Annotated in this window: 57 protein-coding genes and 1 pseudogene (2 of these 58 running past the window's edge); 15 read left to right on the top strand and 43 right to left on the bottom strand. The window is 72.2% G+C overall.

The window, feature by feature from the left end:
• The 4 genes from DDE18_RS11670 to DDE18_RS11655 form a co-directional block, all read right to left on the bottom strand.
• Positions 1–188, bottom strand: the 5' end (the start) of a protein-coding gene (locus DDE18_RS11670; RefSeq protein ID WP_116572416.1) for a lipid kinase. 748 nt of this gene lie to the left of the window's left edge; 188 of the gene's 936 nt are visible here — the first part of the coding sequence; its start codon is at positions 186–188; the stop codon falls past the left edge of the window.
• A gap of 107 nt (positions 189–295) precedes the next feature.
• Complete coding sequence (locus DDE18_RS11665; protein WP_165821129.1) at positions 296–847, bottom strand: AAA family ATPase; 552 nt, start codon at positions 845–847, stop codon at positions 296–298.
• Between the two features lie 19 nt (positions 848–866).
• Positions 867–1,832 (bottom strand): non-homologous end-joining DNA ligase, encoded by a 966-nt coding sequence (ligD, locus tag DDE18_RS11660; protein WP_116572415.1) that lies wholly within the window; start codon positions 1,830–1,832, stop codon positions 867–869.
• 9 nt (positions 1,833–1,841) lie between these two features.
• The gene (locus DDE18_RS11655; RefSeq protein ID WP_133241214.1) at positions 1,842–3,113 is read right to left on the bottom strand and encodes a hypothetical protein; all 1,272 of its coding nucleotides are present in this window, start codon (positions 3,111–3,113) and stop codon (positions 1,842–1,844) included.
• A gap of 120 nt (positions 3,114–3,233) precedes the next feature.
• Here DDE18_RS11655 and DDE18_RS24175 point away from each other — a divergent pair.
• A pseudogene (locus DDE18_RS24175) lies at positions 3,234–3,410 on the top strand (AAA family ATPase); the annotation flags it as partial.
• Positions 3,411–3,570: 160 nt separating this feature from the next.
• Entirely contained in the window at positions 3,571–3,966 is a 396-nt protein-coding gene (locus DDE18_RS23655) for an AAA family ATPase (RefSeq protein WP_245916618.1), read from the top strand.
• Between the two features lie 22 nt (positions 3,967–3,988).
• Here the strand turns inward: DDE18_RS23655 and DDE18_RS11645 are convergent, their stop codons facing one another.
• The 19 genes from DDE18_RS11645 to moaA all read right to left on the bottom strand — a co-directional run bounded on the left by DDE18_RS11645 (position 3,989) and on the right by moaA (position 23,665).
• Complete coding sequence (locus DDE18_RS11645) at positions 3,989–5,305, bottom strand: RsmB/NOP family class I SAM-dependent RNA methyltransferase (RefSeq protein WP_116572413.1); 1,317 nt, start codon at positions 5,303–5,305, stop codon at positions 3,989–3,991.
• Positions 5,298–5,729: an MmcQ/YjbR family DNA-binding protein gene (locus DDE18_RS11640; RefSeq protein WP_116572412.1), complete on the bottom strand. Its 432-nt coding sequence runs from the start codon at positions 5,727–5,729 to the stop codon at positions 5,298–5,300. The genes DDE18_RS11645 and DDE18_RS11640 overlap by 8 nt, the downstream gene beginning before the upstream one ends.
• A gap of 3 nt (positions 5,730–5,732) precedes the next feature.
• Positions 5,733–6,548, bottom strand: a complete 816-nt coding sequence (locus DDE18_RS11635; RefSeq protein WP_116572411.1) for a LamG domain-containing protein — start codon at positions 6,546–6,548, stop codon at positions 5,733–5,735.
• A gap of 49 nt (positions 6,549–6,597) precedes the next feature.
• Positions 6,598–7,521: a methionyl-tRNA formyltransferase gene (gene fmt, locus DDE18_RS11630; protein ID WP_116572410.1), complete on the bottom strand. Its 924-nt coding sequence runs from the start codon at positions 7,519–7,521 to the stop codon at positions 6,598–6,600.
• Positions 7,521–8,066, bottom strand: coding sequence for a peptide deformylase (gene def, locus DDE18_RS11625; RefSeq protein ID WP_116572409.1), 546 nt, complete (start codon positions 8,064–8,066; stop codon positions 7,521–7,523). Before def ends, fmt begins: the two co-directional genes overlap by 1 nt.
• A gap of 43 nt (positions 8,067–8,109) precedes the next feature.
• Positions 8,110–10,125, bottom strand: a complete 2,016-nt coding sequence (locus DDE18_RS11620) for a primosomal protein N' (RefSeq protein ID WP_116572408.1) — start codon at positions 10,123–10,125, stop codon at positions 8,110–8,112.
• A 95-nt stretch (positions 10,126–10,220) separates the two neighbouring features.
• Entirely contained in the window at positions 10,221–11,423 is a 1,203-nt protein-coding gene (metK, locus tag DDE18_RS11615; protein ID WP_116572407.1) for a methionine adenosyltransferase, read from the bottom strand.
• Positions 11,424–11,498: 75 nt separating this feature from the next.
• Positions 11,499–12,728: a bifunctional phosphopantothenoylcysteine decarboxylase/phosphopantothenate--cysteine ligase CoaBC gene (coaBC, locus tag DDE18_RS11610; protein WP_116572406.1), complete on the bottom strand. Its 1,230-nt coding sequence runs from the start codon at positions 12,726–12,728 to the stop codon at positions 11,499–11,501.
• 13 nt (positions 12,729–12,741) lie between these two features.
• Positions 12,742–13,053, bottom strand: a complete 312-nt coding sequence (gene rpoZ / locus DDE18_RS11605) for a DNA-directed RNA polymerase subunit omega (RefSeq protein ID WP_116572405.1) — start codon at positions 13,051–13,053, stop codon at positions 12,742–12,744.
• A gap of 20 nt (positions 13,054–13,073) precedes the next feature.
• Positions 13,074–13,664: a guanylate kinase gene (gmk, locus tag DDE18_RS11600; RefSeq protein ID WP_116572404.1), complete on the bottom strand. Its 591-nt coding sequence runs from the start codon at positions 13,662–13,664 to the stop codon at positions 13,074–13,076.
• Complete coding sequence (gene mihF, locus DDE18_RS11595) at positions 13,661–13,984, bottom strand: integration host factor, actinobacterial type (RefSeq protein ID WP_116572403.1); 324 nt, start codon at positions 13,982–13,984, stop codon at positions 13,661–13,663. Before mihF ends, gmk begins: the two co-directional genes overlap by 4 nt.
• A 101-nt stretch (positions 13,985–14,085) precedes the next feature.
• Positions 14,086–14,532: a hypothetical protein gene (locus DDE18_RS11590; RefSeq protein WP_116572402.1), complete on the bottom strand. Its 447-nt coding sequence runs from the start codon at positions 14,530–14,532 to the stop codon at positions 14,086–14,088.
• Positions 14,525–15,349 (bottom strand): orotidine-5'-phosphate decarboxylase, encoded by an 825-nt coding sequence (gene pyrF / locus DDE18_RS11585; RefSeq protein ID WP_116572401.1) that lies wholly within the window; start codon positions 15,347–15,349, stop codon positions 14,525–14,527. Before pyrF ends, DDE18_RS11590 begins: the two co-directional genes overlap by 8 nt.
• Positions 15,346–16,167: a nitronate monooxygenase gene (locus DDE18_RS11580; RefSeq protein WP_116572400.1), complete on the bottom strand. Its 822-nt coding sequence runs from the start codon at positions 16,165–16,167 to the stop codon at positions 15,346–15,348. Before DDE18_RS11580 ends, pyrF begins: the two co-directional genes overlap by 4 nt.
• Positions 16,164–16,979: an iron-sulfur cluster-binding protein gene (locus DDE18_RS11575; protein WP_116572399.1), complete on the bottom strand. Its 816-nt coding sequence runs from the start codon at positions 16,977–16,979 to the stop codon at positions 16,164–16,166. Before DDE18_RS11575 ends, DDE18_RS11580 begins: the two co-directional genes overlap by 4 nt.
• 6 nt (positions 16,980–16,985) lie before the next feature.
• Positions 16,986–18,101, bottom strand: coding sequence for a quinone-dependent dihydroorotate dehydrogenase (locus DDE18_RS11570; RefSeq protein WP_245916617.1), 1,116 nt, complete (start codon positions 18,099–18,101; stop codon positions 16,986–16,988).
• On the bottom strand, positions 18,077–21,406 hold the full coding sequence (carB, locus tag DDE18_RS11565; protein WP_116572398.1) for a carbamoyl-phosphate synthase large subunit: 3,330 nt from the start codon (positions 21,404–21,406) through the stop codon (positions 18,077–18,079). The genes DDE18_RS11570 and carB overlap by 25 nt, the downstream gene beginning before the upstream one ends.
• The gene (gene carA, locus DDE18_RS11560) at positions 21,406–22,557 is read right to left on the bottom strand and encodes a glutamine-hydrolyzing carbamoyl-phosphate synthase small subunit (protein WP_116572397.1); all 1,152 of its coding nucleotides are present in this window, start codon (positions 22,555–22,557) and stop codon (positions 21,406–21,408) included. The genes carB and carA overlap by 1 nt, the downstream gene beginning before the upstream one ends.
• A 121-nt stretch (positions 22,558–22,678) precedes the next feature.
• Positions 22,679–23,665 (bottom strand): GTP 3',8-cyclase MoaA, encoded by a 987-nt coding sequence (gene moaA / locus DDE18_RS11555; RefSeq protein WP_116572396.1) that lies wholly within the window; start codon positions 23,663–23,665, stop codon positions 22,679–22,681.
• A 56-nt stretch (positions 23,666–23,721) separates the two neighbouring features.
• On the opposite strand from moaA, the gene DDE18_RS11550 reads away from it, so the two are divergent.
• On the top strand, positions 23,722–24,519 hold the full coding sequence (locus DDE18_RS11550; protein WP_245916616.1) for an SURF1 family cytochrome oxidase biogenesis protein: 798 nt from the start codon (positions 23,722–23,724) through the stop codon (positions 24,517–24,519).
• Here the strand turns inward: DDE18_RS11550 and DDE18_RS11545 are convergent.
• The 3 genes from DDE18_RS11545 to DDE18_RS11535 form a co-directional block, all read right to left on the bottom strand.
• Positions 24,463–25,218: an SDR family oxidoreductase gene (locus DDE18_RS11545; RefSeq protein WP_116572395.1), complete on the bottom strand. Its 756-nt coding sequence runs from the start codon at positions 25,216–25,218 to the stop codon at positions 24,463–24,465. The genes DDE18_RS11550 and DDE18_RS11545 overlap by 57 nt on opposite strands.
• A gap of 35 nt (positions 25,219–25,253) precedes the next feature.
• Complete coding sequence (locus DDE18_RS11540) at positions 25,254–27,128, bottom strand: ABC transporter ATP-binding protein (protein WP_245916615.1); 1,875 nt, start codon at positions 27,126–27,128, stop codon at positions 25,254–25,256.
• A gap of 135 nt (positions 27,129–27,263) precedes the next feature.
• Positions 27,264–28,862 carry an ABC-F family ATP-binding cassette domain-containing protein gene (locus tag DDE18_RS11535; protein WP_116572394.1) on the bottom strand — a complete coding sequence of 533 codons (1,599 nt, stop codon included), beginning with the start codon at positions 28,860–28,862 and terminating at the stop codon, positions 27,264–27,266.
• Positions 28,863–28,930: 68 nt separating this feature from the next.
• Between DDE18_RS11535 and ypfJ the strand changes: the two genes are divergently transcribed.
• On the top strand, positions 28,931–29,863 hold the full coding sequence (gene ypfJ, locus DDE18_RS11530) for a KPN_02809 family neutral zinc metallopeptidase (RefSeq protein ID WP_116572489.1): 933 nt from the start codon (positions 28,931–28,933) through the stop codon (positions 29,861–29,863).
• Positions 29,864–29,898: 35 nt separating this feature from the next.
• On the opposite strand, the gene DDE18_RS11525 is transcribed toward ypfJ, so the two are convergent.
• The 4 genes from DDE18_RS11525 to DDE18_RS11510 all read right to left on the bottom strand — a co-directional run bounded on the left by DDE18_RS11525 (position 29,899) and on the right by DDE18_RS11510 (position 33,795).
• Complete coding sequence (locus DDE18_RS11525; RefSeq protein WP_116572393.1) at positions 29,899–30,801, bottom strand: phosphotransferase; 903 nt, start codon at positions 30,799–30,801, stop codon at positions 29,899–29,901.
• A gap of 46 nt (positions 30,802–30,847) precedes the next feature.
• The gene (locus DDE18_RS11520) at positions 30,848–31,453 is read right to left on the bottom strand and encodes an acVLRF1 family peptidyl-tRNA hydrolase (protein ID WP_116572392.1); all 606 of its coding nucleotides are present in this window, start codon (positions 31,451–31,453) and stop codon (positions 30,848–30,850) included.
• Positions 31,454–31,516: 63 nt separating this feature from the next.
• Positions 31,517–32,818, bottom strand: a complete 1,302-nt coding sequence (locus DDE18_RS11515; protein ID WP_116572391.1) for an HNH endonuclease signature motif containing protein — start codon at positions 32,816–32,818, stop codon at positions 31,517–31,519.
• Between the two features lie 431 nt (positions 32,819–33,249).
• Positions 33,250–33,795: an NYN domain-containing protein gene (locus DDE18_RS11510; protein ID WP_116572390.1), complete on the bottom strand. Its 546-nt coding sequence runs from the start codon at positions 33,793–33,795 to the stop codon at positions 33,250–33,252.
• A gap of 115 nt (positions 33,796–33,910) precedes the next feature.
• On the opposite strand from DDE18_RS11510, the gene DDE18_RS11505 reads away from it, so the two are divergent.
• Entirely contained in the window at positions 33,911–34,804 is an 894-nt protein-coding gene (locus DDE18_RS11505) for a hypothetical protein (protein WP_116572389.1), read from the top strand.
• Positions 34,805–34,818: 14 nt separating this feature from the next.
• Here DDE18_RS11505 and DDE18_RS11500 read toward each other — a convergent pair whose 3' ends face one another.
• From DDE18_RS11500 to DDE18_RS11460, 9 genes are all read right to left on the bottom strand, one after another.
• Positions 34,819–35,205, bottom strand: coding sequence for an ASCH domain-containing protein (locus DDE18_RS11500; RefSeq protein ID WP_116572388.1), 387 nt, complete (start codon positions 35,203–35,205; stop codon positions 34,819–34,821).
• Positions 35,206–35,344: 139 nt separating this feature from the next.
• Entirely contained in the window at positions 35,345–35,755 is a 411-nt protein-coding gene (locus DDE18_RS11495; protein WP_116572387.1) for a metal-sulfur cluster assembly factor, read from the bottom strand.
• Positions 35,752–36,237 carry a Fe-S cluster assembly sulfur transfer protein SufU gene (gene sufU / locus DDE18_RS11490; protein ID WP_116572386.1) on the bottom strand — a complete coding sequence of 162 codons (486 nt, stop codon included), beginning with the start codon at positions 36,235–36,237 and terminating at the stop codon, positions 35,752–35,754. Before sufU ends, DDE18_RS11495 begins: the two co-directional genes overlap by 4 nt.
• 5 nt (positions 36,238–36,242) lie before the next feature.
• Positions 36,243–37,505: a cysteine desulfurase gene (locus DDE18_RS11485; protein WP_116572385.1), complete on the bottom strand. Its 1,263-nt coding sequence runs from the start codon at positions 37,503–37,505 to the stop codon at positions 36,243–36,245.
• A gap of 2 nt (positions 37,506–37,507) precedes the next feature.
• Positions 37,508–38,266: a Fe-S cluster assembly ATPase SufC gene (gene sufC / locus DDE18_RS11480; RefSeq protein WP_116572384.1), complete on the bottom strand. Its 759-nt coding sequence runs from the start codon at positions 38,264–38,266 to the stop codon at positions 37,508–37,510.
• Positions 38,263–38,628, bottom strand: coding sequence for a non-heme iron oxygenase ferredoxin subunit (locus tag DDE18_RS11475; protein WP_116572383.1), 366 nt, complete (start codon positions 38,626–38,628; stop codon positions 38,263–38,265). Before DDE18_RS11475 ends, sufC begins: the two co-directional genes overlap by 4 nt.
• A complete protein-coding gene (sufD, locus tag DDE18_RS11470) occupies positions 38,628–39,833 on the bottom strand; it encodes a Fe-S cluster assembly protein SufD (RefSeq protein ID WP_342748933.1) in 1,206 nt (401 codons plus the stop codon). Before sufD ends, DDE18_RS11475 begins: the two co-directional genes overlap by 1 nt.
• Before the next feature lie 57 nt (positions 39,834–39,890).
• Positions 39,891–41,309: a Fe-S cluster assembly protein SufB gene (gene sufB, locus DDE18_RS11465; protein WP_116572381.1), complete on the bottom strand. Its 1,419-nt coding sequence runs from the start codon at positions 41,307–41,309 to the stop codon at positions 39,891–39,893.
• 3 nt (positions 41,310–41,312) lie between these two features.
• Positions 41,313–42,086, bottom strand: coding sequence for a helix-turn-helix transcriptional regulator (locus tag DDE18_RS11460; RefSeq protein WP_116572380.1), 774 nt, complete (start codon positions 42,084–42,086; stop codon positions 41,313–41,315).
• A 103-nt stretch (positions 42,087–42,189) separates the two neighbouring features.
• Between DDE18_RS11460 and DDE18_RS11455 the strand changes: the two genes are divergently transcribed.
• Genes DDE18_RS11455 through DDE18_RS11445 form a run of 3 tightly spaced genes read left to right on the top strand, consistent with a single transcriptional unit; the run spans position 42,190 to position 44,788 of the window.
• Positions 42,190–43,131, top strand: a complete 942-nt coding sequence (locus DDE18_RS11455; RefSeq protein ID WP_245916614.1) for an ABC transporter ATP-binding protein — start codon at positions 42,190–42,192, stop codon at positions 43,129–43,131.
• Positions 43,128–43,892: an ABC transporter permease gene (locus tag DDE18_RS11450; RefSeq protein ID WP_245916613.1), complete on the top strand. Its 765-nt coding sequence runs from the start codon at positions 43,128–43,130 to the stop codon at positions 43,890–43,892. The genes DDE18_RS11455 and DDE18_RS11450 overlap by 4 nt, the downstream gene beginning before the upstream one ends.
• Before the next feature lie 2 nt (positions 43,893–43,894).
• Complete coding sequence (locus tag DDE18_RS11445) at positions 43,895–44,788, top strand: COX15/CtaA family protein (RefSeq protein ID WP_245916612.1); 894 nt, start codon at positions 43,895–43,897, stop codon at positions 44,786–44,788.
• On the opposite strand, the gene DDE18_RS11440 is transcribed toward DDE18_RS11445, so the two are convergent.
• Entirely contained in the window at positions 44,778–45,725 is a 948-nt protein-coding gene (locus DDE18_RS11440; RefSeq protein WP_116572378.1) for a heme o synthase, read from the bottom strand. The two genes, DDE18_RS11445 and DDE18_RS11440, sit on opposite strands and share 11 nt — an antisense overlap.
• 190 nt (positions 45,726–45,915) lie before the next feature.
• On the opposite strand from DDE18_RS11440, the gene tkt reads away from it, so the two are divergent.
• The 7 genes from tkt (at position 45,916) to DDE18_RS11405 (ending at position 55,077) form a co-directional block, all read left to right on the top strand.
• Positions 45,916–47,973 carry a transketolase gene (gene tkt, locus DDE18_RS11435; protein WP_245916636.1) on the top strand — a complete coding sequence of 686 codons (2,058 nt, stop codon included), beginning with the start codon at positions 45,916–45,918 and terminating at the stop codon, positions 47,971–47,973.
• 59 nt (positions 47,974–48,032) lie between these two features.
• Entirely contained in the window at positions 48,033–49,154 is a 1,122-nt protein-coding gene (gene tal / locus DDE18_RS11430) for a transaldolase (protein WP_116572376.1), read from the top strand.
• Positions 49,151–50,761: a glucose-6-phosphate isomerase gene (locus DDE18_RS11425; RefSeq protein ID WP_116572375.1), complete on the top strand. Its 1,611-nt coding sequence runs from the start codon at positions 49,151–49,153 to the stop codon at positions 50,759–50,761. The genes tal and DDE18_RS11425 overlap by 4 nt, the downstream gene beginning before the upstream one ends.
• Positions 50,758–52,296: a glucose-6-phosphate dehydrogenase gene (gene zwf, locus DDE18_RS11420; protein WP_116572374.1), complete on the top strand. Its 1,539-nt coding sequence runs from the start codon at positions 50,758–50,760 to the stop codon at positions 52,294–52,296. Before DDE18_RS11425 ends, zwf begins: the two co-directional genes overlap by 4 nt.
• Positions 52,293–53,210 carry a glucose-6-phosphate dehydrogenase assembly protein OpcA gene (locus DDE18_RS11415; RefSeq protein WP_245916611.1) on the top strand — a complete coding sequence of 306 codons (918 nt, stop codon included), beginning with the start codon at positions 52,293–52,295 and terminating at the stop codon, positions 53,208–53,210. Before zwf ends, DDE18_RS11415 begins: the two co-directional genes overlap by 4 nt.
• Positions 53,207–53,929, top strand: a complete 723-nt coding sequence (pgl, locus tag DDE18_RS11410; protein ID WP_116572373.1) for a 6-phosphogluconolactonase — start codon at positions 53,207–53,209, stop codon at positions 53,927–53,929. The genes DDE18_RS11415 and pgl overlap by 4 nt, the downstream gene beginning before the upstream one ends.
• A gap of 179 nt (positions 53,930–54,108) precedes the next feature.
• A complete protein-coding gene (locus DDE18_RS11405; protein WP_116572372.1) occupies positions 54,109–55,077 on the top strand; it encodes a type IV toxin-antitoxin system AbiEi family antitoxin domain-containing protein in 969 nt (322 codons plus the stop codon).
• Between the two features lie 116 nt (positions 55,078–55,193).
• Here the strand turns inward: DDE18_RS11405 and DDE18_RS11400 are convergent, their stop codons facing one another.
• The 3 genes in view from DDE18_RS11400 to tpiA are tightly spaced (at most 30 nt apart) and all read right to left on the bottom strand, a layout consistent with a single transcriptional unit that may run on beyond the window.
• Entirely contained in the window at positions 55,194–55,553 is a 360-nt protein-coding gene (locus DDE18_RS11400; RefSeq protein WP_116572371.1) for an RNA polymerase-binding protein RbpA, read from the bottom strand.
• 10 nt (positions 55,554–55,563) lie between these two features.
• Positions 55,564–55,803 carry a preprotein translocase subunit SecG gene (gene secG, locus DDE18_RS11395; protein ID WP_116572370.1) on the bottom strand — a complete coding sequence of 80 codons (240 nt, stop codon included), beginning with the start codon at positions 55,801–55,803 and terminating at the stop codon, positions 55,564–55,566.
• A gap of 30 nt (positions 55,804–55,833) precedes the next feature.
• Positions 55,834–56,151, bottom strand: partial view of a triose-phosphate isomerase gene (gene tpiA, locus DDE18_RS11390; protein ID WP_116572369.1) — the 3' portion only. It continues 477 nt past the right edge of the window; the window shows 318 of its 795 coding nt (coding positions 478–795); its start codon lies beyond the right edge, outside the window — the gene reads right to left on this strand; its stop codon occupies positions 55,834–55,836.

Here is a 56,151-nt window from a genome sequence, read left to right as displayed (position 1 = left end):
AGGTCAGGTCCCTCGGCCGCCGCACTCGCCAGGGCGCCGCCGACGTCTCCGCCGGCCGGCACGGACAGCACGTCGAGGCGGCCGGTCACCTCGTGCAGCCGTGCGGTCACCTCGGCCAGCGCATCGGCACCCCGCCGGGAGCCGGTGTTGACGACGACGGCGACGTGGTCGGTGCGCAGAGCGGTCATGCCTCGAACCTAGGCGCCCCGGATGAGGAGTCGATGTGGGCTTCCTGTGGAGTCGCTGTGCGTGAGGGTCGGCAGCGTCAGGAGATCGGCGGTCCTGCCTGCGTACGTCAGTCGGGGTCCAGCAGCCCCAGCAGGTCGGCGTACGACTCGTCGGCCTCGCCCTCCCGGGTGTGCAGCACCTCGAGGTGGGGCCGCGCCGCGGCCACCTCCCGTAGCCCCTCCTCATAGGCGGCCAGCCGCGCCCGGCCGCCCTCCCGCGCGACCAGGCGTCGCACGTCCTCGTGCCAGGCGTCGTCGCCCTCGCGACGGTAGAACCGGTCCTCGTCGCGGTCGCCCTCGTCGAGCAGGAGGACGTGTACGACGGTCGCGCCGGCCTCGCGCGCCACCTGCTCGAACCGCTCCACCTGGTCGAGGCGCGCCACGAGCTGTGGCACGACCACGTCCTGCCCGACCTCCAGGTGGGCCCGTGCCATGGCGAGGGCCAGGTGCCGGGCGGGCTCTGCGTTGTCGGCGAGGTCCCCTCCGATCATCCGGCGGACGTGGTCGACGTCGAGGAGCAGGACACCGGGATGGTCGGCGACGTAGCGGGCAGCCAGCGTGGACTTCCCGATCCCGGGCATGCCGTTGAGCAGCACGAGCCGGCTCGCCCGGGTCACCATCGTCAGGACCCCACCGGACTCACTCGTCGGACTCCGGCGGGACCGCCTTGCCCTCGGCCTCGTCACGGTCGGCCCACTCCAGCAGTGGGCGGAAGTCGAAGACCGCGTCGTCGATGCCGGCATGGAGGTCGCCGAGCTCCGCGAACCGCGCGGGCATCGTGTGGATCGTGAAGTCGGCCGGGTCGCAGTCGTCGATCTCGTCCCACCTGATCGGCGCGCTCACCTGGGCGTTGGGCACCCCGCGGACGGAGTAGGCGGCGGCGATCGTGTGGTCGCGGGCGTTCTGGTTGTAGTCCACGAAGAGCTGGGCGGGGTCCCGGTCCTTGCGCCACCACGCGGTCGTCACGTCGCCTCCCGAGCGCCGCTCCACCTCGCGCGCGAACGCCAGGGCACCCCGGCGTACGTCCTGGAAGCCGTGGTCGGGCTTGATCCGGACGTAGACGTGCAGCCCGTGGCCGCCACTGGTCTTGGGGAAGCCGGTGGCGCCGAGCTCGTCGAGCACCTCGTGCGCGACGTGGGCGACCTGCTGGACCGTCTCCCACTCGCAGTCCGGGCCGGGGTCGAGGTCGATGCGCCACTCGTCGGGCTTCTCGGTGTCGGCACGGCGGCTGTTCCATGGGTGGAACTCGACGGTGGACATCTGCACGGCCCAGATGACGCTGGCCAGCTCGGTGACGCACAGCTCGTCGGCCGTGCGGTTCCACCGCGGGAAATGCAGACGCACGGTCTCGACCCAGGGCGGGGCGCCGGCCGGGAGCCGCTTCTGGTGCACCTTGTCGCCCGCGAGCCCCTTGGGGAAGCGGTGCAGCATGCACGGTCGCTCGTAGAGCGCGTTGACGATGCCGTCGCCGACGGCGAGGTAGTAGTCGACCAGGTCGAGCTTGGTCGCTCCACTCGCGGGGAAGTAGACCCGATCGGGGTTGGAGACGCGGACGACCTTGTCGTCGACCTCGATCTCCACGCTCGGCGACTTCGCGGACGGCATGGAGCGACCCTACGGCGTCGGCGTCCCGCTGGGCTCGGTGCTGGGCGACTCGGGTGCCGGAACCGGTGCGGTCGTCGGCTCCGGGGTCGGGGCGGGCGTCGCTGTCTCGGTCGGGGTGGGCGTCGGCGTGGCTGTCCGCGTCGCTGTCTCGGTCGTGGTGGGCGCAGGCGTCGCTGTCTCGGTCGACGTGGGAGTGGCGGCCTGGGTTGGAGTCGGTTCCTCCGTCGGTGTCGGGCTCGGCTCCTCCGTCGGTGTCGGGCTCGGCTTCTCCGTCGGCGTGGGGCTCGGCTTCTCCGTCTGCGTGGGGGTCGACAGCTGCGTCGGCGAGGGTGACGGCTGGGCGCTCCGTGCCTCGATCACGAGGGAGTCCGACCACCCGGCGTCGGCGTACTGCCCCTCGGGGCGGAACCACCGGTATTCCGTCGTCTCCTCGACCACGACCTCCACGCGCGAGACGCCGTCGGGGTCGCTCAGGGTCGGCCTGCTGACGTCGCGCCAGGTCGCGGCACCGGGCCTGCGCTCCTGCAGCACCAGCGGATCACCGGTGACGCGTCCGGAGGCGCTGCGCACCACGCCGGTCACCACGGCCCGGGCGCCGGCCGCCACGCTCGTCGCGGGGGCACCGATGGTCGTCGTCAGGTCGATGCCCTCGTAGTCGAGGGTGGTGCCGGCGGCGCGCACCGCGTCGAGGTTGAACGACCGGCCGTCACAGCCGAAGCCGAGCACCACGAAGCCCGGACCGTCCCCGTGCGCGGCGGTGAACCCGCCGATCGTCGCCGCCCCGGCGTCCGCGACCGGTCGCCCGGTCAGCAGGTCATGCAGCTGCCAGCGGAAGGTGAGGGCGTGGGCATCGACCGTCTGCCAGGCGCCGACCCCGACCGGCACGTCGGCACGGCCCGCCCAGGCGTGGCCGAGGGGGGCGTCGGGCGAGGAGAGCCAGACGTACGCCGCGCCGGCGGTGCCGCCGGTCGCGTGCACCGCGACGGCCGCGGACTGGGTGGCCACGGAGTCCATCCGCACCACCGGCCCCGACGCCGTCCCGCTGGCAGGGGGCACCAGGCCGACGCTGCGGCGGCCCAGGGGCGCTGCGCCGGGGCCGAGGTTGATGCGGACCTGCGGCGCCGAAGAGGCGCCGAAGAACGAGTCGCACGGCACGTAGGTGAGCCACGCGTTGGCCGTCACCCCGGGTCCCTGCAGCACCTGGACGCTGTCGGCACGCGACGCCACCGGCGTCGCCACCACCAACGCTGCGGCCACGGCCGCTGCCACCAGACTGCGCACGGGCTCCCTCTCCCCCTGGATGCTGCCGTCCATCCTCCATGGCGGACCAAGCGACGTCCATCGCCAATGGAGGGGCAGTTCGCGCCCGCACGCAGCAGGATCGTGACCTAGGGTCGCGCCATGCGCCTCGACCACCCGCCGGTGAGACGTCTCGAGGTCCGCCCGGACAGCGAGCTGAGTCCCGGCGCATGGCCGATGACCATCCCCGCGGTGGCCGAGCTCGCCGAGGACGGCCTCGACCTCGGCCCCGGCGTGACCTTCGTGGTCGGCGAGAACGGCTCGGGTAAGTCCACGCTCGTCGAGGCCGTGGCCCTCGCGTTCGGCCTCTCGCCCGAGGGCGGGTCGACGCACAGCCGGCACTCGACCCCGGCAGACCGAGTCACCGCTGGGCGATGCCCTGCGGCTCGAGCGCGGCGCCGGTGCCAGCAAGTGGGGCTTCTTCCTGCGCGCGGAGACCATGCACGGCTGGTACTCCTACATCGAGCAGCACCCCAATCCCCGCAACCCCGACCCCAGCTTCCACGAGCTGAGCCACGGCGAGTCCTTCCTGGCGGTCCTGGAGACCCGCTTCCGCTCCGGCGGGCTCTACGTCCTCGACGAGCCGGAGGCCGCGTTGTCCTTCCAGTCCACGCTGGCGCTGATCGGCGTGCTGCAGCGCGTCGCCGCCCAGGGCGGGCAGGTGCTCTGCGCGACACACTCCCCCGTCCTGGCCGCGTTGCCCGGCGCGCGCATCCTCGAGGTAGGCGAGTGGGGGCTGCGCGACGTCGAGTGGGAGGACCTGGAGCTCGTCTGGCACTGGCGGCACTTCCTGGAGGCGCCGCAGGCCTACCTCCGGCACCTGGCCGACGACTGAGGCCGGCCGGCAGGCTCGGGACCTACTGCCGGCGCAGCGTCGCGGCGTACATCGCGTCGGTGCCGTCGCGGTGCGGCCACAGCTGCCACTGGTCCTCGAGCCGTACGTCGTCGCGCGCGGCCAGCGCGTCGGCGACCACGTCACGCGTCTCGGCCACGACGGGCGAGCAGGTGGCGTAGACGACCACCCCGCCGGGGCGCACCGACGCGAGCGCCGAGCCGAGCAGCGCGCGCTGCAGCGGGACGAGGGCCTCGAGGTCGCCGGGCTCCCGACGCCAGCGTGCCTCGGGGCGGCGACGCAGGGCGCCGAGCCCGCTGCACGGGGCGTCGACGAGCACGCGGTCGAACGTGCCCGGCCGCCACGGGGGCCGGGTGCCGTCGCCGGCCACCACGCCGACGAGCCCGGCGCGCGCGGCCCGGGTGCCGCGGTCGACGAGGGACGCCCGGTGCACCTGGCGCTCGTTGGCGAGCAGCGCCGCACCCCGCTCCGCCGCCAGGGCCGCGAGCAGCGCCGACTTGCCGCCGGGACCGGCGCAGAGGTCGAGCCACAGGGCGTCCCGTCCGTCCAGCGGCGCGTCGGCCATGGCCAGCGCCACCTGCTGGGAGCCCGCGTCCTGCACGCCGGCCCGTCCCTCTGCGACGGCCGGGATGCCGGCCGGGTCCCCGCCGGGGAGGTCCACGGCGAAGCGCGAGTCCCGCCGCGCCACTCCCCCGGCCGCGACCAGCTCGTCTACCGTGGCCAGGCCGGGCCGGGCCACCAGGGTGACGCGCGGCGCGTCGTTGTCGGCGGCGAGCAGGGCGTCCAGCTCACCGGGCGCGTCCAGGGCCTCGGCGAGCGCCTCGACGACCCAGCGCGGGTGGGAGTGCGCGACGACCGCGTGTCCGACCGGGTCGGCGGACGGGTCGGGGGCCACCCGGCGCACCCAGGCGTCGAGGTCGTGGGCCGCGACCTTGCGCAGCACGGCGTTGACCAGGCCGGCGGGACCCGGCCCGATCCGGGCGCGCACCAGGTCGACCGTCGTGCTGATCGCCGCGTGGTCCGGCACCCGCATCGCGAGCAGCTGGTGCACGCCGAGGCGCAGGGCGTCCCTGACCTTCGCCTCGAGCCGCGGCTTGTCGAGGCAGGCGTCGATGATCGCGTCGTAGGTGCCCTGTCGCCGGATCGTGCCCGACGCGAGCTCGGTGGCGAACGCCGCGTCGCGCCCCGCCAGCCGGTCGCGGGCCACCAGCTGGGGCAGCACGAGGTTGGCGTAGGCCCCGTCGACACGCACGGCCTTCAGCACGTCGTACGCCGTGGCGCGGGGCCGGTCGACGCGCGGACCCCTGCGCCCCTCAGCCATCCGAGCCGCGCACGTCGGGGAAGTGCTCCTTCGCCAGCCGCCTGGGCGCCACGGCGAGCCACGCGTCGGTGAGCACCTCGCGCAGCTCGTCGACGGTGATCTCCCCGAGCCTGGACTGCTGCACGAGCACGGCGTTGAACCCCTTGAAGTGGTCGATGGTGAAGAACGGCGTGGCCTCGTCCTCGACGAGTGCCGCCTTGTCGGCGGCGTTCGCCGTGCGGATCACGACCAGGTCGTCGTACATCTCCCCCGTCTCCGGGTCGATCGCCGTCCGGTGCGGGGCCCGGTAGAGGCAGAAGCCGCGGCCCTTGTCGCCGGCGGGCACCTTCCAGGTCGGCCGGTCGCCCCAGGTGACGCCGAGCTCGGTGCCGGGGAGCGACCCGCAGATCTCGTCGACGTCGGAGGGGCGCGCCGGTCGGCCCATGGGTCAGCAGGCCTTCCCGTAGCGACCGAGCTCGGTCGCGGGGGCGTCGACGGGCAGGTCGTTGGGGGCCTCGAGGCTCCAGTGGCGCACCCAGTCCATCTGCATGCGGCTGACGTTCATCGCCCTGCCCTCCTTGGCCTCCATCGTGAACCGCACGGTCAGCGGCACGCCGGAGAAGGCCTCGGGACGCCGCTCGGTGAAGACCACGTGCGCGTCGACGAACCAGGAGATCCGCTCGCGGGTGACCTCCACGGCGTAGGTGTGCCAGCGGTCGCGGCCCAGGTCCATGCCGGGCTTCTGGGCGCGGAAGGCGACGTCGGGGAGGTTGCGGGCGTAGAGCCTCGCCGCGCTGGACCCGATCTTGTAGGACTGCAGGGCGATGTTCTGCGCGCCGCAGTGCTGCTCGTTGGTGCCCGCCGGCACGAGCTCCGTCTTGACGACGAAGTTGGCGCCACCGCGGCCGTAGCGGCGGCTGCGCAGCCGCGTCTCCCACCGGCCCATGTCGGCGCCGGCCCGGTCGAGGGTGGCGCTGAGCGAGCCCTGCCCGGTGGTGTTGAGGGTGAGCATGCCGTTCTGGTGGACCACCTCGCCGTTGCCCTGGGCGACCCACTGCGGGCCCCGGGCACCGGAGTAGGGCACCTCGAACTCCTCCCGCCAGACGACGCCCTTGTGCCACCAGCCGTAGGTCGTGGCGGCGTGCTCCGGGCCGGGCTCGTAGCCGGCGTGGTCGGCGGACGCTGGGGCGGAGGTCACCAGGGCGGAGGCACCCATCAGGGCGAAGGCGGCGGCCAGCGTGCGCTTCAGCTTCGTCGTGGTCATGGGCGACGACCATACGCGGTCGTGCCGCTGCGGCTCATCCCCGCGACGGTCACTCGAAGCGGGCGCCGGACTCCAGCCGCACGCCCCGGGCCCAGTCGGCCGCGGCCATCTGCTTCTTCCCGAAGGCCTTGACCTCGCCGAGCTGCACCGGGGTGGTGGCCGTGCCGACGAAGACAGCGCTCTTGGTGATCTCGAGCTCGCCCGGCGCCAGGGGATCACGGTCGACGGGCCTCACCGGGCCGATCTTGATCCGCTCGCCCTCGTGCGTCGACCAGGCGCCGGGGAACGGTGAGCACGCCCGCATCTGCCGGTCGATCGCGACCGCCGGGCGCGCCCAGTCGATGCGGGCGTCCTCGACCAGGATCTTGGGCGCGAAGCTGACCCCGTCCTCGGGCTGCTCGCGGGCTTCCAGCGAGCCGTCCTCGATGCCGTCGAGGGTCGCGACCAGCAGGCCGGCGCCGCCTTCGGCCAGGCGGCCGAGGAGGTCGCCGGCGGTGTCGTCGGGACGGATCCGCTCGGTCATCACCCCGAACGTCGGTCCGGCGTCGAGCTCCTTGACGATCCGGAAGGTGGTCGCCCCTGTCACCTCGTCGCCCGCCCAGATCGAGTGCTGCACCGGGGCGGCCCCTCGCCACGCCGGCAGCACCGAGAAGTGCAGGTTGACCCAGCCGTACGTCGGGATGTCGAGCGCGCTCTGCGGCAGCAACGCGCCGTAGGCGACGACGGGGCAGGCGTCGGGACGCAGCTCACGCAGGGCCTGCTGGAACGACTCGTCCCTCGGGTGGTCCGGCTTGAGCACCGGGACGCCCAGCTCCTCGGCCCGCTGGGCGACCGGGCTCGCGACCAGCTTGCGGCCGCGGCCGGCCGGCGCGTCGGGCCGGGTGAGGACGCCGACGAGCTCGTGCCGGCTGTCGGCGATCGCGTCCATGGCCGGCACGGCGACCTCGGGGGTGCCGGCGAAGACCACGCGCATCAGAAGCCGAACCCGTTGGTCGGGTGCGGGCTCACCTTCACGGCCGGCTGCTCCAGGCCGAACCACTCGGCCTCGCGGATCTCCTTCATGGCGGCCTTCCTGGCCTCCGGGTCGAGCTTGTCGATGAAGAGGATGCCGTCGAGGTGGTCGGTCTCGTGCTGGAGCGCCCGGGCGAGCAGCTCGCTGCCCTCGATGCGCACCGGCTCGCCGTACATGTCGAAGCCGGTGGCGACCACGGACATCGCGCGGAGGCAGTCGTAGGTGAGCTCCGGCAGGGAGAGGCAGCCCTCCGGGCCGTCCTGGGTCTCCTCGGACAGCTCGAGCACCGGGTTGACCAGGTGGCCCACCTGGTCGTCGACGTGCCAGGTGAAGACCCGGAGCCCGACGCCGATCTGCGGCGCCGCGAGGCCGGCGCCCGGCGCGTCGAGCATCGTGTCGGTGAGGTCGCGCACCAGGGTGCGCAGCTCCTTGTCGAAGTGGTCGACCTCGATCGCGCGGCGGCGCAGGATCGGGTCGCCGAACAGGCGGATGGGCTGGACTGCCACGGGTCTCCTCGTCGTGGGGTGTGCAGCCGTGAGTGTAGGCGGGTCACCCGAGCTCGGCCGGATCGACCTGGACGCGCACGGGATCGAGCTTGCGCGCCGAGCGCACCCGCTGCAGCTCGGCCAGGGCGGAGGAGAGCGCCGGGCCGGTCGCGCGCGGCACCCGCACCACCGCCCGCAGCTCCTCTCCGACCGGCACCGGGCCCAGCACCTCGGCGCCCTCGGGCAGCGCCAGCAGGGTGAGCGCGTCGTCCACGGCGCCGGGCGACCCGGTGATCGTCGCGAGCCGGGCCGCCGGCGGCAGGTGGGCCTCCGCGCGCTCCTCGGCCTCGCGGCGAGCGAAGCCGACCGGGTCCCAGCGGACGAGCGCCTGCAGCGCGGGATGGTGGGGCTCGCCCACGGCGACCACCCGGCCCCCGGGCCGCACCAGGCCGGCCGCTCCTAGCCAGCGGCGCAGCGCCTCCTCGGCACCCCGCAGATCATCGCGGGCCAGGGTCACCCAGGTGTCGAGGAGCACGACCGCGGCGTAGCCCTCCTCCGCGACGGGCTCGGCGCCGATGGTGGCGACCACCAGGTCGGGCCGGGAGCCGACCCGCGCCAGCACCCGGTCACCGCTCGAGCTGCGCACGGTGGTGCCGGGGAAGGACCGGCCCAGCTCCTCAGCGGTGCGCGCGTCACCGCGCACGGGCGCGCGGAGCCCGCGGTGGCCACACTCCGGGCAGGCCCAGCCCAGCGCCTCCGTGCCACACCAGCGACAGGCGGGTGGGGTGGTCGGACCGGTCAGCGCGAGCGGCCCGGCGCACGCGCCGCAGCGCGCGGGGGTGCGGCAGCGCTCGCAGGACAGGGCCGGGGCATAGCCGGCCCGCGGGGTCTGCACCAGGACGGGCCCGGTCTCGAGCCCGGTGCGGATCGCGTCGTACGCCGCCCGGGGGACGCGGGTCGGCACGTCGCGGTCCAGCGGCGGGACGACCTCGACGCGCGCCCGCCGGCGCAGCAGGGCGCGGTCGGGGGCGAGCTCCTGTGCCCAGCCGACGCGGAGCAGGTGGTCGGCCTCCGGGGTGCGCGCGAAGCCGCCGAGGAGCACGCTCGTGCCCTGGAGGTCGGCGCGGGTCAGCAGCACCTCGCGGGTGTGTGGATAGGGGGCGCGCGGCTCGGCGTGGAGGTCGTCGCCGTCGTCCCACAGGACCACCAGGCCGAGGTCGTGCACCGGCGCGAACGCGGCCGACCGGGTGCCGAGGGCGACCCGGCAGGAGCCGCGGGAGACGGCAAGGAAGTCGCGGTAGCGCGCCGACGGGCCGGCGTCGGCCGCGAGCACGACGTGCTGGCCCTTGCCGAGGGCGGCGTCGAGGGCCTCCGAGACGCGCGTGGAGTCACGGTGGTCCGGCACGCACACGACCGCGCCGCGGCCCGACTCCCGGGTGGCCAGGACCGCGTGCGCGACCATCGCCGGCCAGTCGTCCGCGGGGGCGGCGCTCCACACGGCGCGGGGGCTGTCGCCGGCGGCGAGCCGTGCCAGGTATGCCGAGGCGCGCGGCACGTCGGCCCAGACGCCTGGATCGTGGCGGGCCTCCGGCGGGTCGGCCGGCGGGGAGGGCTCCTTCTCCACGGTGGCGTGCCGCGGCGGCACCGCGAGCCGCAGCACGTCGGGGCGGGTGCCGGCGTAGCGCTCCGCGAGCCGTCTGGCGAGCTCGGCCACCTCGGGGCGGAGCACGGGCTCACCGCTCACCACCCGCCGCAGCGGCTGGAGCCGCCCGGTGTGCTCGGTCTGGGCCTCGCGCGCGACCACGAATCCGTCGACGTCCTGGCCCGCGAAGCGCACCTTGACCCTGGCCCCGGGCACGGCGGTGTCGGCCATCGCCACCGGGACGACGTAGTCGAACTCGCGGTCGAGGTGGGCCAGCGGGAGGTCGACGAGGACCCGGGCGACCGGGTCGACGGTGGCGGGCTCGGCCTCCTGCGCCTTGCGGCGGCGGGTCGCCGCGGCGCGGGCCTTCGCGTCGTCCACGGAAGCACGCAGGCCGGGCAGCATCTCCGGCTGCCCGGCCTCGCGCGTGTGGTCCATGGGCCGCATTCAACCAGCGGCCGAGGACATGCCCCCTGATGGTCGTCTCGCAGCTCGCCCGCTCGTTCCTCGCACGCTCGCGCTGCGGCGACGGGTCAGGCGCCTGCGGCCGCCCGGAGCTTCTCCGCGCGGTCGGTGCCCTCCCAGGTGAACTCGGGGAGCTCGCGGCCGAAGTGGCCGTAGGCGGCCGTCTTCGCGTAGATCGGGCGGAGCAGGTCCAGGTCGCGGATGATCGCGGCCGGACGCAGGTCGAAGACCTCGAGGACGGCCTTCTGGATGGCCTCGTCGGGGACGATGCCGGTGCCGAACGTCTGGATGAAGACGCCCACAGGAGCGGCCTTGCCGATGGCGTAGGCGACCTGCGCCTCGCAGCGGCGGGCCAGGCCCGCGGCCACGACGTTCTTGGCGACCCAGCGCATGGCGTAGGCGGCCGAGCGGTCGACCTTCGACGGGTCCTTGCCGGAGAAGGCACCGCCACCGTGGCGGGCCATGCCGCCGTAGGTGTCGACGATGATCTTGCGGCCGGTCAGGCCGGCGTCGCCCATCGGGCCACCGACGACGAACTTGCCGGTCGGGTTGACCAGGAGGCGGTAGCCCTCGGACGGGATGTCGAAGGTGGCCAGCACCTCGTCGACGACGTGCTTCTTCACGTCCGACTCGAGGGCGGCGTGGTCGACGTCCTCGGCGTGCTGGGTCGACAGGACCACCGTGTCGATGCGGACGGGCCGGTCGTCGACGTCGTACTCGATGGTGACCTGGGTCTTGCCGTCGGGACGCAGGTAGGCGAGCGTGCCGTCCTTGCGGACCTCGGTCAGCCGCTGCGCGAGGCGCTGGGCGATCATGATCGGCAGCGGCATCAGCTCGGGGGTGTCGTCGCAGGCGTAGCCGAACATCAGGCCCTGGTCACCCGCGCCACGCCTGTCGAGGTCGTCCTCGGAAGACTCCACGCGGCTCTCGAGGCCCGCGTCGACGCCGGCCGCGATGTCGGCCGACTGGGCGCCGATGGCGACCTGGACGCCGCACGAGGCGCCGTCGAAGCCCTTGGCCGACGAGTCGTAGCCGATCTCGAGGACCTTGCTGCGCACCAGGTCCGCGACCGGGGCGTAGGCGTTGGTCCGGACCTCACCGGCCACGACGACGAGGCCCGTGGTCAGCAGCGTCTCGACCGCGACGCGGAGGTTTTCGCGGTCCGTGTCGTGCTCCATGAGGTAGTCCAGGACGGTGTCGCTGATCTGGTCAGCGATCTTGTCCGGGTGACCCTCGGTCACGGACTCGGAGGTGAAGAGGCGTCCAGCCACAGTCGTGCTCGCTCCCGTCGAAGGATGTATCGGTTGACAAGACGATAGTCGGATCCAGCATGCGGGACCGGCGTCTCAGGGGACGAATCGCCGGGCGACCTGGTCCCAGATGGCGTGCGCCAGCGCCGCCTTCGGCCCCGGAGGTACGACGACGGGCTCAGCGCCGTCCGCCGCGAGGATCACGGCCTCGTTGTCGGGGCTGCCGAAGACCGCCCCGCCACTCACGTCGTTGACGACCAGCAGGTCGCAGCCCTTGCGCGCCAGCTTGGCCGCCCCCAGCTCGAGCACGGACCCGGTCGCGTCGCCCGTCTCGGCGGCGAAGCCGACGATCACCGCGCCGGGGACGGGACGGTGGTGGGCGAGCTCGTGGAGGACGTCGGGATTCTGCTCGAGCTCGATGGTCGGCGAGGAGCCGTCGTCGGCCTTCTTGATCTTGGCCTCGCTCACCGAGGTGGGCCGGAAGTCGGCCGGAGCCGCAGCCATCACCACCGAGTCGGCGCCGGCGGCGGCCTCGAGCACGGCGTCGCGCAACTGGGCGGTCGTCTCCACCCGGACGACCTTGACGCCGGCCGGGTCGGGCAGCGTCACATTGGCGCTGACCAGGGTGACCTCGGCGCCCCGGGCGGCTGCGGCCCGGGCCAGGGCGTAGCCCTGCAGGCCGGACGACCGGTTGCCGAGGAAGCGGACCGGGTCGAGGTATTCCCGGGTGCCACCGGCGCTCACCACGACGTGGCGACCCGCGAGGTCTGCGCCGGTCAGCGCGGAGGTGCCTGCCGTGCGCGCGAGCACCTCGAGCGCGAGCTCGAAGATCTCGGCGGGCTCGGGGAGCCGGCCCTTGCCGGTGTCCTTGCCGGTGAGCCGGCCCTCTGCCGGCTCGATCACGACCGCGCCGCGCGACCGCAGGGTGGCGACGTTGGCGGCGGTGGCCTCGTGCTCCCACATCTCGGTGTGCATGGCCGGGGCGAACACCACCGGGCACCGGGCCGTGAGCAGGGTGTTGGTGAGCAGGTCGTCGGCGAGCCCGTGGGCTGCCTTGGCCAGCAGGTCGGCCGTCGCGGGCGCGACCACGACCAGGTCGGCCTCCTGGCCGATCCGGACGTGGGGCACCTCGTGCACGTCGTCCCACACCCGCGACGAGACGGGCTTGCCGCTCAGCGCGGCCCAGGTCGGCGCGCCCACGAACTGCAGCGCCGCCTCGGTGGGGACCACCGTGACGTCGTGTCCCGACTCGGTGAAGCGCCGGAGCAGCTCGCACGCCTTGTAGGCGGCGATGCCTCCCGAGACCCCGAGCACGACGCGGGACACGTGGCCTACTGGGTCACTCGGCGGCGGAGGCGGCCGGCGCGGCGGCCTCGGCGGCCAGCTCGGCGGGGTCGATGTCCTCGCAGGTCAGCAGGTCGTCGTTGATCTCGCGCAGCGCGATCGAGAGCGGCTTCTCCTGGACGTGGGTGTCGACCAGCGGGCCGACATACTCCAGCAGGCCCTCCCCGAGCTGGGAGTAGTAGGCGTTGATCTGGCGAGCGCGCTTGGCGCCGTAGAGGACCAGCTTGTACTTGCTGTCGGTCTTGGTGAGCAGGTCGTCGATCGAGGGGTTGGTGACGCCCTCGGCGGCGATGTTGGGGGCAGACACAGCTGGTGGCCTCGCAGAAGTCAGAAGGGATTCGGTGCATCGTCGGGCTGATCGAGCCCGAACCTCATCAAGGCTACCAACTCGTCCGCTGCGGCATGAACTTCGTGGTTGACGATGGTGACGTCGAACTCTCTCTCGGCGGCCAGTTCCTCGCGCGCCGTCTCGAGCCGGCGCTCCCGCTCGGCCTCCGATTCCGTGCCGCGGCCGACCAGGCGGCGTACGAGCTCGTCCCACGACGGGGGCTTGAGGAACACGAAGAGCGCCTCGGGCATGTTCTGGCGCACCTGGCGGGCGCCCTGGAGGTCGATCTCGAGCATCGCGGGGTGGCCGGAGGCCAGCGCGAGCTCGACGGGGCCGCGCGGCGTGCCGTAGCGGGCCGTCTTGTGCACGACCGCCCACTCGAGCAGGTCGCCCCGCTCGATCATGGCGTCGAACTCCTCGTCGGAGACGAACCAGTAGTGGACACCGTTCTCCTCGCCGGGGCGAGGGGGCCGGGTCGTCGCCGACACCGAGATCCACACCTCGGGGTGATGTCGCCGGATCTCCTCGGCGACGGTGCCCTTGCCGACGGCGGTCGGGCCGGCGAGCACGACCAGTCGCGACCGGCTCACGCGTCCCGGGAGCCGAACTCGCGCTCCAGGGCGGCCACCTGCTTCACCCCGAGCCCACGCACCCGACGGCTCTCGGCGATGCTGAGCCGCTCCATCAGCTGGCGCGCGCGCACCTTGCCGAGGCCCGGCATCGACTGGAGCAGGTCGACGACACGCATCTTGCCGATGACCTCGTTGTCCTGGCCCTCGCGGATCACGTCGACGAGCGAGGCGCCGGAGTTCTTGAGGCGGTTCTTGACCTCGGCACGCTCCCGGCGGGAGGCCGCCGCCTTGTCGAGAGCCGCCTGACGCTGCTCGGGGGTCAGAGGGGGCAGGGCCACGAAGGGTGTCCTTCACAGGTCGGAGGGAGGGTGCGGGCCAATCTAGTCAGAAGCGTTCCGGAGTCGCAATCCGCGGCCAGACCGGCCATCTGATGGGGGTTTCAGCGAGCCAGCGGCGTCTTGCACACGTCGAGGGCGTGCTGCTCGATGCCGGCCATGGCCGCCCTGGTCCCCGGCTCCCCGAGGTGGCGTGCCGCGCCCTCGATGCGGGTGCGCTCGGCGTCGCTGAGCCCCTCCGGGGTCTCCTTCGGGTCGTACGACGCGGGGTCGACACCCGCCGCGTCCAGGGCCTCGTCGAGGTCGGCCAGGGCACCGACCACGGTGCTCCACTCGTCGGCCAGGTCGGTCGGTGCCTGCTCCCGCAGGTCGCGGTAGATGTCCAGCGCCCCCAGGACCGCTGCCGGCTCACCCGACGCGGCGATCTCCGACAGCGCCCCCTGGTGCTCCGCGACGGCCTCGCAGTAGTCGTCGCCGTCCTCCGAGCACCCGGTGAGAAGCACGGCGGCCAGCAGGACGGAGGCAGCCGCTGCCAGCAGGCGCTCAGCCACCCAGGACCGCCACGGCGTCGTTGCCGCGCAGCGCGGCGTCGCGGAGGGCGGAGACGTCCGGGCCGGTCATCAGCACCTCGCGGGAGCTGCTCGGCAGCACCCAGCGGGCGGCCGATCCGAAGATCCGGCGCAGGTCTTCCACGGTGCCGCCCTGCGCGCCGTACCCGGGAGCGAGGACGGGGCCGTTGAAGTCGAGCTCCTCCTCGCTCGACCCGATCGTCGCGCCGATGACGGCGCCGAAGGACCCGAGGGGAGACGCGTCCGCGTTGAGCGCGCGCAGCCGGGCGAGGACGTCGCCGGCGACGGTGCCGTCGGCAGTGCGTGCGTGCTGGACCTCCGGCCCCTCCTTGTTGGAGGTCAGGGCCAGCACGAAGACGCCGGCGCCGTGCCGCCGGGCGGTCTCGAACATCGGGTCGAGCGAGCCGAAGCCGAGGAACGGGCTCGCCGTGATCGCGTCGCTGGCCAGCGGAGAGGCGGGGTCGAGGTAGGCGTCGGCGTAGGCCTGGCTGGTGGAGCCGATGTCACCGCGCTTGACGTCCAGCAGCACGAGCGCGCCGGCGGCCCGCGACTCGGCGATGACGCGCTCGAGCACCGCCACGCCGCGGCTGCCGAAGCGCTCGTAGAAGGCGCTCTGCGGCTTCACGACACCGACGACGGGCGCCACGGCCTCCACGACCGTGAGGGCGAAGCGCTCGAGGCCCGCGAAGTCGTCGGCGAGGCCCCACGCCTGCAGCAGGGCGGCGTGCGGGTCGATGCCGACGCAGAACCGCCCGCGCTCGTCGATCGCACGGGCCAGTCGGGTCCCGAAGTCGGTCATGTCTCTCCTCTGCTCAGCGCCTCGGCGATGCGGGCCACGGTGGTCGGATCATGCAGCAGGGCCGTGCCGACCTGGACGGCCACGGCACCGGCGGCGAGGAAGCGCCTGGCGTCGTCGGGGCTCGCCACTCCCCCGGCGGCCACGACGGGCAGGTCGGGCAGCACGGCGCAGACGTCGCGCACGCAGCGCAGCGCGACCGGTGCGACTGCCGGGCCGGTCAGTCCGCCGGGGCGCCCGTCGGGCATCGCCGCGGACAAGGCGTTGCCGAGCACGACCGCGGTCGCACCGGCCTCGTGCACCAGCCGGCTGGTCTCGACGGCCCGCGACGGGTCGAGCCGGAGCTTGGCCAGCACCGGGCGATCGTCGGAGAACTCGCGACGCACCGCCGCCACCACGCTGGCGGCGTGGAAGGGCTCCCGGGTCTCGAAGAGCCCCTCGCCCGCCTGGTCGGGGGCGCTCAGGTTGACCTCGAGACCACTGACGCCCGGGGCTCGGCTGAGCCGACGCGCGAGGTCGGCGTGCTCCCCGAGCGTCGATCCCACGATCGACACGTGCACGCGCGCTCCGGCCCGCACGAGCCAGGGCAGCTCGGTGGCGAGGAAGTGCTCCAGGCCCGGGTTCTGCAGGCCGATGGCGTTGACCAGCCCGCTCGGGGTCTCCGCGATCCGCGGGCCCGGGGAGCCCGGCCGCGGATCGAGGGTGATCGAGCGCGTGACGAAGTCCAGGCCGGCGAGATCGGCGTACGCCGCGAGCTCGCGGCCGGTGCCGCCGCAGCCGCTGGCGACCATCACCCGGCCGCCGCGCCAGGCCAGGCTCATGCCAGCGCTCCCCACGCCACCCGGTCGCCCCGGAAGACGGGGCCGTCGATGCAGTCGCGGACCAGGCGCACGATGCCGTCCTCGCCGGCGACCGGCACCGGACAGCCCTGGCACAGCCCGGTCCCGCAGGTGAGCGGTCGCTCCAGCGCGACCTGGCTCCAGGCGCCCCGCGACTCCGCAGCCGCTGCGGCTGCCCGCAAGGTGGCGTCGGGGCCGGCGGCGTAGACGACGTCGGCGTCGGCGCGCTCCAGGATCCCGGGCAGGTGGTGGGCCACCTGGCCGCGCATCCCGACCGAGCCGTCGGCGGTGACCACGGTGACCGCCCGCGCGGAGCGGCGGGCCTCCAGCGCCGAGAGCAGGTGCGCCTCGTCGGCGGCCGCGACCACGAGGGTCACCGGGCAGCTGCGCTCCCGGAGCCCCTCGGCGAGCGGGAACATCGCGGCCGCCGAGTGGCCCTCCCCCACGAGCACGCAGGAGACGGGCTCCCGCGGCAGCGCGAAGGGACGGCCCAGTGGGCCGGTGACGGCCAGCCGGGTGCCCACCGGGCGGGTCGCCAGCCAGGTGGTGCCGGGCCCGGTGGGGTCGACGACCACGTCCAGCGTCGGCCCGTAGGCGCCGGTCTCCTTGACCCGGTGGATCCACAGGGCGCGCCGCGCCAGCCGCCCCTCCCCCGTCGAGACCGCGACGAAGGTGCCGGCACGGAAGCGCTGCGGGATCCCCGGGGCCGCGATGGTGAGGAGCCGGTAGGCACCCTGCTTCTTCGTCGCCAGCAGCTCGCCGTCGACGTGCAGCGGGTCCCGGGCCTCAGTCACGGTGCCTCATCCGACGGCCGCGAGGCCCCGCACGATGTGTCGCGGCCACAGCGGGCCCTCGTAGATGAACGCGGTGTAGCCCTGCAGCAGGTCCGCACCGGCTGCCAGCCGGTCGCGGGCGTCCTGCACCGTGGTGATGCCGCCGACGCCGACCAGGGTGAGGTCGGGGCCGACGCGGCCGCGCAGCATCCGGGTCACCTCGAGCGCCCGGGCGGTGAGCGGCGCCCCCGACAGGCCGCCCGCACCGATCTGCTCGACCGTCGCGGGGTCGCTCCGCAGGCCGTCGCGGGTGATCGTGGTGTTCGTCGCGATGATCCCGTCGAGCCCGATCGCCAGCGCGAGGTCGGCCACGGCGAGCACGTCGTCGTCGGACAGGTCCGGTGCGATCTTGACGAGCAGCGGCACCCGGCGATCGGGAGAGGCCTCGTCGGCCACCCGGCGTACGCCCTCGAGGAGGGGCTGCAGCTTCTCCACGGCCTGGAGGTCACGCAGGCCGGGCGTGTTGGGCGAGCTGACGTTGACGACGAGGTAGTCGGCGTACGGCGCGAGGCGGCGCGTGCTGTGCGCGTAGTCGGCCAGCGCCTCCTCCTCCGGCACGACCTTGGTCTTGCCGATGTTGATCCCCAGGACCGGCGAGTCGGCGCGTCTGCTCGCGCCAGACCCGTCGAGTCGGCGCGTCTGCTCACGCCAGGCCGCAAGACGACGCGCCACGACGTCGGCGCCATCGTTGTTGAAGCCCATCCGGTTGACGACCGCCCGGTCCTCGGGGAGCCGGAAGAGCCGGGGCTTCGCGTTGCCCGGCTGGGGCCGGCCCGTCACGGTGCCGATCTCCACGTGCCCGAAGCCCAGGGCAGCCAGGGCGTCGATGCCCACGGCGTTCTTGTCGAAACCCGCGGCCAGACCGAGCGGGTGCGGGAAGGCCAGGCCGAGGGCATGCACCTGCGCAGATGCGCCGACTCGACGCCGATCGGGTGCGCAGATGAGCCGACTCGCCAAGGGGGTCGCTGCCCGGATCGCCCGGAACGCGCCGTGGTGGGCGAGCTCCGGGTCGAGCCGGGTGAACCCGTGGTCGAACAGCAGCCGGTAGGCGCGGCCCATCAGGCGGTCGGCCTCGCGTGCCACTCCTGCAGGCTCCGCACGCCGATCGAGCCGCGGCGCATCGCCTCCATGCCCTGCACCGCGGCACCGAGGCCCTGGACCGTCGTGATGCAGGGGACGTCGCGCAGGATCGCGGCGGTGCGGATCTCGTAGCCGTCGACGCGCGGGGAGCCGCCGACGGTCATGCCGTGCGGGGTGTTGACCACCAGCACCACGTCACCGGCGGTGATCCGCCCGACGATCGTCGGCTCGCCGTTCGGGCCCTCGCCCTCGCTGTGCTTGCGCACGACCTCGGCTTCGACGCCGTTGCGGCGCAGCACCTCGGCGGTGCCCGCCGTGGCCAGGATCTCGAAGCCCATCTCGGCGAGCTGCTTGATCGGGAAGATCATGTGCCGCTTGTCGCGGTTGGCGACCGAGACGAAGACCTTGCCGCTGAGCGGCAGCGACCCGTAGGCCGCGGCCTGCGACTTGGCGAACGCGGTGCCGAAGTCGGCGTCGAAGCCCATCACCTCGCCCGTGGAGCGCATCTCCGGGCCGAGCACCGCGTCGACGGTCTTGCCCTCGGCGGTCTTGAACCGGTTGAACGGCAGCACCGCCTCCTTGACCGCGATCGGCGAGCCGTCGGGCAGGTGGCCGCCGTCGCCCTCGGCCGGGAGCAAACCTTCGGCGCGCAGGTCGGCGATCCGGGCCCCGAGCATCACCCGCGCCGCGGCCTTGGCCAGCGGCGTACCGGTCGCCTTCGAGACGAACGGCACGGTGCGCGAGGCTCGCGGGTTGGCCTCGAGGACGTAGAGCACGTCGGAGGCGAGGGCGTACTGGATGTTCAGCAGGCCCTGCACGCCCAGGCCACGGGCGATCGCCTCGGTGGAGCGTCGGATCCGCTGGATCTCCTCGGAGCCCAGGGTGATCGGCGGGAGGGCGCACGAGGAGTCGCCGGAGTGGATGCCGGCCTCCTCGATGTGCTCCATCACGCCGCCAAGGAAGAGGTCCTCGCCGTCGAACAGGGCGTCCACGTCGATCTCGACGGCGTCGTCGAGGAAGCGGTCGACGAGGACCGGCTGGCGCTCGTTGATGAGCCCGTTGGCGACGTACTTCTCCAGGTAGGCCTCCAGCGCGGCGTCGTCGTAGACGATCTCCATGCCGCGGCCGCCGAGGACGTACGACGGTCGCACCAGCACCGGGTAGCCGATCTCGTGGGCGATCTGCTCGGCCTGCTCGAAGGTGGTCGCGGTGCCGTGCTTCGGCGCCGGCAGCCCGGCCGCGGCCAGCACCCGGCCGAAGGCGCCCCGCTCCTCGGCGAGGTGGATCGCCTCGGGAGTGGTGCCGACGATGGGGACGCCGGCATCGGCGAGGCCCTGCGCCAGGCCCAGCGGCGTCTGCCCGCCGAGCTGGCAGATGACGCCGGCGATCGGGCCGGCCTGCCGCTCGGCGTGCACGACCTCGAGGACGTCCTCCAGGGTGAGCGGCTCGAAGTAGAGCCGGTCGGAGGTGTCGTAGTCGGTGGAGACGGTCTCGGGGTTGCAGTTGACCATGATCGTCTCGTAGCCCGCGGCCGAGAGCGCCAGCGACGCGTGCACGCAGGAGTAGTCGAACTCGATGCCCTGGCCGATGCGGTTGGGCCCCGAGCCGAGGATGATCACGGCCTCCTTGCCCTCGGGCCGCGGCTCCACCTCGGTCTCCTCGTCGTAGGACGAGTAGTGGTAGGGGGTCCGGGCGGCGAACTCCGCGGCGCAGGTGTCGACCGTCTTGTAGACCGGCCGGATGCCGAGCGCGTGCCGTACGCCGCGCACCACGGCGGCGTCCATGTTGCGGATCTTGCCGATCTGGTCGTCGGAGAAGCCGTGCCGCTTGGCCCGGCGCAGCACCTCGGGCGTCAGCTCGGGCGCCACGGCGAGCTCGCGGGCGACCTCGTTGATCAGCACCAGCTGGTCAACGAACCACGGGTCGATCGCGGTGGCCTCGTGGACCTCCTCCGGGGTCGCGCCGGCGCGGATCGCGTCCATCACCTTGCGGAGCCGCCCGTCGTGCGGGGTGCGGACCTCCTCGAGCAGGGCGGCCTTGTCCAGATCGACCCACTCGTGGGCCCACTGGAACGGGGCGTCCTTGCTCTCCAGGGAGCGCAGCGCCTTCTGCAGCGCCTCGGTGAAGTTGCGGCCGATGGCCATCGCCTCGCCGACCGACTTCATGTGCGTGGTCAGTGTCGGGTCGGCGGCCGGGAACTTCTCGAACGCGAAGCGCGGCACCTTCACGACGACGTAGTCCAGCGTCGGCTCGAAGGCGGCCGGCGTGCTGCCGCCGCCCTCGGAGGCCGTGATGTCGTTGGGGATCTCGTCGAGGGTGTAGCCGATCGCGACCTTCGCGGCGATCTTGGCGATCGGGAATCCGGTGGCCTTCGACGCCAGGGCGCTCGACCGCGAGACGCGGGGGTTCATCTCGATCACGATCAGGCGACCGTCGGCCGGGTTCACGGCGTACTGGATGTTGCAGCCGCCGGTGTCCACGCCGACGGCGCGGATGATGCCGATCGCGAGGTCGCGCATCTTCTGGTATTCACGGTCGGTGAGCGTCATCGCGGGGGCGACCGTGATCGAGTCGCCGGTGTGCACGCCCATCGGGTCGAGGTTCTCGATCGAGCAGACGATGACCGTGTTGTCGGCCCGGTCGCGCATGACCTCGAGCTCGTACTCCTTCCAGCCGAGGATCGACTCCTCCAGGAGCACCTCGGTGGTCGGGCTGGCGGCCAGCCCGGCGCCACCGATGCGGCGCAGGTCGGCCTCGTTGTAGGCCATCCCCGAGCCGGTGCCGCCCATGGTGAAGCTGGGGCGCACGACCATCGGGTAGCCGAGGTCCTCGGCGGCGGCGAGCAGGTCGTCCATCGAGTGGCAGATCACCGAGCGCGCGGACTCGCCGCCGAGCTCGGCGACGATCTTCTTGAACTGCTCACGGTTCTCGCCGCGATCGATCGCCTCGATACTGGCACCGATCAGCTCGACGCCGTACTTCTCGAGCACGCCCGCCTTGTCGAGGGCCACCGCGCAGTTGAGGGCGGTCTGGCCGCCGAGGGTCGCGAGCAGCGCGTCGGGGCGCTCCTTGGCGATGACCTGCTCGACGAACTCGGGGGTGATCGGCTCGACGTAGGTGGCGTCGGCGAACTCCGGGTCGGTCATGATCGTGGCCGGGTTGGAGTTGACCAGGATGACCCGCAGGCCCTCCTCCTTGAGCACCCGGCAGGCCTGGGTGCCGGAGTAGTCGAACTCGCACGCCTGACCGATGATGATCGGGCCGGAGCCGATCACCATCACGGACGTGATGTCGTCGCGCTTGGGCATCAGGCCTTGCCCTCCATGAGGTCGATGAAGCGGTCGAAGAGGTACGCCGCGTCGTGCGGCCCGGCGGCCGCCTCCGGGTGGTACTGCACCGAGAACGCCGTGAGGGCATCCGCGTCGTCGCGGAGCTCGAGGCCCTCGACCACGTCGTCGTTGAGGCACACGTGGCTCACGGTGGCGGTGCCGTATGGCGTCCGCACAGCATCGTCCAGCGGCACTCCGTCCGGCCATTGCACGGCGAACCCGTGGTTGTGGGCGGTGACCTCGACCTTGCCGGTCGTGCGGTCCATCACCGGCTGGTTGATGCCGCGGTGGCCGTACTTGAGCTTGTAGGTGCCGAAGCCCAGCGCCCTGCCGAAGAGCTGGTTGCCGAAGCAGATGCCGAAGTAGGGCAGGCCGCGCTCCAGGGCGCCGGTGAGCGTCGAGACGTCGGCCGTGGCCGGGTCGCCGGGGCCGTTGGAGAAGAAGAGGCCGTCGGGCTCGACCGCGAGCACGTCGTCGATGGTCGCGGTGGCGGGCAGGACGTGCACCTCGATGCCGCGCTCCGCCATCAGCGCCGGGGTCATCCCCTTGATGCCGAGGTCGAGCGCGGCCACGGTGAAGCGCTTCTCGCCCACGGCGGGCACGACGTACGCCTCGTCGACGCTGACCTCCCGGGCGAGCTCGGCGCCCTTCATCTGGGGCTGCTCGAGGACGCGGTGGAGCAGGGCGTCGGGGTCGGTCTCGGTCGTGGAGATGCCGACGCGCATCGCGCCACGCTCGCGCAGGTGCCGGGTCAGGGCGCGGGTGTCGATGCCGGAGATGCCGACGACTCCCTGCTCGCGGAGCTCGTCGTCGAGCGTGCGCTGCGCGCGCCAGTTGGACGACACCCGGGCGGGGTCGCGGACGACGTAGCCGGCCACCCAGATCCGACGGGACTCGGCGTCCTCGTCGTTGACGCCGGTGTTGCCGACGTGCGGGGCCGTCATCACGACGACCTGCCGGTGATAGCTGGGATCGGTCAGCGTCTCCTGGTAGCCGGTCATGCCGGTGGAGAAGACCGCCTCGCCGAAGGTCTCCCCCTCGGCGCCGAAGGACTCGCCGCGGAAGACGCGGCCGTCCTCGAGGACCAGCAGGGCTGGTCGGGCATGCAGGGCCTGGGCAGGCTGGGGCACGCCGTACCTCCTTCTCCGCCTCACGGGACGGATCGTTAAAGGATGTTCGAGCGCTGCCGACCCTATCAGCGGGAGCGTCGCGGGCCGGCATCGGTCCACCGACGATCGCGGCCCGGCTGCGCTAGCCGCCGATCGCGGACATCGGCCGGTCGGGCTGCAGGAACGAGGGGTCGTCGATGCCGTGGCCGGCGCGCTTGCCGGCCATCGCGATCACCCAGCGGTCGGCCAGCTCGGCGTCGGTCGCGCCGGCGCGCATCGCCGTGCGCAGGTCTGACTCCTCGCGGGCGAAGAGGCAGTTGCGCACCTGCCCGTCGGCGGTGAGCCGCACCCGGTCGCAGTCACCGCAGAACGGGCGGGTGACCGAGGCGATGACGCCGACCGTGCCGGGGCCGCCGTCCACGTCGAAGAGCTCGGCCGGGGCGCTCCCCCGCGGCACGCCGTGGGGCGTCAGGGTGAACTCGGTGGACAGGCGATCGAAGATCTCGTCGGCGGTGATCATCTGGTCGCGATGCCAGCCGTGCTGGGCGTCGAGCGGCATCTGCTCGATGAAGCGCAGGTGGTAGTCGTGCTCCAGCGACCAGCGCAGCAGCTCGGGCGCCTGGTCGTCGTTGACGCCGCGCAGCAGGACGGCGTTGATCTTGACCGGGCCCAGCCCCGCGTCCTTCGCGGCTGCCAGCCCGGCGATCACGTCGCGCAGCCGGTCGCGGCGGGTGATCTCGGCGAACGTCTCGGGCCGGATGCTGTCGAGGCTCACGTTGATCCGGTCGAGGCCGGCGTCGCGCAGCGCCACCGCGGTGCGCTGGAGCCCCAGCGCGTTGGTGGTCACGGAGGTCTCGACCCCGAGTCCGGAGGTGCGCCGGACGATGTCCACGAGCCCCCGACGTACGAGAGGCTCGCCGCCCGTGAACCGCACCTCCGTCACCCCGAGCCGGGTGACGGCGATCGTGATCAGCCGCACGATCTCATCGTCGGAGAGCGTCTGCTCGTCGGGCAGCCAGTCGAGTCCCTCGGCGGGCATGCAGTAGGAGCAGCGCAGGTTGCACCGGTCGGTCAGCGAGACGCGCAGGTCCGTGGCGACACGGCCGAAGCGGTCTGCGAGCGGGAGCATGTGGCCCAGTCTAGGGGCTCGGAGGTTGGTCCGAGGTGGGCCGATAGCCTCCGGGTGTGCGACCGAAGGGATCCCTGCTCAGCCGGCGATGGGTCCTGTTCGCCCTCACCGTGATGGCCCTGGCCTGGCTGGCGTGGCGGCTCGGCGAGTGGCAGTTCGACCGGCTGGAGGAGCGCAAGGAGCGCAACGCGCTGATCGAGCGCAACGAGTCGCTCCCTCCGGTCGATGTCCGGGAGGTCCTCGCGCCCGGCGAGCCGGTCGCCGAGGAGGAGGAGTGGCGGGTCGTCACCGCCACCGGCTCCTACGACGAGGCCGCGACGGTGATCGTCCGCTACCGCACGCGCGAGGGCGCCCCCGGCGTGGAGGTGGTGGTGCCGCTGGAGCTCGGCGACGGCTCCACGCTGCTGGTGGACCGCGGCTGGTTCGGCACCGACAACCGCGGTGCGACTCCGAGCGACGTACCCCCTCCCCCGCAGGGGCAGGTCACCGTCACCGGCTGGGTCCGGGAGGACGCGACCGGCGACGAGGCCGAGGTGACCGACCAGTCGACCCGTGCGATCAGCTCGGAGCAGATCGGCGAGGCGCTCGACCGCGAGGTGCTCGGCGGGTTCGTGCAGCTCGAGTCGGAGTCGCCGGAGCCGGAGCAGCCCCTCGAGCCGGCCGAGCTGCCCGAGCTCGACGACGGCCCGCACTTCTTCTACGGCCTGCAGTGGTGGTTCTTCGGGGCGCTCGCGATCTTCGGCTTCTTCTACCTGCTGTACGACGAGTGGCGGGGCGGCCGGCGGACGACCCCGGGCTCAGAGCGCCCGGAGCATGCCGCCGTCGACGGGGACCATCGTGCCCGTGACGAATGACGCCGCAGGCGAGAGCAGGAACGCCGCCACCCGGCCGAACTCCTCGGGCTCCCCGTAGCGACCCATCGGGATCCCGGCGATGGCGGCCCGCCGCGCGGCCTCGGCGTCGCCGGTGGAGGCGTCCAGCTCGGCCAGCCGCTCGGTGCCGATCCGACCCGGCAGCAGCCCGTTGACGCGTACGCCGCGCGGGCCGAGCTCGTCGGCCAGGGTCTTCGCCACCATCGCGAGCCCGGGCCGCAGGCCGTTGGAGATGGCGAGGTTGCCCAGCGGCGCGCGCACGCTGGAGGACAGCACGAGGGCGAGTGAGCCGCCGTCGCCCAGCTCGGCGCCGATCTCGCGGCACAGCCGCACCGCGCCGAGGAAGACGCTCTCGAAGGAGGAGCGCCACGCCTCGTCGGGAGTGGACGTGACGGTGCCGGTGGGCGGTCCTCCGACGCTCACCAGGGCGCCGTCGAGGCGACCCCACCGCTCGTGCGCCGCCGTGATCAGCCGGGTCGGTGTCTCCGGGTCGGCGTTGTCGGCCACCACCGCCACGGCCGCGTCGCTGAGGGCCGCGACGGCCTCGTCGAGCGGCTCCTGGTGCCGCCCGGAGAGCACCACGCGGGCGCCGTCGGCGACGAGCGCCTCGGCGGTGGCGCGGCCCAGGCCGCGGGCGGCCCCAGTGAGGATGTAGACACGATCACGCAGCTGCAGGTCCATGGCCCGGAAGGCTATCGAGCCCGTCCGGCGACCCGTCAGGCGACCGGAGCGGTGTCGTCGCGGAACTGCGTGCGGTAGAGGTCGGCGTAGAGTCCGCCCTGGGCGAGCAGCTGGGTGTGCGTGCCGGACTGGACGACGCGGCCGCCGTCCAGCACCAGGATCTGGTCGGCGTCGCGCACGGTCGAGAGGCGGTGCGCGATCACGAGTGAGGTGCGTCCTTCCAGGGCCGCGTCCAGCGCCCGCTGGACCGCCGCCTCCGACTCGCTGTCGAGGTGGGCGGTCGCCTCGTCGAGCACCACGATGGAGGGCGCCTTGAGGAGCAGGCGGGCAATCGCGAGCCGCTGGCGCTCGCCGCCGGAGAGCCGGTAGCCCCGGTCGCCGACGACCGTGTCGAGGCCGTCGGGCAGGGCCCGCACCAGCGACGCCACCTGTGCGGCCTCGAGGGCGGCCCAGAGCTGGTCCTCGGTCGCCTCGGGCCGGGCGTAGAGCAGGTTGGCCCGGATCGTGTCGTGGAACATGTGGGCGTCCTGGGTGACGTAGCCGACGGCGGCCTCCAGGGACTCCAGTGTCACGTCCCGCACGTCGTGCCCGCCGACGCGGACGGTGCCCGAGGTGGCGTCGTAGAGCCGGGCGACGAGGTGGGTGATCGTGGTCTTGCCGGCGCCCGAGGGACCGACGAGCGCGACCATCTGGCCGGGCTCGGCGACGAAGGACACTCCGTGCAGCACCGGGCCGTTGTCCCGCGACTCGGTGCGGGCGACCGTCTCCAGCGAGGCGAGGGACACCTCGTCGGCGGTCGGGTAGGTGAAGTCCACGCGGTCGAACTCGAGGCGCGACGCGGTCCGTGGCAGCACCACGGCGTCCGGCTTCTCCTGCACCAGCGACGGCAGGTCGAGCACCTCGAAGACCCGGTCGAAGCTCACCAGGGCCGTCATCACGTCGATGCGGACGTTGGAGAGTCCCTGCAGCGGGCCGAGCAGGCGCAGCAGCAGGATGCCGAGGGCCACCAGCGTGCCGACCGACAGGTCGCCGCGGATGGCGAGGTAGCCGCCGATGCCGTAGACGAGCGCGGTGGCCAGCTGCGGGAGCAGGGTCATCGCCGCGAAGAACACCCGGGTGAGCAGCGCGATCCGCACGCCCAGGTCACGGACGACGGCCGCCTTCTCGGCGTACAGGGCGTCCTCCGCCTCCCGGCGGCCGAAGAGCTTGAGGAGCATCGCGCCGCCGACGTTGAAGCGCTCGGTCATCGCGTTGCCGAGGTCGGCGTTGCCGTCCATCTGCTCGCGCGAGAGGCCGGCGAGGCGGTTGCTGACCCAGCGGGAGGTCAGGAACAGCAGCGGGAAGAGCAGCAGGCAGAGCAGGGTCACCTGCCAGCTCAGCGCCATCATGGTGATGCCGACGACGACCGCCGAGATCAGGTTGGAGACGGTGCCCGAGAGCGTCGAGGTGAAGGCGCGCTGGGCGCCGATGACGTCGTTGTTGAGGCGGCTGACGAGCGCGCCCGTCTGGGTGCGGGTGAAGAAGGCGAGCGACTGCCGCTGCACGTGCGCGAAGACCTGGGTGCGGAGGTCGAAGATCAGGCCCTCGCCGATGCGGCTGGACAGCCAGCCGGCGATCAGGCCGAACGCCGCGGTCACCACGGCCACCACGCCGATCAGGACCGCGAGCCACACGACCACCGACACGTCGCCCCTGGCGATGCCCACGTCGACGATGCGCTGCAGCAGCAGTGGCGGCACCACGACCAGGCCGGCGTCGATGATGGTGATGACAAGGAACGCGGCGATCAGCCGCCGGTGCGGCCGCGCGAACGACAGCACGCGCCGGAGGGTCTGCCGCTCGATGCGGCTCTCCACGACGCTGCGGTCGGAGCGGAGGTGCCGCCACGGGGGCCCTCCCGGTCCCATCATCGACACGGGCACTCCTCTCGATCACGCACGTCTCGTCCACGTACGCCGATGGCTCAACGCCTCCGGCAGTCCTGCTGTTCCCGAGCGTAGGAGCTCAAGTCGGCTTGAGGTCCAGCCGGCGCGCTCGAGGACCGGTCAGGCCAGCGCCACGAGGTCGGCGTAGTCGTCGCTCCACAGGTCCTCGTCGCCGTCGGGCAGCAGCAGCACCCGGTCGGGCTCGAGGGCGTAGACGGCCCCCTCGTCGTGGGTGACCAGCACGATGGCGCCCTCGTAGGTCTTGATCGCCCGCAGCACCTCCTCGCGGGAGGCGGGGTCGAGGTTGTTGGTCGGCTCGTCGAGGAGCAGCACGTTGGCGCTGGAGACGACCAGGCTAGCCAGGGCGAGCCGGGTCTTCTCGCCGCCCGACAGCACCCCCGCCCTCTTGTAGGCGTCGTCGCCGCTGAAGAGGAAGGACCCGAGGACGGAGCGCGCTTCGGTGTCGGTCAGCGCCGGGGCTGCCGACTGCATGTTCTCCAGGACGGTCCGGTTGACGTCGAGGGTCTCGTGCTCCTGGGCGTAGTAGCCCAGCTTGAGCCCGTGGCCCGGCACGACCATCCCGGTGTCGGGCTGGTCGATGCCGGCGAGGATCCGCAGCATCGTGGTCTTGCCAGCCCCGTTGAGGCCCAGGATGACGACGCGGCTGCCCTTGTCGATGGCCAGGTCGACGTCGGTGAAGACCTCGAGCGACCCGTAGGTCTTCGACAGCTCCCTGGCCGTGAGCGGGGTCTTGCCGCAGGGCGCCGGCTTGGGGAACTTGATCGCGGCGACCTTGTCGGACTGCCGCTCCGCCTCCACGCCGGACATCAGCTTCTCGGCACGCTTGAGCATCGACTGCGCGGCCGAGGCCTTGCTGGCCTTGGCGCGCATCCGGTTGGCCTGGTCGGTGAGCATCTTCGCCTTGTTCTCGGCGTTGAGGCGCTCGCGCTTGCGCCGCCGCTCGTCGGTCTCACGCTGGGCCAGGTAGTCCTTCCAGCCCATGTTGTAGACGTCGATCTCGGCGCGGTTGGCGTCGAGGTGCATCACCTTGTTGACCGTCGCAGCGAGCAGGTCGTTGTCGTGGCTGATCACGATCAGCCCGCCGCGGTGGGACTTGAGGAAGTCGCGCAGCCACACGATCGAGTCGGCGTCGAGGTGGTTGGTCGGCTCGTCGAGCAGCAGCGTCTCCGCACCGGAGAAGAGGATGCGGGCCAGCTCGACGCGGCGGCGCTGGCCGCCGGAGAGGGTCTTGAGCTGCTGACCGAGGATCCTCGGCTCGATGCCGAGCGCCGCGGCCATCTGGGCGGCCTCGACCTCGGCGGCGTAGCCACCTCCGGCGTGCAGCTCCGCGTCGGCCTGGGACCAGCGCCGCATGCCCTTCTCGTGGACGGCCGGGTCGGGCGACGCCATCTGCTCCTCGGCCTCGCGGAGGCGGCGTACGACGTCGTCGAGGCCACGCGCGGACAGGATCCGGTCACGGGCGAGCACCTCGGGGTCGCCGATCCGCGGGTCCTGCGGGAGGTAGCCGATCTCGCCGCTGTGGACGACCTTCCCGGACGCTGGGAGCGCCTCTCCGGCGAGGATCTTGGTGAGGGTCGTCTTGCCCGCGCCGTTGCGCCCCACGAGTCCGATCTTGTCGCCGGCGGCGACACGGAAGCTCACGTCCTCCATGAGGAGTCGGGCGCCCGCGCGGACCTCGAGCTGCTGGGCGGTGATCATCAGGGGGTTAGTCTACGGGCGGGTAGGACCGGTCACCGACTCGGCGGACCACGGACGAAGGGATGGCCATGCGCTTCAACCCGAAGGCTCGCCTCGACACGGGCCGGATCGGCCAGGGCGGCGGTGGCGGCGGTGGTCTCGGCGGCGGCGGGATGCGCATCCCGGGCGGCGCCCGCGCCGGCGGCGGCCTCGGCGGCCTGATCATCCTGCTGCTGTTCTTCGTGCTGACGCAGTGCGTCGGTGGCGGGAGCGGCCTCCCCACGCCGACAGATACGGGCATCGAGCAGGGTGGCTCGGACGCGAGCCGGATGGGCGACTCGGAGCGCTACGCCAACTGCAAGACGGGTGCAGACGCCAACGAGGACGTCGACTGTGCCCGCGTGGCCGTGGAGAACTCGCTCTTCGCCTACTGGCAGAAGACGCTGCCCGAGCAGGGCGGCACGCAGTTCTCCCCCGCCACCATGATCACCTTCAGCGGCGGGGTGAACACCGGCTGTGGCCAGGCGACCTCGCAGGTCGGCCCCTTCTACTGCCCCGCCGACCAGCACATCTACCTCGACACCACGTTCTTCCAGGATGTGCTCGAGGGCCAGCTCGGCGGCCAGGGCGGCGACTTCGTCGAGCCCTACGTCCTCGCCCACGAATACGGCCACCACATCCAGAACCTGATGGGGACCATGGGCCGGGTCCGCACCCAGAAGGGCCCCGAGTCCGACGCCGTGCGCCTCGAGCTGCAGGCCGACTGCTACGCCGGCATGTGGACCAGGGACGCCAGCGACGGCGACGGCATCCTCCAGGGCCTCGACCAGGGCGACATCGACGAGGCCCTCGACTCGGCCAAGGCCGTCGGCGACGACCGCATCCAGCAGAAGTCGGGTGGCGGGGTCAACCCCGAGGCCTGGACCCACGGCTCGTCGGAGCAGCGGATGCGCTGGTTCTCGACCGGGTTCGAGGAGGGCACGCTCGAGGCATGCGACACCTTCTCGGCCAGCTCCCTCTAAGCCCGGTCAGCCGGGTGCTCGGGTCCTGACTCTCGTCAGCCGAGCAGGGCCTCGATCTGGGTGACCTGTGCCTGCAGCGCCCGGAGGTACGGCGCGACGCTGGGGTGCTTGAACTTGCCGGCCAGCGCGCCCTCGCCCTCGGCGACGAGGGCGAGCGCCCAGTCCGCGCGGGTGAGCGCCGTGTAGACGGCCGTGACGCGGGCGCCGAGCGCCGCCTCCTCGGCCGTGCCGAGACCAGGAGGCAGGGCCGAGAGGTAGGCGTCGAGGAGCGGCTCGAAGCCCTCGCGAGTGGAGAGCGAGAGGTAGCCGACGTCGGCCCCCACCGGGCCGGTGCCGAGGTGGGCCCAGTCGATCGCGACCGCGTCGTCCCCGTCACGGCCGCGGACGTTGGCGGCGACGAGGTCCCCGTGCTGGGGGACCTGCGGAAGCGCGTCGCAGCGCTCCAGCCACAGGTCACGCACGCGCCAGAGGTGGTCGGCGATGTCGGCCGCGGGCGTGCGGGAGAGGGTGCGCCAGCCGCCACGACGGTCGACGAGGGCGAGGCGCGAGCGCAGCTGGCCGCGGGCCAGCCACGGCTGCGTGCCGAGGTCGGCGGCGGCGAAGCGCCCCAGGCAGGTGGCCAGGAAGAGGCCGGTGGTCTCGGCTTCCGGCACCCATGCGTGCACGACCGTGACCCCGTCGTCGTCCTCCTCGACCCGGACGACCGGCGCCTCCCGGAGACCGGGACTGTGCGCCACCACGCCGGACAGCGCCACGTCGGCGGCTCGGCGCCAGTAATTCACGTCGCGCGGGTCGTGCAGGCCGGCCACCTCATGGGGCTCCGGTCGCAGCAGTCGCTTCACGACCACCTCGCGGCCACCCTCGGTGGCGACCCAGACGCCGGCCGTCGACGGACCTGCCCCGGGGAGCCGCCTCCAGCCGGGCTCTGGCTGCCACATGCCGCGGACGCTAGCGCACCCGACGCGCCCCACCCGGGATTGCGGCTCAGGCGTTGACGACGTCGACCTGCAGCGAGGTCGCGTCCCGCACGGCCCCCTCCAGCGTCGACCGCCTCGGGTCCGGCACCGGCAGCCACGGCTCGAGGACGGCCAGACCACCGAGCCGGGGGTCCTCGAGGACAGCCTCGATCGCGCTCCGGTCACCGCCCGCTACCACCGGTCCGAGGCCGCTGAGGATGCGCGCGGCATGCTCGGCGGCAGCTTCGAACGCCTGCCGTGCCTGGTTGTCCCGCCGCCGCGCGAAGCGTTGCTGGCTCTGGCCGCCCGCCTTCGTCCGTCCCTGCACGTGCCGCTGTCCCACCTTGCTCTCGCCCATCCGCTCCCCCGCCATCCGGGCGATCGCGAAGCCACCCTTGCGGACGAGCAGCAGGCCCCAGTCGGCCGGCGGCTCTGCCGAGCTCGCGAACGCAGCAACGTCGGCGGGACCGTCGTACGCCGCGGCGAAGGGCAGGCGGGCTGCGAACCAGGAGCCATCGACTGCCTCGCCGCGCAGGGCGCCGTCGGTCACGCTCAGGGCGGTCTCGCCGTGTCGCTCGGTGAAGTTGTCGGCCCAGCGGGGGAATCGGGTGGCCGGCACCCGCACGGTCGTCACTTGCAGGACGGTAGCGCCCAGGCGTGCCGATGGCCCCGCCGGTGGGCGGGGTGTAGAGCGGGGTCATCGTCGGCGTTGGCCGGGAGCTGGTTGCGGTGGTTGAGGAAGGACGGAGTCCTGTCTCGAAACCACGGCGCCGTCGAGACCGAGGTCGAGTGGCCGGGTGCCCGTGCGGTCACGCAGGAAGTGGTGGCCGTGCGGGCTGGTCCACAAGCAGACTCCGGAGGCGAGCGCGAGGAGTCGCCATCGGCCGTGCGTCTTGAGCCGATGATGTCGTCGGCACAGACAGGCCAGGTTGGAGGTCGTGGTGGGTCCTGGTTGCGGCCGGCCCTCGGCGGCGGCGTCGTGGTCGTAGGGGATGACGTGATCCAGGTCGCAGCGTCGTGCCGGCCGGGAGCAGTGCGGGAAGACGCAGGTGCCGTCGCGGAGCTGGACCTGGCGCTGCAGTCGAGGCGAGGGGGTGTAGCTGGAGATCGTGATCTCCTCGGCCAGGTCGATGACCGGGAGGACCCGGATCTCGGTATGGGAGTCGCCCAGCCAGTCCTTGACGTGCTGGAGCAGCGCGAGGCGTTGGCCTTCCTCGACGAAGACCGTGGAGTCCCAGGCCAGCCCGGCTCCTGTGGCGTGCTTGCCCGAGGCGACGGCGCTGGCGGACAGGTGCAGGTGGAGATCGAGCCGGCGCGCTGCCGGGAGCTTCACGCCGTCCGGCGCGGCAGCACCCGGGCCGTTCGCCTGCCCGTTGTCCTGGACGTGGAGGTCGAGGGCGCGTTGGTGGCGGGCGAGCTCGCCGAGTGCCATCGCCCGGCGGGCGTCCAGCGGTGTGTCGGAGCCCAGCGCCTTCAAGGTCGCGGCGCCTTCCTTCAGCGCGTGGTCGAGGTCGTAGGCGTCGGCGAGGTCGAGCTCGCCGGTGATGCGGATGGTGCCGGACGAAGAGACCTGTGCGCCTCCGTCGTCGAGGGTCACGTGCCGGGTGTCCTTGACCGGGGTGGGGTCCTCGGGGTCGTCGGTGTCGGGTGGGGTGCCCTGCCGGGCGAGCGCGCTGGCCAGGAGCCGGTCGAGCTGGGCGGTGCCGATCCGGGCGGCGAACGGGGTGACCTGTCGGTCCACCCAGCCCGCGGACTCCGGAGTGAGCGTGGGTGTGGTGTGGATGGTGGCCTCGGCGATCCGCCGTGCGCGCCATGGCGGGACCGTGCCGGCGTGGGTGGCGGCCCAGAGCCTCGGGAGGCGGTGGCGCAGCTCCAGGGCGTGCCCGACCAGCCGCTTGGCGGCGGTGGTGGACATCCCGAGCACCGCACCGAGCTCGGCGAAGCAGAACTCCGCGACCTCCGGACAGCCCGGCCCAGCGATCGGCTCGCCGTGCTCCATGCCGGCCAGGGCCGGAACTCGCCGGCGTCGTGGATCGACTCCGGCGGGTGCAGGTCCGCCCACGCCGCGGCGAGCTCGAGCTGACGCGCCGCTTCGGCGTGCTCCACCGCCTGGGAAGCCCGTGCCGCAGCCAGCACCTCGGCCGCGGACAGCTCGTCCACTGCCTTGGTCCCGAAGCTCGCTGCCGTGGTCATGTCTTCGACCCTAGAGGCGACCACCGACACTCAAGGCAGGGATTCACGCTCAGCGAGTGGGCTGCGGGCAACATTTTCGAAGAGACTTTCCCGACGGTGGCCAAGGCCCACGCCGGGAGCAGACCGGGCAGCCGACGTCGTACGCCGACACGGCGCTACGCGGCAAGGACCTGCACGGGTTCCTCGTCTGGGCTGTCGACGACGGCGTCGGTGGCGTGCCCTGAGGACCGGCGTACGTCAGAGGAAGTCGAGCGGGTCGAACTGGTCGATCGGGATGACGCGCACGCGTGGCAGGCGCGAGTTGAACGCCTCGACGTCGTACTCCAGGTCGACGATCCTGAGCCCCGGGACCTCCCGGAAGGCCGCGTTCACGAACTCGCCGAAGCCGACCACGCCGACCTCACGCGTGCCGTCGCAGAGCGCCCGGACCTGCGGCAGGAAGTCGCCGTCGTGGCTGGCGAGGACGACGTCGGCCTGGCGGTCGAGGAGCGCCTCGGCGGTGCGCTGGATCGCGATGTCGACGACCTTGCCCTCGCCCGACAGCGGCACCGGCCGGTAGCCGATCGCCAGCAGGGCCTGGACGAACGTGGCCGGCAGCTCACTTCCCACTGCCAGGAAGAACAGCCCGGTGACGGGCTGGTCGAAGGACCGCTCGGTGTACTCCAGCAGCCGGTCCCACCGCGGCCGCTCATCTGGGCGCGGTCGTCGCCCCAGGATCGAGTTGCCCAGGGTGGCATCGATGTTCTCGCCGTCGACGAGGAGGTAGGTCGTCCGGTCCGCCATGGGCTGACCCTCCCATGCCCGAAGGCTCCCCGTCATGCCGACGAGCGCCGGAGGTCGTCCACGACCGGCTCGACGACCGGCGGAACGCGCGGGCCCACCACGCCGTCCCACTGACATGGCGATCACGCGCACTCCCCTGGGCCTCCTCGTGGCCCTGGCGCTCGCCGGCTGTGGCACGGCCGGCTTCCCGATCGGCCAGCAGGCGGCGGAGGACCCGCCGGTGTTCCACGTCCAGACCGAGAAGGGCACGGTCCTCCAGGTCGACGCCTGGACCTACTGCGACGAGGGGTTCTGTGCCGACGGGGCTCCGAGCGATCATCCGCCGAAGGTCGGCAGCCCCGACGTCCTGACGTTCGAGTTCGACCACGCGGGCTGGGACTTCGACTCGGTCACCTTCCGCGAGCACGGCACCCGCGGCACGGAGGGATACACCTGCGCGCGCGAAGTCCAGGTCGAGGCCGAGAAGACAGGCGAGCGCACCTTCCGCATCCACCCCGCCGGGCCCGCCGGCGACTGGGACGTCGACATCTTCGGCCGGGGACCGGCAGGCGACGCGGTCACAACAGTGCACTGGAAGACCCCGGTCGAGGGCACCTACCCCGAGCAGGCCACCGGCCAGGCAGCCGTGCTCGCCGACCACGACGGCGAGCTCGACAGCTACGGCGTGGAGCTCGGGCTGTCCGACCTCGACCGCCACTACCCCGGCGCGACTGCGCAGATCACGGTCACGTCCGCCGAGGGCGGCTCTGTCACCATCCCGGTGAAGGGCGACAACCGACGGTGCTACAGCGAGGGCAGCCTGGGGTTCCGGGCTTCGGACGAGCGGGGACGCGAGGCCATCGGCCTGGGCTCAGCCCCGTTCACCTACGCGGCCGCGGTGATGCTCGCCGGCAAGACCTACGTCGGCACCGGAGTCTGGCCCGACGACACCAACGACGAGATCAGGCCGGCCATCCCGCTCACCGACTGGCAGCCGGCCCTCCCGGCGTACGACGGAACGCCGGGCTGAGCGGGCACGGGAGCTCAGTCGCCCGCGTAGACCACCCGCAGCCACTCCGTCACCACGCCGTTGGAGATGCCCACCCCGGTCGTCTCCAGCAGCGCACGCGGCTGGCCCGCGCCGTCGCAGAGGATGCTCAGCACGCCTTCGACGGGGAGCTCGTCGCCGTAGTCCTCCAGCGGGGCGGAAGTCTCGCCGACCTCGTCGCGCAGGATCGCGAACAGGAACGAGTCCGCCTCTTCGGCCGTCTCCCCGAAGGACCACGCCGGCGGCGGCACCGACTCCAGCGTCGTCGGGCCGAAGTAGGTGGGCGCGGCGTTCAGCTTCGCGTGGAAGCGGGCCAGGTCCCAGAACGCGCGGACCTCGGGGTGGTCGGGCTCGGGTACGGCGTCGGGGCCTGGCTCAGTCATGGACCGAGCGTAGCCCCGCCCCAGGTCTCGACCCGCTCGCCCCGGGTCTCGACCCGCCGGTCGCGGGCTCGCAAGCTCGCCCGCGGGGCTCGCTCGACCTCTTCGGGTCGCGAGCCTCGACTTCGTCGAGCCTCGCGCCTCAGACGTTGAAGCCGAGCGCGCGCAGCTGCTCCCGGCCGTCCTCGGTGATCTTGTCGGGGCCCCACGGTGGCATCCAGACCCAGTTGATCGCGACGTCGCTGGCCAGGCCCTCGAGGGCGCTGTTGGTCTGGTCGGTGATGACGTCGGTCAGCGGGCAGGCCGCGGACGTGAGCGTCATGTCGAGGACGACGTTGCTGCCCTCCTCGATGTGCACGTCGTAGACGAGACCGAGGTCGACGACGTTGATCCCGAGCTCCGGGTCGACGACGTCCTTCATCGCCTCGGTGACGTCCTCGACGGTCAGCGTGGACGTACCGCCCGTCGCCTCGAGGACCTCGGGCAGGTCGTCATGGCGGTCGGATGCCGTGCTGCTGGGTGCCTGGCCATCGGGTGCCTGTGCGGCGGTCATGACTTCTCCTCCTGGAGCGCCGGGTCTGACTGGAGAGCCTGCGCGGTGGCGTCCTTCCATGCCATCCACGACAGTAGTGCGCACTTCACGCGCGCCGGGAACTTCGCGACGCCCGCGAAGGCGATGCCGTCCTCGAGGACGTCCTCGTCGGGCTCGACCTGGCCCTTGCCCTGCATCAGCTCGAGGAAGACCTCGTGCGTCTGCATCGCCTCCTCGACCGGCCGGCCGATCACCAGGTCGGTGAGCACGGAGGCCGAGGCCTGCGAGATGGAGCAGCCGAGCGCGTCGTAGGACACGTCCACCACGACAGGGCGCCCGTCCGGGCCGTCGTCGAGGTGCACCCGCAGGGTCACCTCGTCGCCACACGTGGGGTTGACGTGGTGCACCTCCGCCTCGAAGGGGGCACGCAGCCCTGCGTGGTGGGGGTTCTTGTAGTGATCCAGGATGATCTCCTGGTAGAGCGAGTCGAGGTCGGTGCTCACGACGGTCAGCCCACCTTGAAGTAGGAACGGGTGTGGTGAAGTCCCTCCACCAGTGCGTCGATCTCGGCCGGCGTGGTGTAGAGGTAGGACGACATCCGCGTCGAGCTCTGCACGCCGTACCTCGCGTGTGCCGGCTTGGCGCAGTGGTGGCCCGCGCGCACCGCGATGCCGCGCGAGTCCAGCACCTGCGCGATGTCGTGCGGGTGCACCCCTTCGAGCTCGAAGGAGATCGCTCCCCCGCGCTGCGTCGCGTCGAGCGGGCCGAGCACGGTCAGCCCGGGCACAGACTGAAGCCCCTTGAGGGCGTACGCCGTGATCGCCTGCTCGTGGCGGTGGATGGCGTCCATCCCGATGTGGCCGAGGTAGTCGACCGCCGCGCCGAGGCCGATGGCCTCCACGATCGGCGGGGTGCCGGCCTCGAACTTGTGCGGGATCCCGGCGTACGTCGAGCGCTCCATGCGGACGGTCGCGATCATCTCGCCCCCACCCAGGAACGGAGGCAGCGCCTCGAGCACCTCACGGCGGCCCCACAGCACGCCGATGCCGGTCGGGCCGACGACCTTGTGACCGGTGAAGACCAGCACGTCGACGCCGGCGGCGCTCAGCTCGCCGAGGTCGATCGGCAGCTGCGGCGCGGCCTGGGACGCGTCGACGACCACGAGCGCGCCGACCTGCTTGGCGCGCCGGGCGATCTCGGCAACCGGGTTGATGGTGCCGAGCATGTTGGACACCCACGTCAGCGAGACGACCTTCGTGCGCTCGGTGACCAGCTGGTCGATGTCGGACAGGTCGAGCTGCCCGTCGTCTGTCAGCCCGAACCAGCGCAGCGTGGCGCCCGTGCGCTCGGTGAGCAGCTGCCACGGCACGATGTTGGAGTGGTGCTCCATCTCGGTGATGACGACCTCGTCGCCCTCGCCGACCTGGAAGGGGCTCTTCCAGGCCAGCGTGTTGGCCACCAGGTTGAGCGCCTCGGACGCGTTCTTGGTGAAGACGATCTCGTCGCGGCTGGGCGCCTTGACGAAGGCGGCAACCTTGTCGCGCGCCGCCTCGAAGGCCTCCGTCGACTCCGCACCCAGCTGGTGCATGGCGCGGGCGATGTTGGCGTTGTGGCGCTCGAGGTGGTCGACCATCGTGTCGATCACGACCTGCGGCTTCTGCGACGTGTTGGCGCTGTCGAGGTAGACCAGGCGCTGCCCACCAGCCAGCGTCCTCTCGAGGATCGGGAAGTCCTTGCGGATGACTTCCAGCTCGGGGAGCAGCCCGTCCATGGTCAGACCGCCGCGCGGGTGTACTTGTCGTAGCCCTCGGCTTCCAGCTGGTCGGCCAGCTCAGAGCCGCCCTCCTCGGCGATCTTGCCGTCGACGAAGACGTGCACGAAGTCGGGCTTGATGTAGCGCAGGATGCGCGTGTAGTGGGTGATCAGCAGGACACCCTTGTCGCCCGCCTCGGCGAAGCGGTTGACGCCCTGGGACACGACCTTGAGCGCGTCGATGTCGAGGCCGGAGTCGGTCTCGTCGAGCACCGCGACCTTGGGGTCGAGCAGCTCCAGCTGGGCGATCTCGTGGCGCTTCTTCTCGCCTCCGGAGAAGCCCTCGTTGACCGAGCGCTGCGAGAACGACGGGTCGAGGTTGGCGCGCTGCAGGGCGGCGTTGACGTCCTTGACCCAGGTGCGCAGCTTGGGTGCCTCGCCGTCGATCGCGGTCTTGGCGGTGCGCAGGAAGTTGGAGACCGAGACGCCGGGGACCTCGACGGGGTACTGCATCGCGAGGAAGAGGCCCGCGCGGGCGCGCTCGTCGACGCTCATCGCGAGCACGTCCTCGCCGTCGAGGGTGACGGTGCCGCCGGTGACGGTGTACTTGGGGTGGCCGGCGATGGAGTAGGCCAGGGTGGACTTGCCGGAACCGTTGGGCCCCATGATCGCGTGGGTCTCGCCGTCCTTGATGGTCAGCGCGACGCCCTTGAGGATCTCCTTGGGGCCGTCCTCGGTGTCGACCGAGACGTGCAGGTCCTTGATCTCCAGCGTGCTCATGCGGGGGTCACTCCATTCAGGGTGGTGTCGATGTCGACGTAAACAGACAAGATGCCGCTGCTGTCCTCTCGGATGGCGACGGGGAAGGTGGCAACCGGCTCGGTCGCCGGAAGTCCGGTGGGCTTGCCGGTGCGCAGGTCGAACCTCGACCCGTGCAACCAGCACTCGACCGTGCAGTCGTCGACCTCACCCTCGGAGAGGGCGACGGCCGCGTGGCTGCACATGTCCTCGACGGCGAAGACCTCCACGTCGCCGTCAGGTGAGGTGTGACGGGCCACGGCGACGTCCTGGGCGCCGAGGGTCACACCGAGCGCCTCGTCGACGGGGATGTCGTCGAGGGCGCACGCGCGCTGGAAGGCCATCAGACCGTCCCGCGAGGGGACGCGGGGGCGGAGCCCCCGTGCGAGACGTTCTTCTCCAGCTCCTCCTCGACGGTGGCGAGCAGCCGCTCCTCGAGCTCGGGCACGCCGACCTTGCGGACGAGGTCGTTGAAGAAGCCGTGGACGACCAGGCGCCGGGCCTCGGCCTCCTCGATGCCACGCGAGCGGAGGTAGAACAGCTGCTCGTCGTCGAAGCGGCCGGTGGCGGACGCGTGGCCGGCGCCCTCGATCTCGCCAGTCTCGATCTCCAGGTTGGGCACCGAGTCTGCCTGGCAGCCGTCGGTGAGCACGAGGTTGCGGTTCTCCTCGTAGGTCTCGATGCCCACGGCGACCTTGCGGATCAGCACGTTGCCGACCCACACGGTGTGCGCACCCTGGCCCTGCAGCGCGCCCTTGTAGACGACGTGGCTCTTGGTGTTGGGCGCGGTGTGGTCGGCGAAGAGCCGGTGCTCGATGTGCTGCCCGGCGTCGGCGAAGTAGAGGCCCAGGAGCTCGGCCTCGCCGCCGGGACCGGCGTACTCGACGTTGGCGTGCATGCGCACCAGATCGCCGCCGAAGGAGATGGCGGTGTGCCGGACGCGAGCGTCCCGGCCGACGCGGATGCCGTCGCGGGCCAGGTGGACCGCGTCGTCGTCCCAGTCGTGCAGGCTCAGCACGTTGACCTCCGCACCGTCGCCGACGAGCACCGACGTCGTCGCGCAGTAGCGCGCCGAGCCGGTGTGCTCGAGCACGATCGTGGCCCTGGCGTGGGCGCCGATGCGCAGCACCAGGTGGCCCCACACGAGGTCGTCGACGCTGGTGCCCTTGAGGCGCAGCACCACCGGCTCGTCGAGCTCGGCCTCGGCGGCCACGTCGAGCAGGGCGGCGCCGCCGGCGAGGGCGACCGCCAGGGCGGCCGGCCGCTCGTTGGGCGGCAGCTCGCCGAGCTCGCGCGCCTCCTCGGTGGTGATGGTGGACAGGGTGACGCCCGCGGGCAGGCTCGTCTCCCACGTCAGGTGGGCGTCGGACGCCTCGCCGTCGAGGATGCCGCGCAGCCGCTTGAGCGGCGTGAAGCGCCACACCTCCTCGCGGCCCGTGGGCACGGGGTGGTCGGCCAGGTCGTAGGACGCCGGGGGGTTGAGGTGGGAGTCCACCCGCTCCAGCGTGGGGCCGTCCTGCTCCAGGGCGGAGCGGACGCTGTCAGTCACGGTCACAGAATTCGCTTTCGGGTCTCTCGGATACGGCGTGGGGCAGAGCGGTGGCGATCAGCCGACCGCTCCCTCCATCTGCAGCTCGATGAGGCGGTTGAGCTCGAGGGCGTACTCCATCGGCAGCTCCTTCGCGATCGGCTCGACGAAGCCGCGCACGATCATCGCCATCGCCTCGTCCTCCTGCATGCCGCGTGACATGAGGTAGAAGAGCTGGTCGTCGGAGACCTTCGAGACGCTCGCCTCGTGACCCATGGACACGTCGTCCTCGCGGATGTCGACGTAGGGGTAGGTGTCGGAGCGGCTGATCTGGTCGACCAGCAGCGCGTCGCACAGCACGTTGCTCTTCGAGCCGTGCGCACCCTCGTTGATCTGGATCAGGCCGCGGTACGACGTGCGGCCACCGCCGCGGGCCACCGACTTGGACAGGATCGAGCTCGAGGTGTGGGGCGCCGCGTGCACCATCTTGGCGCCGGCGTCCTGGTGCTGGCCTTCGCCCGCGAACGCGATCGACAGCGTCTCGCCCTTGGCGTGCTCGCCCATCAGGTAGACCGCGGGGTACTTCATGGTCACCTTGGAGCCGATGTTGCCGTCGACCCACTCCATGGTCGCGCCGGCCTCGCAGGTCGCACGCTTGGTGACGAGGTTGTAGACGTTGTTGGACCAGTTCTGGATGGTCGTGTAGCGGCAGCGACCGCCCTTCTTCACGATGATCTCGACGACGGCCGAGTGCAGCGAGTCGGAGCTGTAGATCGGCGCGGTGCAGCCCTCGACGTAGTGCACGTAGGCGTCCTCGTCGACGATGATCAGGGTGCGCTCGAACTGGCCCATGTTCTCGGTGTTGATCCGGAAGTAGGCCTGCAGCGGGATGTCCACGTGGACGCCCTTGGGCACGTAGATGAACGAGCCGCCCGACCACACCGCGGTGTTGAGCGCGGCGAACTTGTTGTCGCCGACCGGGATGACCGTGCCGAAGTATTCCTGGAACAGCTCGGGCTGCTCACGGAGCGCGGTGTCGGTGTCGAGGAAGAGCACGCCCTGGGCCTCGAGGTCCTCGCGGATCGAGTGGTAGACGACCTCGGACTCGTACTGCGCGGCCACGCCGGCGACGAGGCGCTGCTTCTCCGCCTCCGGGATGCCGAGCTTGTCGTAGGTGTTCTTGATGTCCTCGGGGAGGTCCTCCCACGACTGCGCCTGCTTCTCGCTGGAGCGCACGAAGTACTTGATGTTGTCGAAGTCGATGCCCGAGAGGTCGGAGCCCCAGGTGGGCATGGGCTTGCGGCCGAAGAGCTTGAGACCCTTCAGGCGCAGGTCGAGCATCCACTGCGGCTCGCTCTTCTTCCCGGAGATGTCGCGCACCACGTCCTCGTTGAGGCCACGGGTCGCGGTGGCGCCGGCGACGTCGGTGTCGGCCCAGCCGAACTCGTAGCGGCCGATGCCCTTCAGCTCCGGGTTGAGCTCTTCGATGGAGGTCATGCCTCAGACCTTCCTCTTCTTCTCGGGGGTGGTGGTGCTGCTCGGGTGGTCGAGCGTGCTCGGGGGGTCGAGCGGAGTCGAGACCCCGCTCGGGTGGTCGAGCGGAGTCGAGACCCCGCTGGGGATGCAGGTGGTGCAGACGCCGTCGCCGTGGGCGATCGTCGCCAGCCGCTGGACGTGGGTGCCGAGGACGCGGCCGATGGCCTCCGTCTCGGCCTCGCACAGCTGCGGGAACTCGTGGGCCACGTGGGAGACCGGGCAGTGCTGCTGGCACAGCTGCTCGCCCAGCGCCGGCGCCTTGCGCACGGTGGCGGCGTAGCCCTGGTCGGTGAACACCCGGGCCAGTGCCTGGGCGGGCGTGAGCGAGGGGTCCTCGTCGACCGCCCGTGCGTAGTCGCGCGCGACGAACTCGACCCGCCGGCGCGCGAACGCCATCACGGCGTCCTCGCCCTGTGTCTCGGACAGGAACCGCAGCGCCTGGACCGCGAGGTCGTCGTACTGCTGGTCGAAGTGGTCACGGCCCGTCTCGGTGAGCGCGAAGACCTTCGCCGGGCGGCCCCGGCCGCGGTGGCCGTAGACCCGCTGCTCACGCGGCTCGACCGTGCCGTCGCCGACCAGGTGGTCGAGGTGGCGGCGCACGGCGGCGGGCGTGAGGTCCAGCCGCTCCGCGAGGGCGGCGGCCGTCGAGGGACCGTTCTCGAGGATCGACCGGGCCACGCGCTCACGCGTGGGCGCATCCCCCTCGGGGGGCGCAGTCGAGGTCCTCACGAATTCCACAACGCCAGTGTGACGTTAATGATTCCGCCGGATCAAGCAAGGGTCACCTAACCTCGGGTGGACCGCCGTCCGGACACGCCGTCCCACTTCCTAGACTTCCCCGGTGCCCGCCGCCTCCTCCCCCGCCGTCGTCGTCGACGGCCTGGTGATGCGGTACGGCGACAAGGTCGCCGTCGACGGCCTCTCGCTCGAGGTCGCCCGCGGCTCGGTCACGGCAGTGCTGGGCCCCAACGGCGCCGGCAAGACGACCACCCTGGAGACCTGCGAGGGCTACCGCAAGCCGCAGTCCGGCTCGGTCCGGGTGCTCGGCCTGGACCCGCAGCGCGACCGGCGCGACCTGCTCCCGCGGATCGGGGTGATGCTGCAGAGCGGAGGCGCCTGGAGCGGCGTGCGCGCGAGGGAGATGCTCGACCACGTGGCGCGGCTGCACGCGCATCCGCTCGACACCGGCATGCTGTCGGACCGCCTCGGCCTGGACGACTGCGGGAGCACGCCCTACCGGCGCCTCTCGGGCGGCCAGCAGCAGCGGCTGGGCCTGGCGATGGCGCTCGTGGGCCGGCCGGAGCTGCTCTTCGTGGACGAGCCGACCGCCGGCATGGACCCCGCCGCGCGGCGTACGACGTGGGAGCTGCTCGAGGAGATCCGGGCCGACGGGGTGACGGTCGTGCTCACCACCCACCACCTCGACGAGGCCGAGCGGCTCGCCGACACGGTGCACATCATCGACCGCGGCCGCCTGATCGCCAGCGGCACCCCGGCCGAGCTGACCCGGGGAGGCCGGTCCGCGACGATCCGGCTCGTCGTCACCCGCCCCTTCCCCGACGGCGCGCCCGAGTCGCTGCGGATCGCGCTCGGCGAGGGCACCGAGGTGCGCCAGCTCGACGCCGTCAGCATGCTGATCAGCGGCCCCGCCGACAGCACCACCCTCTCCACCGTCTCGCGCTGGTGCGAGGAGCACGACGTCCTCCCGGAGTCGCTGTCGCTGGGCCAGCGCACCCTCGAGGACGTCTTCCTCGAGCTCACCGGACGGGAGCTCGAGCCGTGAGCGGCACCTTCGCCCCCAGCCCCGGCGCCGCGCCGCTCGCCCGCCAGGTGCTCGCCCAGGCCACCATGGAGACGCGCCTGCTGCTGCGCAACGGCGAGCAGCTGCTCCTGGCCGTCGTCATCCCGGTGATCGTGCTGGTGGGGGGCGTCGCCGCCATCGACCGGATCGGCCTCGACCTGCCGCACCGCCCCGTCGACGCGCTGACCCCCGGCGTGCTCGCCCTGGCCGTCATGTCCACCGCCTTCACCTCACTCGCCATCGCCACCGGCTTCGAGCGGCGCTACGGCGTGATCAAGCGCCTCGGCTCCTCGCCGCTCCCCCGTCACGGCCTGCTGCTCGGCAAGGTCGGCGCGCTGGTGCTCGTGGAGCTCGCCCAGCTGGTGGTGCTCGGCGGCGTCGCCCTGGCCCTCGGCTGGGATCCCCACCCGTCGTACGCCGGCACGATGGCCGCCGTCGTGCTCGGCACCGCCGCCTTCGCCTCGCTCGGCCTCTTCGTGGCGGGCGTGCTGCGCGCCGAGGCGACCCTGGCCCTGGCCAACCTCGTCTACCTGCTGCTCACCGCCGGCGGCGCCGTCGTCGTGCCGGCAGCCGAGTACGGCGCGCTCGGCGAGGTCGCCGTATGGCTGCCCTCGGGGGCGCTGGGCGAGGCGATGCGAGCCGCGCTGCTGGAGGCCCGGGTCGATGCGACGGCCCTCGTCGTCCTGGCGGTCTGGGCCGTCGCCGGGACCGTACTGACCGCCCGGACCTTCAGATGGGAGTGACCGTGGCTCCGACATCCCACCGGCCGAGGTGGCTGTGGCCGCTCGCGGTGGCCAACCTCGTCGCCAACGTCGGGATCGTCGTCACGGGCGGCGCCGTCCGGCTCACCGGGTCGGGGCTGGGCTGCCCGACGTGGCCGCGGTGCACCGAGGAGTCCTACGTCGTGCACGGCGAGCTCGGGATCCACGGGGCGATCGAGTTCGGCAACCGGATGCTCACGTTCGTGCTCGTGGTGATCGCAGTCGCCTGCTGGGTCGCCACCCTCGCCTCCCTGGTCCGCACCTGGCGCAGCCGTCGCGACTGGCGGCCCTTCGTGCTCGCCACGGTCATCGCCCTGGGGATCCCGGCCCAGGCGATCATCGGCGGCGTCACGGTGCTCACCGACCTCAACCCGTGGGTGGTCTCGCTCCACCTGCTTGTCTCGATGGCGATCGTCGGGGTCTGCGTGGCGTTGCTCGACGAGCTGCGCGGCCCCGAGCGGGTGGCGTCGACACAGCCGCTGCAACGGCTCACGTGGCTGGTCCTGGCCCTCGCCTGGGTCGTGCTCTACCTCGGCACGGTCGTCACCGGCAGCGGTCCGCACTCCGGCGACCTCGAGTCGCGGCGTACCGGCCTGGACCCGCAGCTGATGTCCCACGTCCACGCGATCGCGGTCTACGCCCTCGTTGCCGCCACCCTCGGCCTGGTGGTCTGGGCCCGCGGAGGCGGTCAGCAGCCCCTCGCCAGCGCGGCCGGCGGGCTGCTGCTCCTCGAGCTCGCCCAGGGCCTGCTGGGCTTCGTGCAGTACTGGACCGACCTCCCCGTGCTGCTCGTCGGCCTGCACATGCTCGGCGCCGCCCTCGTCTCGGCAGCGGTCACCTGGGTCGTGCTGGCGGGCCGCGCCAGGACTAGCGCGTGAGCAGAGGGTCGAGCGCGACGGCCACGAAGAGCAGCGAGAGGTAGAGGTTGGAGCTGTGGAACAGCCGCATCGGGTTGATGTCGGCGAGCGCGTCCGAGGCCCTGGCGCGGCCCCACATCCGGTGCGCCTCGAGGAGGAACACCGCGCCGAGCACCGCGGCGGCCGCCGGGTAGAACCAGCTCGTGCCGGCCACCGGCCACAGCAGCAGCGAGGTCGCGACCATCGCCCAGCTGTAGAGGACGATCTGGCGGCCCACCTCCGCGGCAGGCTTGACCACCGGCAGCATCGGCACGTCCACGCCCGCGTAGTCCTCGCGGTAGCGCAGCGCCAGCGCCCAGGTGTGCGGGGGCGTCCAGAAGAAGACGACCAGGAAGAGGACCACCGGCGTCCAGGCGAGCTCGCCCGTCACGGCGGTCCACCCGATCAGCGCCGGGAAGCACCCGGCCAGCCCGCCCCACACGATGTTCTGGGTGGTGCGGCGCTTGAGCAGCATCGTGTAGACGAAGACGTAGAACGCATTGGCCAGCAGGGACAGCGTCGCGGAGAGCCAGTTGACCCACAGGGCGAGCACCACGGTGGAGAGCACGGCGAGCACGGTCGCGAAGACCAGGGCCGAGCCCGCCGAGACGATGTGCCGCGGCAGCGCCCGCCGGCGGGTGCGCCGCATCTGCTCGTCGATGTCCCGGTCGTAGACGCAGTTGTACGCCGAGGCGGAGCCCGCCGACAGCGCGCCACCGACGACGGTGGCGACCACGAGGCCGAGCTCGGGGATGCCGCGCGCGGCGAAGAACATCACCGGGACCGTGGTCAGCAGCAGCAGCTCGATGACTCGCGGCTTGGTGAGCCCGACGTACGCCGCGACGACGTCCTTGATCGTCGCCTGCTCCGCCTGCTGCGAGTCGGCGGCAGCAGACGCCGACTGGGCGACGTACGTCACGAAGGTTCCTCGGAGGCAAGGGAGGCAGGTGCGGGTCGAGTCTATCCCGCGGCCTGAGTAGGCTCAGCAATGCCTGCGAAAGAGGCGGCCTGATGAACATCGCGAGAGGAACGACGTGACCCCCGAACTGCCCGCACTGGACTGGACCGACGTGGACAAGAAGGCGGTGGACACGGTCCGGGTGCTCGCCATGGACGCGGTGCAGAAGGTGGGCAACGGCCATCCCGGCACCGCGATGAGCCTCGCTCCGGCTGCCTACCTGCTCTACCAGAAGGTGATGCGCCACAACCCCTCCGACCCGCACTGGCCGGGCCGTGACCGCTTCGTCCTCTCCGCGGGCCACTCCTCCCTCACCCAGTACATCCAGCTCTACCTCGGCGGCTGGGGCCTGGAGCTCGACGACATCAAGGCGCTGCGCACCTGGGACTCCAAGACCCCCGGCCACCCGGAGTACGGCCACACCGCGGGCGTCGAGACCACCACCGGCCCCCTCGGCCAGGGCATCGCCAACGCCGTGGGCATGGCGATGGCCGCGCGCTTCGAGCGTGGCCTGCTGGACCCGGACGCGGCCGAGGGCGAGAGCCCCTTCGACCACCAGATCTACTGCATCTGCTCCGACGGCGACCTCCAGGAGGGGGTGAGCGGCGAGGCGTCGTCGATCGCCGGCCACCAGCAGCTCGGCAACCTCACCGTCATCTACGACGACAACGAGATCTCCATCGAGGACGACACCAACGTCGCGTTCACCGAGGACGTCGCCGCCCGCTACGAGGCCTACGGCTGGCACGTCCAGGTCGTGGACTGGACGAACGGCGGCAACGAGTACGCCGAGGACGTCGACGCCCTGTTCGCGGCGATCTCCGCGGCGCGTGCCGAGACGGCCCGGCCGAGCATGATCGTGCTCCGCACGATCATCGCCTGGCCCGCACCCAACGCGCAGAACACCGGCAAGGCGCACGGCTCGGCCCTGGGCGCGGAGGAGGTCGCGGCGACCAAGGAGATCCTCGGCTTCGACCCCGCCCAGACGTTCGAGGTGCCCGACGAGGTGCTCACCCACACCCGTCTCGCGGTCGACCGCGGCAAGGAGGTCCAGGCGGCCTGGCAGGAGACGTTCGACGAGTGGGCGGCCGAGAACGAGACCGGCTTCGCGCTCTACACGCGCCTGCAGAGCCGCACCCTGCCCGACGGCTGGGACGCCGACCTGCCCCGCTACGACGCCGACGAGAAGGGCGTGGCCACCCGCAAGGCGTCCGGCCAGGTGCTCAACGCCATCGCGGCCCGCGTGCCCGAGCTGTGGGGCGGCTCCGCCGACCTCGCGGAGTCCAACAACACCACCATCGAGGACGCCGCCTCCTTCATCCCGGCCGAGCACTCGACCGACATGTGGAAGGGCGACCCCTACGGCCGCGTCCTGCACTTCGGCATCCGCGAGCACGCCATGGGCGCGATCCTCAACGGCATCGCCTCCCACGGCGGCACCCGCGTCTTCGGCGGCACCTTCCTCACGTTCAGCGACTACATGCGCCCGTCCGTGCGGCTCGCGGCGATCATGCGCCTGCCCGTGACCTACGTCTGGACCCACGACTCGATCGGGCTCGGCGAGGACGGCCCCACCCACCAGCCGGTGGAGCACCTGGCCGCCCTGCGTGCGATCCCCGGGCTCGACGTCGTGCGCCCCGCGGACGCCAACGAGACGGCCGCCTGCTGGCAGGCGGTGATGCGCCACACCGACCGCCCCGCCGGCCTGTGCCTGACCCGCCAGAACGTGCCGACCTTCCCGCGCGGCACCGACGCCGACACCGGTGAGCGCTGGGCCGACACCACGGACGTCGAGAAGGGCGGCTACATCCTGCTCGACGCCCCCACCATCGACGACCGTGCCGGGCTGCCCGACGTGGTGCTCGTCGGCACCGGCTCGGAGGTCCAGCTCGCGGTCAGGGCGCGCGAGATCCTGGCCGCTGAGGGCATCCGGGCGCGCGTGGTTTCGATGCCTTGCCGCGAGTGGTTCGACGCGCAGGAGTCGAGCTACCGCCAGACCGTCATCCCGCCCACCGTCAAGGCCCGGGTCTCGGTGGAGGCCGGCATCGCGCAGGGCTGGCGCGAGGTCGTGGGCGACCACGGCCGCATCGTCTCCCTCGAGCACTACGGTGCCAGCGCGGACTTCGCCCGCATCTACCAGGAGTTCGGCATCACCGCGGAGGCCGTCGCCGCGGCCGCCCGCGACAGCATCGCGGCATCGGCGGGCTGAGCCCTGTCCCACCCCGCTCCGACAGGCATCGCACGGCACATCCATTCCGGAGGAAGCTCATGACTGACCGTTTGAAGGCCCTGGCGGACGCCGGGGTGTCGATCTGGCTCGACGACCTGTCGCGCGAGCGGCTCGAGACCGGCAACCTCGCCGAGCTCGTCGAGACGCGCTCGGTCGTGGGGGTCACCACCAACCCGTCGATCTTCGCGGCGGCCCTCGCCGACGGCGAGCGCTACGACGAGGAGGTGGGCGCGCTCGCCGAGGCAGGGGCGGGCGTCGACCTGGCGGTCTTTGAGCTCACCACCACCGACGTGCGCAACGCCTGTGACCTGCTCCGCCCGGTCTACGACGCGACGGGCGGCCTGGACGGCCGGGTCTCCATCGAGGTCTCCCCCGACCTCGCGTTCGACACCGCCGCGACGCTGGAGTCGGCGCGCGCCCTGTGGGCGGAGGTCGACCGGCCCAACCTCCTGGTGAAGATCCCCGCCACCACCGAGGGCGGACCTGCGATCACCGACGCCCTGGGCGAGGGCATCAGCGTCAACGTCACCCTGATCTTCGGCCTGGGCCGCTACCGCGAGGTCATGGAGGCCTACGTCGCGGGCCTGGAGAAGGCCGACGCCGCCGGCCTCGACCTCTCCGGCATCCAGTCGGTCGCCTCGTTCTTCGTGTCCCGCGTGGACACCGAGATCGACAAGCGGCTCGAGGCCATCGGCAGCGACGAGGCGCTCGCGCTGCGCGGCAAGGCGGGCGTCGCCAACGCCCGGCTCGCCTACCGTGCCTTCGAGGAGTTCTTCACCGGCGAGCGCTGGCAGGCGCTGGCCGCCAAGGGCGCCCACCGCCAGCGCCCGCTGTGGGCGTCGACGGGCGTGAAGAACCCCGACTATCGCGACACCATGTACGTCGCCGACCTGGTGGTGCCCGAGACCGTCAACACGATGCCCGAGAAGACCCTCGAGGCGTTCGCCGACCACGGCGAGGTCCTCGGCGACCAGGTGAGGCCGTTCTACGACGACGCCCAGGCGCACATGGACGCACTCGCCGCGGTCGGCATCGACTACGACGACGTCATCTCCACGCTCGAGCAGGAGGGCGTCGACAAGTTCGTGGCGTCCTGGAAGGAGCTCCTCGAGACGGTGTCGGGACAGCTGGAGCAGTCGGGCCGGAAGGCCCAGCAGTGAGCGCGGGCGTCGAGCTCGTCGCCAGTGACAAGGGCGCCCTCGAGGCCACCCTCGACCGGCTGATCGCCGACGGGGTCGCCTCGGGCATCGCCCGTCAGGACAGCACCCTGTGGGGTCCCGCCGCCGAGGAGGAGTCGGCCAAGCGGCTCGCCTGGGTGAGCCTCTCCTCCGCCTCCCGGCACCTGGTCCCCGAGATCATGGCGCTGCGGGACGAGCTGCGGGCACAGGGACTCGACCACGTGGTGCTGTGCGGCATGGGTGGCTCGTCCCTGGCTCCCGAGGTGATCTGCGAGGCCGCCGGGGTCGACCTCGACGTGCTCGACTCCTCCGACCCCGACTTCGTGCGCACGGCCATCGAGAAGGACCTGGCCCGCAGCGTCGTCGTGGTGTCGTCCAAGTCCGGTGGCACCGTCGAGACCGACAGCCAGAAGCGGGCCTGGGAGAAGGCGTTCACCGACGCCCGCATCGACCCGGCCGAGCGCATCGTGGTCGTCACCGATCCCGGCTCGCCGCTCTCGGAGGCCGCGACCGCAGCGGGCTACCGCGTCTTCCATGCCGACCCGGCGGTCGGGGGCCGCTACTCCGCGCTCACGGCGTTCGGGATCGTACCCAGCGGCCTGGCCGGCGCCGACATCTCCGCCCTCCTCGACGAGGCCGACGCCGTGCGCGCGGCGCTCGAGACCGACACGGCCGACAACCCGGGGCTCGCGCTCGGCGCCCTGCTCGGCACGGCAGCCAGGGTCGGGGTCGACAAGATGGTGCTGGCCTCGGCGGGCGCGCCGTACGCCGGTCTGGGCGACTGGATCGAGCAGCTCGTGGCCGAGTCCACCGGCAAGGACAGCCTCGGCATCCTGCCCGTGGTGGTCGAGTCCACCGAGGCGCCCAACTGGCAGCCCAGCACGCCCGACTCGGTGCTCGTCGCCTACGGGCCGAAGGCGCCCGTCCTCTCCCCCGCCTCCGGCTGGGGTGCGGTGGTCGACGGGTCGCTGGGTGCCCAGCTGCTGCTGTGGGAGTACGCCACCGCCATCGCTGGCCGGGTCATCGGCATCAACCCGTTCGACCAGCCCGACGTCGAGAGCGCGAAGGCCGCGGCCCGGGCGATGCTCGACGGCGGCGGCGCGCAGCCCGAGCCGGCCTTCGTGGACGGCGACGTCACGGTCTACGCCTCGCCCGGCTGGCTGCCCGAGGGCACGGCGACGGTCGTCGAGGCCGTGGAGGCACTGCTGGCGCAGCTCGACCCCCAGCACGGCTACGTCGCGGTGCAGGCCTACCTCGACCGCCACCGCGACGCCGACCTGGCCATGGTGCGGGGCCGGCTGGCCGAGCGCACCGGCCGGCCGGTGACCTTCGGGTGGGGCCCCCGCTTCCTGCACTCGACCGGGCAGTACCACAAGGGCGGGCCCGCGACCGGCGTCTACCTCCAGGTCACCGGCCAGCCCGAGGCGGACCTCGCGGTGCCCGACCGGCCGTTCACGTTCCACGAGTTCCTCACCGCGCAGGCCGTCGGCGACGGCCAGGTGCTGGCCGACAAGGGCCAGCCCGTGCTGCGGCTCCACCTCGCCTCCACCGACGACCCGACGGGTCGTCTCGGGGAGGCCCTCGGGTGACGTCGTACACCAACCCGCTCCGGGACCCGCAGGACCGGCGCCTGCCGCGCATCGCGGGTCCCTGCGGGATGGTCCTCTTCGGCGTCACCGGCGACCTGTCGCGCAAGAAGGTGATGCCGGCGATCTACGACCTCGCCAACCGCGGGCTGCTGCCTCCGGGCTTCAGCCTGGTCGGGTTCGCACGGCGCGACTGGGCCAACCAGGACTTCGCCCAGATCGTGCACGACTCGGTCAAGCAGCACGCGCGTACGCCGTTCCGCGAGGAGGTCTGGCGCCAGCTCGCCGAGGGCTTCCGCTTCGTGCAGGGCGACTTCGACGACGACCGCGCCTTCGAGCAGCTGCGACTGACGCTCGACGAGCTCGACCTGGAGCGCGGCACCGGCGGCAACTTCGCGTTCTACCTCGCCATCCCGCCCGGCTTCTTCGGCACCGTCGTCGGGCAGCTCGAGGAGCACGGGCTGAGCAAGGGCGGCGACCCCGCCTCGGGCGGGCCGTGGCGACGGGTCGTGGTGGAGAAGCCGTTCGGGCACGACCTGCAGTCCGCGCGGGAGCTGAACGCGACCCTCGACGGCGTCTTCCCGCCGGAGTCGGTGTTCCGCATCGACCACTACCTCGGCAAGGAGACGGTGCAGAACATCCTGGCGATGCGCTTCGCCAACAACATGTTCGAGCCGATCTGGAACTCCAACTATGTCGACCACGTGCAGATCACGATGGCCGAGGACATCGGCATCGGCGGCCGCGCCGGCTACTACGACGGCATCGGGGCGGCGCGCGACGTGATCCAGAACCACCTGCTCCAGCTGATGGCGCTCGTGGCGATGGAGGAGCCGACGTCCTTCACCGCCGACGCGCTGGCCACCGAGAAGCAGAAGGTGCTCGCCTCGGTCGTGCTGCCGCAGCGGCTCGACCTCACCACGGCGCGCGGGCAGTACGCCGCGGGCTGGGCGGGTGGCGAGAAGGTGATCGGCTTCACCGACGAGGAGGGCATCCGGAAGACCTCCACGACGGAGACCTTCGCCGCCATCACCCTCCACGTCGAGACCCGGCGCTGGGCCGGGGTCCCGTTCTACCTCCGGACCGGCAAGCGGCTCGGCCGCCGGGTCACCGAGGTGGCCGTCGTCTTCAAGCGAGCGCCGCACCTGCCGTTCAGCGAGACCGCCACCGAGGAGCTGACGCAGAACGCGCTGGTGATCCGGGTGCAGCCCGACGAGGGCATGACGATGCGGTTCGGCTCCAAGGTGCCCGGCACCGCGATGGAGATCCGCGACGTCAACATGGACTTCGCCTACGGCGGCTCGTTCACCGAGGCGAGCGCGGAGGCCTACGAGCGGCTGATCCTCGACGTCCTCCTGGGTGACCCGCCGCTGTTCCCCCGGCGCGAGGAGGTCGAGCTGTCCTGGCGCATCCTCGACCCGATCCTCGACCACTGGGCGGACAAGGGCCGTCCGGAGCCCTACGCGTCCGGCACCTGGGGTCCGGAGTCCGCGGACGCGATGCTGGCCCGCGACGACCGCACCTGGAGGCGGCCATGACGATGATCGAGCTCGTCGACACCACCTCGTCGAAGATCGCGGCCGAGTTCGTCAACGCCCGCAAGCGCGCCGGCAGCCCCGCGATGGGCATGGTGATGACCCTGCTCATCGTGGTGCCCGACGAGGATGCCGAGAAGGCCATGGAGGCCGCCCAGCGCGCCTCCCGCGAGCACCCCTCGCGGGTGCTCGGCGTGATCCTGGGCGACGCCCGCGGCAAGGGCCGGGTCAACGCCCAGGTCGGCAGTGGCGGCGGCTGGGGCGGCGAGATCGCCCTGATCCGGCTCAAGGGCGAGGTCGTCAAGCACGCCGAGAGCGTCGTGCTGCCGCTCCTCCTGCCCGACTCCCCCGTCGCGATCTGGTGGCCCACCGATCCGCCGGCCGACCCTGCTGCCGACCCGCTCGGCGCACTGGCGAGGCGACGCATCACCGACTCCGCGGCGGTCGGCCGTGCCCGGTCCAGGGCGATCTTCACCCAGTGCGCGGCGTACGCCGCCGGCAACACCGACCTGTCCTGGACGCGCCTCACGCCGTGGCGGGCCCTGCTCGCCGCCGCGCTGGACCAGCACCAGCTCCGGGTGACCGGTGGCTGTGTCGCAGCGGAACGGTTCAGCCCCAGCGCCGAGCTGCTCGTCGCGTGGCTGTCCTGGCGGCTCAAGGTGCCCTTCGAGCGCACCGTGTCCGAGGGCCCAGGCATCACCGAGGTGCGGATGGACACCCGGGAAGGGCCGATCGCCATCTCCCGGGCCGACGGCAGGCTCGCGACGTTCTCCTCGCCGGGCCGCCCCGACCGGCCGGTCGCGCTCAAGCGGCGCGAGGTGCCGTCGCTGCTCGCCGAGGAGCTGCGGCGCCTCGACGAGGACGACACCTATGCCGCAGTCGCGAAGCAGCTGGTGAAGAAGAAGGTGGGAACGTGACCGGAGAGCTCGTGCGGCACCCCGATGCCGAGACCCTGGCGGCCGACGTCGCCTCGCGCCTGCTGGAGCGCCTCGAGGAGGCGCAGTCGCGCGGTGAGGTCCCGCAGATCGGCCTCACCGGCGGCTCCATCGCCGACGCGATCCACCGCGAGCTGGCGCGCCGGGCGCCCGACTCCTCGGTCGACTGGTCCCGCGTCGTGATCTGGTGGGGCGACGAGCGCTTCGTCGCCGCCGACTCCCCCGACCGCAACGAGCGGCAGGCCCGCGAGGCGCTGCTCGACCATGTGCCGGTCTCGCCCGCCCACGTCCATCCGGTCCCGTCGAGCTCGGAGGTGCCGACGGCGGAGGACGCCGCGGCGGCGTACTCCGCCACCCTGGGCACCCACGGCGCCGACGGCTTCGACGTGCTCATGCTCGGCGTCGGGCCCGACGGGCACGTCGCGTCCCTGTTCCCGGGCCACGAGGCGCTCGACGCCGACGACACGGTCGCCGTCGCGGTGCACGGCTCGCCCAAGCCGCCGCCCGACCGGGTGTCGCTGACCTTCCCCGCCCTCAACCGGGCGAAGGCGGTGTGGTTCCTCGTCAGTGGCGAGGAGAAGGCCGCCGCGGTGGCGGCCGCCCGCTCCGAGGGACCCGTCTCGGAGACCCCGGCCCGCGGCGTACGCGGCCTCGACGAGACCCTCTGGCTCGTCGACGAGACCGCCGCCTCCCGGCTCTAGCGACTTGGCGCATCTGCACACTCACGACCCGCCGAGTCGGCGCATCTGCACACGCAAGGCCCGCCGAGTCGGCGCATCTGCACACGCGAGTCGTGCCGAGTCGGCCCATCTGCCCCGGTCATCCACAGGCAGTCGGTACGACGGTGTGCGCAGGCATTCGGCCGGGCAGACCTTCCGGCATGGATCTCGATCGCTGGCTGTTCCAGCCGTTCCTCGACGACACGTTCCCTCTGCCCCTCTGCGCGCCCTTCACCACAGCGCAGGCGGTCAGGGAGGGCGTGCCTCGTCGTTGGCTGTCCGAGCTCGTGTCCGCCGGCCTCCTCAGACACCCGGTCAAGGGTTGCTACCTCAGCAGCCACCTGCCCGACGACGTGGCCACCAGGGCGGCCTGCCTTCGTCTGGTCGTGCCCGAGGACGCGGTGGTCGTGGACCGGCACGCCGGGTGGTTGCACGGCGCCGAGATGCTCCTTCGTCCGAATGAGCACCTCGATGCGCTTCCGATCGCCATGTACCTGCCTGCCGGGCGCGGGCGACTGAGGAACAAGCTCGCGGACAGTGGCGAGCGCACCTTCCTGCCGGAGGACCTGACTGAGGTGGAGGGCGTGAGGGCGACGACGGTGTTGCGGACCGCCCTGGATCTCGGCCGCCAGCGATGGCCCGAGCCTGCACTGACTGCCCTTGACGCGCTCCACCGACTCGGCGTGTTCACGATCGACGAGCTCGTCGCGGAAGTCGACCGGTTCACAGGCATGCGATGGGTGACCACCTTGCGTCTCGTCGCCCCCCACACGGACGGACGGTCGCAGTCGGGCGGCGAGACGGTGATCCGGTGGCGGTGGAAGCACCTGCCGTTGCCGTCGCCGACGCCACAGGTCGAAGTGCGCAATGCCGGGCGGGTCGCCTTCATCGACGTCGGCGTCGAAACCACCCGCTTCGGGTGCGAGTTCGACGGGGAGGAGTTTCACACCGAGGACGAGGACCGAGAGCACGACCAGACGCGTCGTGCCTGGCTCGACGAGGACGCCGACTGGGTGATCAAGCCGGTCACCACGAAGGAGGTCTACCGCGGCGACGGCCTGCTCGACGCGATCCTGGTGGAGGGATTCAAGGAAGCCATCCAGCGTGTGCGCCGCCGTACCGCCGCTTGATCGCAGATGCGCCGACTCGATGCCCTCAGCGTGTGCAGATGCGCCGACTCGGCGCTCTCAGCGTGAGCAGACGCGCCGACTCGACAGCTTCAGCGTGTGCAGACGAGCCGAGTCGCCTAGAAGATGACCTCGCCCGACTTGCGGCGACTGCGGAGCAGCTGGATCGCCTCGTCCAGGATGTCGGCCGCCTCGGCGTCGGAGCGGCGCTCCTTCACGTAGGCGAGGTGGGTCTTGTAGGGCTCGATCTTCGGCGCCGGCGGCGGGTTGTCCGCGTCCATGCTCGCCGGCAGCCCGCACTTGGGGCAGTCCCACGAGTCCGGCACCTGCGCCTCGACCGAGAAGGTCACCACCGAGCGGTGCTCGTGAGCGCAGAAGTAGGTCACCGCCTGACGCGGTGCCGCCTCCCCGCGCTCCGCCTCGCCCATCGGGCCCGCACCGACGCGGCTCCCACGGATCGCGTTCCCACCACCAGCCATGTGTCCTCCTTCAGGGGCCCTGGTAGGCCATGAGCAGCCCCAGGGCGATGATGCACGCGAACCAGATGATCCCCACGCCGATCGTGAACCGGTCGAGGTTGCGCTCGGCCACCGACGAGCCTCCAAGCGTGCTGGAGACGCCGCCGCCGAACATGTCGGACAGGCCGCCCCCGCGACCCTTGTGCAGCAGGACCAGCAGGATGAGGATCGAGCTCGTCAGGACGAGCAGGATGGTGAAGAGCAGAATCACGTCGCGAAGCCTACGTCACTCATCAGCAGGTCACAGGACCGGCATGTCGTAGAAGCGGCAGATGCCGCCGAACTCGTCGACCTGGAGGCTCGCGCCCCCGACGAGGCACCCGTCGACGTCCGGCTTCTCCATGATGCCGGCCACGTTGGCGGCCTTCACGGAGCCGCCGTAGAGGATCCGTACGCCGTCCGCGGCGGCGTCGCCGTGGACCTCGCGGATCCGCGCGCGGATCGCCCCGCAGACCTCCTGCGCGTCGTCGGGGGTGGCGACCTCGCCCGTGCCGATGGCCCACACGGGCTCGTAGGCGACGACGAGGCCGGTCACCTGCTCGGCCGTGAAGCCGGCGAG

Source organism: Nocardioides gansuensis (assembly GCF_003076135.1).
Classification (GTDB): Bacteria; Actinomycetota; Actinomycetes; order Propionibacteriales; family Nocardioidaceae; genus Nocardioides; species Nocardioides gansuensis.
This window is presented reverse-complemented; position numbering and strand designations above follow the sequence as displayed.

Coding starts and splice junctions, on each gene's coding strand:
- DDE18_RS23655 (WP_245916618.1), top strand. CDS start 3,571: ATGCACGGCTGGTACTCCTACATCGAGCAGCACCCCAATCCCCGCAAC.
- DDE18_RS11475 (WP_116572383.1), bottom strand. CDS start 38,628: ATGGCCTTCCAGCGCGCGTGCGCCCTCGACGACATCCCCGTCGACGAG.
- carB (WP_116572398.1), bottom strand. CDS start 21,406: ATGCCCAAGCGCGACGACATCACGTCCGTGATGGTGATCGGCTCCGGC.
- DDE18_RS11525 (WP_116572393.1), bottom strand. CDS start 30,801: ATGTGGCAGCCAGAGCCCGGCTGGAGGCGGCTCCCCGGGGCAGGTCCG.
- DDE18_RS11495 (WP_116572387.1), bottom strand. CDS start 35,755: ATGACCGCCGCACAGGCACCCGATGGCCAGGCACCCAGCAGCACGGCA.
- ligD (WP_116572415.1), bottom strand. CDS start 1,832: ATGCCGTCCGCGAAGTCGCCGAGCGTGGAGATCGAGGTCGACGACAAG.
- sufB (WP_116572381.1), bottom strand. CDS start 41,309: ATGACCTCCATCGAAGAGCTCAACCCGGAGCTGAAGGGCATCGGCCGC.
- DDE18_RS11500 (WP_116572388.1), bottom strand. CDS start 35,205: ATGACTGAGCCAGGCCCCGACGCCGTACCCGAGCCCGACCACCCCGAG.
- DDE18_RS11620 (WP_116572408.1), bottom strand. CDS start 10,125: ATGGACCACACGCGCGAGGCCGGGCAGCCGGAGATGCTGCCCGGCCTG.
- DDE18_RS11665 (WP_165821129.1), bottom strand. CDS start 847: ATGGTGACCCGGGCGAGCCGGCTCGTGCTGCTCAACGGCATGCCCGGG.
- moaA (WP_116572396.1), bottom strand. CDS start 23,665: ATGCTCCCGCTCGCAGACCGCTTCGGCCGTGTCGCCACGGACCTGCGC.
- DDE18_RS11545 (WP_116572395.1), bottom strand. CDS start 25,218: ATGGACCTGCAGCTGCGTGATCGTGTCTACATCCTCACTGGGGCCGCC.
- DDE18_RS11640 (WP_116572412.1), bottom strand. CDS start 5,729: ATGGGCCGACCGGCGCGCCCCTCCGACGTCGACGAGATCTGCGGGTCG.
- ypfJ (WP_116572489.1), top strand. CDS start 28,931: ATGCGCTTCAACCCGAAGGCTCGCCTCGACACGGGCCGGATCGGCCAG.
- DDE18_RS11485 (WP_116572385.1), bottom strand. CDS start 37,505: ATGGACGGGCTGCTCCCCGAGCTGGAAGTCATCCGCAAGGACTTCCCG.
- DDE18_RS11580 (WP_116572400.1), bottom strand. CDS start 16,167: ATGAGCCTGGCCTGGCGCGGCGGCCGGGTGATGGTCGCCAGCGGCTGC.
- DDE18_RS11415 (WP_245916611.1), top strand. CDS start 52,293: ATGACGATGATCGAGCTCGTCGACACCACCTCGTCGAAGATCGCGGCC.
- DDE18_RS11535 (WP_116572394.1), bottom strand. CDS start 28,862: ATGATCACCGCCCAGCAGCTCGAGGTCCGCGCGGGCGCCCGACTCCTC.
- DDE18_RS11510 (WP_116572390.1), bottom strand. CDS start 33,795: ATGGCGGACCGGACGACCTACCTCCTCGTCGACGGCGAGAACATCGAT.
- DDE18_RS11505 (WP_116572389.1), top strand. CDS start 33,911: ATGGCGATCACGCGCACTCCCCTGGGCCTCCTCGTGGCCCTGGCGCTC.
- tal (WP_116572376.1), top strand. CDS start 48,033: ATGACTGACCGTTTGAAGGCCCTGGCGGACGCCGGGGTGTCGATCTGG.
- fmt (WP_116572410.1), bottom strand. CDS start 7,521: ATGCGCGTGGTCTTCGCCGGCACCCCCGAGGTCGCCGTGCCGGCCATG.
- DDE18_RS11635 (WP_116572411.1), bottom strand. CDS start 6,548: ATGACCACGACGAAGCTGAAGCGCACGCTGGCCGCCGCCTTCGCCCTG.
- DDE18_RS11540 (WP_245916615.1), bottom strand. CDS start 27,128: ATGATGGGACCGGGAGGGCCCCCGTGGCGGCACCTCCGCTCCGACCGC.
- DDE18_RS11645 (WP_116572413.1), bottom strand. CDS start 5,305: ATGGCTGAGGGGCGCAGGGGTCCGCGCGTCGACCGGCCCCGCGCCACG.
- sufC (WP_116572384.1), bottom strand. CDS start 38,266: ATGAGCACGCTGGAGATCAAGGACCTGCACGTCTCGGTCGACACCGAG.
- pyrF (WP_116572401.1), bottom strand. CDS start 15,349: ATGACCGACTTCGGGACCCGACTGGCCCGTGCGATCGACGAGCGCGGG.
- DDE18_RS11405 (WP_116572372.1), top strand. CDS start 54,109: ATGGATCTCGATCGCTGGCTGTTCCAGCCGTTCCTCGACGACACGTTC.
- tkt (WP_245916636.1), top strand. CDS start 45,916: ATGGACGCGGTGCAGAAGGTGGGCAACGGCCATCCCGGCACCGCGATG.
- DDE18_RS11515 (WP_116572391.1), bottom strand. CDS start 32,818: ATGGAGCACGGCGAGCCGATCGCTGGGCCGGGCTGTCCGGAGGTCGCG.
- DDE18_RS11400 (WP_116572371.1), bottom strand. CDS start 55,553: ATGGCTGGTGGTGGGAACGCGATCCGTGGGAGCCGCGTCGGTGCGGGC.